At 45.9% G+C, this 43,839-nt stretch carries 31 protein-coding genes; 19 read left to right on the top strand and 12 right to left on the bottom strand.

The features are described 5' to 3' along the window. Window positions 1–232: 232 nt before the first annotated feature. From QUB33_RS12595 to QUB33_RS12575, 5 genes are all read right to left on the bottom strand, one after another. Window positions 233–706, bottom strand: a complete 474-nt coding sequence (locus tag QUB33_RS12595) for a hypothetical protein (protein WP_333350841.1) — start codon at window positions 704–706, stop codon at window positions 233–235. Then, the gene (locus QUB33_RS12590) at window positions 681–1,886 is read right to left on the bottom strand and encodes an urease accessory protein UreH domain-containing protein (RefSeq protein ID WP_333350839.1); all 1,206 of its coding nucleotides are present in this window, start codon (window positions 1,884–1,886) and stop codon (window positions 681–683) included. The genes QUB33_RS12595 and QUB33_RS12590 overlap by 26 nt, the downstream gene beginning before the upstream one ends. A gap of 186 nt (window positions 1,887–2,072) precedes the next feature. Continuing rightward, window positions 2,073–3,140 carry an LOG family protein gene (locus QUB33_RS12585; protein WP_333350837.1) on the bottom strand — a complete coding sequence of 356 codons (1,068 nt, stop codon included), beginning with the start codon at window positions 3,138–3,140 and terminating at the stop codon, window positions 2,073–2,075. 189 nt (window positions 3,141–3,329) lie between these two features. Continuing rightward, entirely contained in the window at window positions 3,330–3,653 is a 324-nt protein-coding gene (trxA, locus tag QUB33_RS12580; protein WP_006631199.1) for a thioredoxin, read from the bottom strand. A gap of 508 nt (window positions 3,654–4,161) precedes the next feature. Continuing rightward, window positions 4,162–5,325, bottom strand: coding sequence for a GuaB3 family IMP dehydrogenase-related protein (locus tag QUB33_RS12575; protein ID WP_333350835.1), 1,164 nt, complete (start codon window positions 5,323–5,325; stop codon window positions 4,162–4,164). A 122-nt stretch (window positions 5,326–5,447) separates the two neighbouring features. On the opposite strand from QUB33_RS12575, the gene QUB33_RS12570 reads away from it, so the two are divergent. Both QUB33_RS12570 and QUB33_RS12565 read left to right on the top strand, forming a co-directional pair. Then, window positions 5,448–6,530, top strand: a complete 1,083-nt coding sequence (locus QUB33_RS12570) for a lipid-A-disaccharide synthase-related protein (RefSeq protein ID WP_333350833.1) — start codon at window positions 5,448–5,450, stop codon at window positions 6,528–6,530. Window positions 6,531–6,615: 85 nt separating this feature from the next. Continuing rightward, window positions 6,616–6,747, top strand: coding sequence for a hypothetical protein (locus tag QUB33_RS12565; RefSeq protein ID WP_333350831.1), 132 nt, complete (start codon window positions 6,616–6,618; stop codon window positions 6,745–6,747). Between the two features lie 278 nt (window positions 6,748–7,025). Here QUB33_RS12565 and QUB33_RS12560 read toward each other — a convergent pair whose 3' ends face one another. Then, on the bottom strand, window positions 7,026–7,658 hold the full coding sequence (locus tag QUB33_RS12560; protein ID WP_333350829.1) for a polysaccharide deacetylase family protein: 633 nt from the start codon (window positions 7,656–7,658) through the stop codon (window positions 7,026–7,028). Between the two features lie 412 nt (window positions 7,659–8,070). Here QUB33_RS12560 and QUB33_RS12555 point away from each other — a divergent pair, with 412 nt between their 5' ends. Beyond that, the gene (locus QUB33_RS12555) at window positions 8,071–14,931 is read left to right on the top strand and encodes an AAA family ATPase (RefSeq protein WP_333350827.1); all 6,861 of its coding nucleotides are present in this window, start codon (window positions 8,071–8,073) and stop codon (window positions 14,929–14,931) included. 171 nt (window positions 14,932–15,102) lie between these two features. Here the strand turns inward: QUB33_RS12555 and QUB33_RS12550 are convergent, their stop codons facing one another. Together QUB33_RS12550 and QUB33_RS12545 are read right to left on the bottom strand one after the other, a co-directional pair. Further along, window positions 15,103–16,365: a response regulator gene (locus tag QUB33_RS12550; protein WP_333350824.1), complete on the bottom strand. Its 1,263-nt coding sequence runs from the start codon at window positions 16,363–16,365 to the stop codon at window positions 15,103–15,105. 48 nt (window positions 16,366–16,413) lie between these two features. Further along, on the bottom strand, window positions 16,414–16,557 hold the full coding sequence (locus QUB33_RS12545; RefSeq protein WP_333350822.1) for a hypothetical protein: 144 nt from the start codon (window positions 16,555–16,557) through the stop codon (window positions 16,414–16,416). Between the two features lie 837 nt (window positions 16,558–17,394). Between QUB33_RS12545 and QUB33_RS12540 the strand changes: the two genes are divergently transcribed. The 11 genes from QUB33_RS12540 to QUB33_RS12490 all read left to right on the top strand — a co-directional run bounded on the left by QUB33_RS12540 (window position 17,395) and on the right by QUB33_RS12490 (window position 30,384). Continuing rightward, window positions 17,395–17,817, top strand: a complete 423-nt coding sequence (locus tag QUB33_RS12540; RefSeq protein ID WP_333350820.1) for an ATP-binding protein — start codon at window positions 17,395–17,397, stop codon at window positions 17,815–17,817. Between the two features lie 95 nt (window positions 17,818–17,912). Further along, window positions 17,913–19,880 carry a PP2C family protein-serine/threonine phosphatase gene (locus QUB33_RS12535; RefSeq protein WP_333350818.1) on the top strand — a complete coding sequence of 656 codons (1,968 nt, stop codon included), beginning with the start codon at window positions 17,913–17,915 and terminating at the stop codon, window positions 19,878–19,880. A gap of 73 nt (window positions 19,881–19,953) precedes the next feature. Further along, window positions 19,954–20,517: a hypothetical protein gene (locus tag QUB33_RS12530; RefSeq protein WP_333350816.1), complete on the top strand. Its 564-nt coding sequence runs from the start codon at window positions 19,954–19,956 to the stop codon at window positions 20,515–20,517. Window positions 20,518–20,625: 108 nt separating this feature from the next. Beyond that, complete coding sequence (locus QUB33_RS12525) at window positions 20,626–21,234, top strand: DJ-1/PfpI family protein (RefSeq protein ID WP_333350814.1); 609 nt, start codon at window positions 20,626–20,628, stop codon at window positions 21,232–21,234. 53 nt (window positions 21,235–21,287) lie between these two features. Continuing rightward, window positions 21,288–23,111 (top strand): AGE family epimerase/isomerase, encoded by a 1,824-nt coding sequence (locus QUB33_RS12520; protein WP_333350811.1) that lies wholly within the window; start codon window positions 21,288–21,290, stop codon window positions 23,109–23,111. Between the two features lie 157 nt (window positions 23,112–23,268). Next, the gene (locus QUB33_RS12515) at window positions 23,269–23,601 is read left to right on the top strand and encodes an anti-sigma factor antagonist (RefSeq protein ID WP_333350809.1); all 333 of its coding nucleotides are present in this window, start codon (window positions 23,269–23,271) and stop codon (window positions 23,599–23,601) included. Window positions 23,602–23,685: 84 nt separating this feature from the next. Further along, entirely contained in the window at window positions 23,686–25,800 is a 2,115-nt protein-coding gene (gene glgX, locus QUB33_RS12510; protein ID WP_333350806.1) for a glycogen debranching protein GlgX, read from the top strand. Between the two features lie 53 nt (window positions 25,801–25,853). Next, window positions 25,854–26,192 carry an anti-sigma factor antagonist gene (locus QUB33_RS12505; protein WP_333350804.1) on the top strand — a complete coding sequence of 113 codons (339 nt, stop codon included), beginning with the start codon at window positions 25,854–25,856 and terminating at the stop codon, window positions 26,190–26,192. Window positions 26,193–26,440: 248 nt separating this feature from the next. Continuing rightward, window positions 26,441–26,902, top strand: coding sequence for a putative quinol monooxygenase (locus QUB33_RS12500; protein WP_333350802.1), 462 nt, complete (start codon window positions 26,441–26,443; stop codon window positions 26,900–26,902). Between the two features lie 101 nt (window positions 26,903–27,003). Beyond that, window positions 27,004–27,360 (top strand): carboxymuconolactone decarboxylase family protein, encoded by a 357-nt coding sequence (locus tag QUB33_RS12495; RefSeq protein WP_333350800.1) that lies wholly within the window; start codon window positions 27,004–27,006, stop codon window positions 27,358–27,360. A 174-nt stretch (window positions 27,361–27,534) separates the two neighbouring features. Further along, window positions 27,535–30,384 (top strand): antibiotic biosynthesis monooxygenase, encoded by a 2,850-nt coding sequence (locus QUB33_RS12490; RefSeq protein ID WP_333350798.1) that lies wholly within the window; start codon window positions 27,535–27,537, stop codon window positions 30,382–30,384. Between the two features lie 196 nt (window positions 30,385–30,580). Here QUB33_RS12490 and QUB33_RS12485 read toward each other — a convergent pair whose 3' ends face one another. From QUB33_RS12485 to QUB33_RS12475, 3 genes are all read right to left on the bottom strand, one after another. Further along, window positions 30,581–30,763 (bottom strand): NfeD family protein, encoded by a 183-nt coding sequence (locus QUB33_RS12485; protein ID WP_333350796.1) that lies wholly within the window; start codon window positions 30,761–30,763, stop codon window positions 30,581–30,583. Window positions 30,764–30,842: 79 nt separating this feature from the next. Continuing rightward, on the bottom strand, window positions 30,843–31,031 hold the full coding sequence (locus tag QUB33_RS12480) for an NfeD family protein (RefSeq protein ID WP_333044087.1): 189 nt from the start codon (window positions 31,029–31,031) through the stop codon (window positions 30,843–30,845). Beyond that, window positions 31,028–31,267 carry an NfeD family protein gene (locus tag QUB33_RS12475; RefSeq protein WP_333350793.1) on the bottom strand — a complete coding sequence of 80 codons (240 nt, stop codon included), beginning with the start codon at window positions 31,265–31,267 and terminating at the stop codon, window positions 31,028–31,030. Before QUB33_RS12475 ends, QUB33_RS12480 begins: the two co-directional genes overlap by 4 nt. A 214-nt stretch (window positions 31,268–31,481) precedes the next feature. On the opposite strand from QUB33_RS12475, the gene QUB33_RS12470 reads away from it, so the two are divergent. The 3 genes from QUB33_RS12470 (at window position 31,482) to rodA (ending at window position 35,894) form a co-directional block, all read left to right on the top strand. Further along, a complete protein-coding gene (locus QUB33_RS12470) occupies window positions 31,482–33,893 on the top strand; it encodes a tetratricopeptide repeat protein (protein WP_333350791.1) in 2,412 nt (803 codons plus the stop codon). Window positions 33,894–33,954: 61 nt separating this feature from the next. Then, window positions 33,955–34,302: a VOC family protein gene (locus QUB33_RS12465; protein ID WP_333350789.1), complete on the top strand. Its 348-nt coding sequence runs from the start codon at window positions 33,955–33,957 to the stop codon at window positions 34,300–34,302. Between the two features lie 332 nt (window positions 34,303–34,634). Then, a complete protein-coding gene (gene rodA, locus QUB33_RS12460) occupies window positions 34,635–35,894 on the top strand; it encodes a rod shape-determining protein RodA (RefSeq protein WP_333350787.1) in 1,260 nt (419 codons plus the stop codon). Between the two features lie 519 nt (window positions 35,895–36,413). Here rodA and QUB33_RS12455 read toward each other — a convergent pair. Continuing rightward, the gene (locus QUB33_RS12455) at window positions 36,414–37,778 is read right to left on the bottom strand and encodes a proton extrusion protein PcxA (protein ID WP_333350785.1); all 1,365 of its coding nucleotides are present in this window, start codon (window positions 37,776–37,778) and stop codon (window positions 36,414–36,416) included. Window positions 37,779–37,830: 52 nt separating this feature from the next. Here QUB33_RS12455 and QUB33_RS12450 point away from each other — a divergent pair, with 52 nt between their 5' ends. Then, the gene (locus QUB33_RS12450) at window positions 37,831–40,041 is read left to right on the top strand and encodes a recombinase family protein (protein ID WP_333350783.1); all 2,211 of its coding nucleotides are present in this window, start codon (window positions 37,831–37,833) and stop codon (window positions 40,039–40,041) included. Window positions 40,042–40,421: 380 nt separating this feature from the next. Then, the gene (locus QUB33_RS12445) at window positions 40,422–43,691 is read left to right on the top strand and encodes an Ig-like domain-containing protein (RefSeq protein WP_333350781.1); all 3,270 of its coding nucleotides are present in this window, start codon (window positions 40,422–40,424) and stop codon (window positions 43,689–43,691) included. Window positions 43,692–43,839: the final 148 nt, after the last annotated feature.

The following is a 43,839-nucleotide window of genomic DNA, read 5'->3' as shown; positions in this document are numbered from 1 at the left end:
AAGACTCAGGTGTGCATATTTAAATAACCACATTAAACTCAGTATTTCTGCTTAGTTAAAAAGCGGGATGCTCCCAATTTAACTAAATTATAGATCCCCTGCCCCCTTAACTTCAAATAGAAAACTTGCTCTCAATCTGCCTCTTCTTTTCTCCCCTCGGCGCTCTCTGCGCTCTCTGCGGTTAACTTACATAAGATCTCTCCCGAATCAGTCCTTAAAATATCAAATGGTATTACCTAACGGTGACAGTGTAACTCAGTTTAAACGGTTGAAAATTAGCTGGGTTTTTGGCTGTTCCGCTCAAGTCAAGCTGGTAAATGCCAGCCTTAGGAAACACGATATCAGCCCCGGGAATCCCTTGATATTTCTCGGCAAATATGGCTTTTAAAGGCGGCTGCATCAGTGGCTTATCCCCTTCTTGGCGCTCTTTTGGATAAACCGCTAATTTGCAATTGCACTGCTCTAAGGGGATAATTTTGCCGCCCCGGCGAGTTAGCGCAAACCACACTCTCGCAGACTGTCCGGCGCGGGGGTTGTGGTTTGGTTCTAGGTGAAAGGTAGCGGCTACATCTCCCGAGACTTCGACTTGGTGCGCCAAAACAGAAATCGAGTTTAACTGCGGCGCAGTGGGAATTGCTGCTTCAATTAGCAATCCCAAAAAAACTAACAATCCTAAACTTTTACTTTTGTTTGACAGGCGAAACATAGAACTTGTCCAGTGATAAAATTGACCAAAAAAAGCGCGATCGCACAAACATAACTAACACCGTAACCACCGCTAAAACGGCTGTCAGCAGTTGATTGTGCAACTTCCATTCAAAGCCGCCGAGATAGTGGGAACCGATGAGTGCAGCGTGTACAGCGCACAGCAAGAAAGCTGGAACGCTTAACAGGTGAAGCATTCGCCACAGTTGACCTAAATAATTTTGAATGCGATCGCAACTTGTAACCGCCGCCGGCAACATCAACAGCAGCGACAGCATCCCAGCCGCCATTCCCAACTGGTGCTGCGGCAACATAAAAGATAGCGCGTCAAAATTCCATTTCAGCGTATGATCCAGCATATGAAACGTGTGGGCGACTGCTAGGACAAACGCCCCCACACCCAAGACGCGGCGGTAGCGCAACAGTTGCGGCAAAAACTTGCTAACCGGACGCGCCAACAGTGCTAGCATCAAGCACAGCAGCGCTGCGTGGCCGGTAAAATCGACCATTTCATCGGTTCGCAGCAAGGTAAGAATCCCGATCGCCACCGTCACCCAGCCACCCGCACGAAAAAGTTGACTGCGCTTGTCCGCGCTCAATCGGCCAGCAAAAAAACTCACTCCCAGCATAGTTGGCAGCGTGCCGAGTCCAAAAGCCAGCATCGTCGCCGCACCCAAAACCGAATTTCCGGTTTCCGCCGCCTTAATCTGCGCGGCGTAGAGGAAGCCGCAGGGAATCAAGCCCCAAAGCAAACCCAAAGCAATCGGCACCCACCACTTTTCTTGTGCCGAAAGCTTGCTCATTGCTTGTCCGACTCGATCGTGCGACATTGGGTGCAGCAGCGGCAATCTCGGCAGCAAGTTCGGTTTAATTTGCCCTACTCCGAACCAAATCAGCATCGTGCCCGTTAGAAGTGCGATCGCCCGCCGCAATTCGCTACCCGTACCTGCCAAAAGTCCGCCAGCAATTAACACCGAACCCAGTCCGCCAATTGCAGCACCAACCAAAGCGTAAGCAGTAATTCTCCCCAAATTTAGCAGCAAATGAAAGCGGAAAGCAGCTAATTTATCGTTGCGGGAATTAGAAAGAGAAAACGCCATTGTCAGCGGGCCGCACATCCCAGCGCAGTGACCGAAACTGCCGAGAAATCCCAAAATTGCAATTAGCAGCAGGTCTAGCATTTTGCTGTTTTTTTCCCAAACAACGCCATCAAGGTATTGACAAGATTTTATTTGGCTCTTGGACGCTTTTTTCTTTACTTTTTACAAAAACTTATCTCAGCAGAGCGGTTTTGTCAAAATACAAGTTGTCCAACTTCTATCTAATCTCACCCATATTTAAAATCACTAATGACTGATAACTAATAACTACTTTTGTTCTGGGTGGGTCGCCGCCGGCGAAGCTGCACCCATTTGATTAATAGCAGCAATTAGCTGATAAAGCCGCCCAAAATCCCGCTGGTTGAAATGCAAAGTCAGGCGCGGCAGCTCGAAAGTTTCATCTCCTATTTCCGGTTCCAAAGCTTGACTTTTTTCAATTTTTCCGGTGACAACAATATCGCTAAAATCAGTATTTAGCCGATCGACATTCTCCTCAGAAAGCTCTGTTTTCAAGCGAATTACCAGTTTTTCGCGCACGTAGCGGCAGGAGTGATAAACCAGATAAAAACTGCCGATCGCCTCGCAAGCGACATTTATATCGTCCGTAATCGTATACAGGCTGCGATCTTCGGGTGAAATCAAACCCCGGCCCCGCAATTGTTTTTGCACAAAATAATTCCAATCGTGCCAATAATCTCCTCCCGGTCGATCGATCAATACCACAGGAGCCGGCCCGAACTTGCCAGTTTGAGTCAAAGTCAGACACTCAAAAGCCTCGTCCAGAGTGCCGAAACCGCCCGGAAACAGAGCTAAAGCATCGCTCTCCCGGAGAAAAAATAACTTGCGAGTGAAAAAATATTTAAAATTGAGCAATTTTGGATCGCCGGCAATGAAAGGATTAGAACTCTGCTCGAAAGGTAACTGAATGTTCAGCCCAAAAGAACGTTCAGCAGTCGCCCCCTCGTTCCCCGCCTGCATAATTCCCCCGCCGCCGCCAGTAATCACCATAAACCCCTGCTCGGCCATCGCCCGCGCAAAGTCTCTGGCCATCAAATATTCCGCAGATTGCGGTGACACCCTTGCCGAACCAAAAATCACAATTTTGCGAACGTGGCGGTAAGGATAAAACATCTCAAAAGCGCTCTCCATATCTCGGAGCGACGCCGCAATAATCTTCAAGTCTAGGCGATCGAGATCCTCTCTGGCCATTTGCACTATAGTAGAGAGCGATCGTTCGATCCACTCAGAGTGCTTCAACATTGGCAAGCGATCGAGCAAATCCATCACTTCAGCTTGGATGGACTCAAAACCTTGACCAGACGCAGAACGAATCATGAATTTTTCCGAAACAATAACAAATTGTCGCTACTAAAAATTAAGGGGCAAGCTAAATTTTGAAGCTAATAGCGACCAGCAAATTGACCTGCTGGCAACTAATAACTTTTCCAGTAGCTTTGCCCCGGTTCTGAAGCGAGTTAGCTTTCGCGGCCCACAAAGAACAGCGCGAAACCGCTCGCAGTTGGGTTAAATGTACTTTTCCAGAGTGTTTGCCAGAGTAGTTTTCGGAACTGCCCCAACCACCATATCCACACGTTGACCGCCCTTAAATATCATCAGCGTCGGAATGCTGCGGATACCGTATTGGCTGGCCACGTTAGGATTCTCGTCGGTATTAACTTTTACTACCTTGACCTGCCCTTCATATTGCTGGGCAATTTCGTCTACGACGGGCGCCACCATCCGACAGGGCCCGCACCAGGGAGCCCAAAAATCCACTAGAACTGGAACTTCGCTATCGAGCACTTCCTGCTTAAAGGTAGAGTCGGTTACTTGCGCGGCTGCTGACATCCCTAGCCATCCTTGTAAATACTATTTCTCGGATAACAAGTCTAGCAAAAAGTGTAACCATTTGCGTCAACGATTTTAACAGAAGGCTTCTGATGGAAGAAGGAAGACGGTAGAAGGAAGAGGGAAGACGGTAGAAGGAAGAAGGCACAAGGTTTCTGAAGGAACAAGGCACTTATGTTTCCGAAGGCACTTATGTTTCCGAAGGCAGAATGCACTTATCTAGAAGAAAAATTCTTCCACTCCCAGACTTTCCCACTCTCCCACTCTAGGCCTCTCCGGAGCTACAAGCCTCTGTTCTGTATCTAGTAAGCAAGAGCCAAGATGTCCGCCAAAAAAGGAACCGCCCGAACAGTAGTCCGGGCGGAGTGTGGTGTGAGGAGTGAACGGAAACATTCGTCTCCGCTTCTTATATTGTGACACCTACTTCTCGATAATTCCACAATATTCTGTAAATTTCGAGACTCTTGAACAAATTTTGTCAAGGTATGCTGGTATTCGATCGGTAAATCTACTTACCCATGCCCAATTGTTGAGCTTTTTGATAGACTTTACCCTCAGTCAGCAGAGAAGGAGCAATTACCACCTCCACTTGCTGCATCTCCTTAAGATCCTTAGCGCCCAGGGTGCCCATGCTAGTTTTCAGAGCTCCAAGCAAGTTGTGCGTACCGTCATCTAGGAGGGCCGGCCCGCGCAAAATTTGCTCCACAGTACCCGTAGTCCCCACGCGAATGCGAGTGCCGCGCGGCAAAACCGGGCTGGGAGTCGCCATTCCCCAGTGAAAGCCGCGGCCGGGAGCTTCGGCGGCCCTGGCAAAGGGCGAACCAATCATCACTCCATCGGCACCACAGGCAATGCACTTGCAGATATCGCCGCCAGTAATTAAACCGCCGTCAGCAATCACCGACACGTATTTGCCAGTTTCGCGATAGTAGTCGTCCCGCGCGGCGGCGCAGTCTGCTACCGCTGTGGCTTGGGGAACGCCGACACCCAATACGCCTCTAGAGGTGCAAGCAGCCCCCGGCCCAATGCCCACGAGAATGCCCGCAGCGCCGGTTTTCATTAAATTCAGGGCGACTTCGTAGGTGACGCAGTTGCCCAAAATTACTGGTATCGGCATCTCTTGACAGAATTGTGTCAAATCTAAAGATGAGATTGATTCAGGGGAAAGAAAAGCTGTCGAGACTACCGTTGCTTGCACAAAAAATATATCGGCTCCCGATTCAGCAACCGCCCGGCCGTATTTGCTCGCAGCGGCCGGTGTACCGCTGACGGCGGCAATCCCTCCTGCTGCTTTAATTTCTTTAATTCTGAGCTCGATTAATTCTGGCTTGATGGGTTCGGCATAAAGTTCCTGCATCAGGGAAACAAATTCGTGGTTCCCGACACTGGCGATGCGCTCTAATATTGGCTGGGGATCGGCATAGCGGGTTTGAATTCCTTCTAGGTTGAGCACCCCCATTGCTCCCAATTCCGACAGCAAAATCGCCATGCGGACATCGACTACCCCATCCATTGCGCTGGCTATAATCGGGATTTCTCGATCGATCCCGCCAATCTGCCACTTGGTATCTGCCAAACTCGGATCGAGGGTGCGCTGTCCCGGTACAAGCGCGATTTCATCTATGCCGTAAGCTCTGCGAGCGCTTTTGCCCCGCCCAATTTCAATATTCACGCTGTTTCACTTCCACAATGTATTTAAATTAGACTAACAAAAAGTTAGCCCGCCCGAGTTTAGCTATCGCACGGCTGTCTTTAAAAAAAGCTCGGCACTGATTCTGATTGTATTCTGATTATATGAAATCGAAGGGGATACTTTTCCTCAGCAACGGCCACGGGGAAGACGCGATTAACTGTCAAATTCTCAAAGCTTTGAGAGCCTCTGGCGCGGATGTTGATGTTTCGGCAATGCCGATTGTAGGTGACGGGGCTGCTTACCGCCGATCGACCGTGCCAATTATTGGGCCCACCAGTCAAATGCCGTCTGGGGGAGTTTTTTACATGAATCCCCTGTTTTTCCTCAAAGATATTGGGGCGGGGCTAATTGCTTTGACTTGGCAGCAATTGCAGGCTGTTTGGAGGCATTCGCGCCACTGCGATTTGGTGGTGGCGACTGGGGATATTGTCGCGGCGGCGATCGCCCATGCCAGCAACCGCCCCTATATAATTTTTCTATCGGCCCATTCTAGTTATTACGAAGGGCGAGTCGATTTGGGTTTAATCTTGTGGCAGTTGCTTTGCTCAGATAAATGTCTGGCGGTTTTTACTAGAGATGCTTTGACTGCTGCTGACTTAAAGCGACAGGGTTTAAAGAAAGCTCAGTTTGTCGGCAATCCTGTCATGGACAACCTCAATTCTACGGGCAAAGATTTGCAGTTAATACCCGGAGTTCGGACGATCGCCCTTCTCCCCGGTTCTCGCCTCCCAGAAGCCACTAACAACCTCGTTTTGCTCCTGGAACTGGTTAAAGAAATGGCTAGTAACTCTACTGTACCGGTGCAGTTTCGGGCAGCTTTAGTGCCGGCTTTAATGCCTCAATTAGATGATATTGCGACGCGCTCTGGATGGCAACAGCGATCGGGCAAGCTCATTTTTCCAGCAATCAAACCGTCTTTTGGTGAAGAAAAATTAGTCGAAGTGATTTGCTGGGCCGATGCTTTCGCCGATATTTTGCAGCAGTCTAGTTTAGTAATTGGGATGACGGGAACTGCTGTCGAACAAGCTGTGGGCTTGGGAAAACCTGTAATTGCAGTACCGGGGAACGGCCCTGCATTTACCTATCGGTTTGCGGAGGCTCAAAATCGGCTTTTAGGTCATTCGGTGCAGGTTATTGGCACACAACTAGCGAATTCTTATATAGCAAGTCTATTTGAGTCATGAATGTAGAACCACCTGAAACGCTGGCGATCATTGAATCGATTGTTTACAAATCAAAGGGTTTTGCTATATTATCAAGGAAGCTGCTTTGGCAGTCGATCGCACTTTGCAAGATGATAAATATTTAGCCAGTTGCATTCAAAATGGTTTAGAGAGAATGGGGCGATCGGGCGGCAGCATAAAAGTTGCTAATTACGTGGCAAACTATCTGGGTTATTGATTGTGGTAGGGTGCGTCAGATTTTAATTTTTAAATCTGCACGAAAAGTCTAATTGTGGCGCACCATTTATATCGTTTCCGGTTGCATTGGAATAATAAAATCGAGTCAACAGTTAACACTCAACCATTCAGTTTTTCGACCCGCCCGCCCGTCAACAGTCAACAGTCAACAGTCAACAATTCCGGAGGAGTGCAACCGGAATTGATATTATTTCCTGCTGCGTCAGTATGAGATTGTTGATTTGTTGCGAAAATAATTGTGGCTGACGCACCCTACTGCTATTTCAACAACTCAGAAACAGTTTTAAATTCGTAACCTTTCGACTGCAAATCCTTGACAATCATCTCAGTTGCTGCTACGGTTTTCGAGCGATCGCCCCCACCGTCGTGCATCACCACAATCGAACCCGATCGCACATTGTCAATCACCCGATTTGCGATATCTTCCGCCGTGAGTGTTTTTTCATAATCTTGGGAATCCACATCCCACATAATCAGTTTTTTGTGCATTTGGGATAGCAAATAAGACAAAACCACAAATCGCCTACCCCAAGGCGGCCGAAAACTGATACTGTCTTGCTTAACCCCAACTTCCTGCAAAAGTTTGTCCGTTTTTTCAATTTCAGACAGCAAAACTTCCCGGGGTTTAAACATCATATCTTTGTGAGAGTAGGAATGGTTTGCCAACTCATCTCCCCTCGCGACAATCATTTTCACGATTTCTGGATGTTTCTCAATATTGCGACCGATTTCAAAAAAAGTTGCTTTAACTTTATAGCGGTCTAAGATATCTAAAAGCTGATTTGTATAGGGAGGATAGGGCCCGTCATCGTAGGTGAGGGCAACAACTTTTACTTCGGTATCGGCACGGTTGATGCCGAAATAATTGTGAAATTTAGTAACTTTAATCAATAGCGATACTGCGAAAAATAACCCTATTGTGAAAAGCAGAAACTTTTGTAAATTTTTACCCATTCGCATAGCTGCACGCACTCGATCGAGAATGAAAGTGGATTGTTGTTAGATTACCACAATTGGGGAGCTGAATCCTTACGCTATTTTATCATTAATTATTGTACGTTCCGAGATTTTTCAGTTTTGGCGATCGGACAGTAGCTAGAGCCTTCAAGTGCCAGTACACTTGTACGCTAAATATAGCGTAAGTAAGTCCAGAGCAAAAAAGCAATAATAAAATATCGGAAGTTATAAGGGGGGTCAGACAAGGATTTATATTCGCAGCGAGTTTACTGCTGCTCTCACCCGATCCTCCCCATGTTATATTTATTTGTATAATCATTTTTTTTAGGCAGCCATAATTCCCAACATGATTTCACTGCCAGATATCACAATTGTCCGCCAGATTTACGAAAGTGCGAATTCCCTCGTATACCGAGGCATCCTCAAATCAAACCAGCAACCTTTGATTTTGAAACTCCTCAAAGAGGATTACCCCACACCAGCCGAACTCTACCGCTATCAGCAGGAATACGAAATCACTCGCCGTCTCAACCTAGAGGAAACGATTAAAGCCTACGAACTGCGAAAATACGAGAACACACAAGTCATGTTGTTAGAGGATTTTGGAGGAGAGTCCTTAAAAATTCTTCTGGATGGCCTTCCCTTTGGTTTACCAGAGTTTCTCCACCTAGCCATCCAAATCACAGATGCGTTAGGCAAAGTTCATCAAAAAAAGGTCATTCACAAAGATATCAATCCATCTAACATTGTCTTGAATTCTGAAACCGGACAATTAAAAATTATTGACTTTGGCTTATCTACCATCCTATCCCAAGAGAATCCAAGCCTCCAAAATCCTAATCTTCTAGAAGGAACATTGGCTTATATATCTCCAGAACAAACAGGCAGGATGAATCGAGCGATAGACTACCGCACTGACTTTTATTCTCTTGGCGTTACTTTCTATGAACTACTAACGAACCAGTTGCCTTTTGCATCCGTCGATGCACTTGAGTTAGTCCATTGCCATATTGCCAAACAACCCAATCCACCTCATGAAATTAATCCAGAAATTCCCTTGACTGTCTCAGAAATTGTCATGAAATTAATGGCAAAAACTGCGGAAAAGAGATATCAAACTGCTTGGGGAATCAAGGCAGATTTAAAAACTTGTCTCGCTCAATTTAGAAATGGTAAATTTCAAAATTTTTCCTTGGGCTACCAAGATATTTCTCCTCAATTGCAACTACCTCAAAAACTGTACGGAAGAGAATCACAGATTGACTCTTTATTGACTGCATTTTATCGCGTAGCTTCTGGAGAAGAGAAACAAGTAGGGGCGAGCAACCCAACGACCACTCAGTCACAACATCTGCCGATACAAGGAAAAACTGAACTCATGCTAATTTCTGGATACTCTGGTATTGGGAAATCAGCTTTAGTTCAGGAATTGTATAAGCTCATCACTCAAAAAAGTGGCTACTTTATTGCAGGTAAATTTGACCAGTTGCAACGCGATATTCCCTATCAAGCTTTAGTCGCTGCCTTCCAAGAATTGGTGCGGCAATTGCTCACCGAAACTGAACCCCAATTACAACAGTGGCGAGAGAAGATTCGACGTGCATTAAAAAGCAACGGACAAATTATTATTGATGTCATCCCCGAAGTGGAACTGATTATTGGCAAACAGAATCCAGTACCTGAATTACCTGCAACAGAAGCAAGAAATCGGTTTAATTTAGCTTTTCAAAACTTTATTAAAGTTTTTTGCCAAAAAGAACATCCCCTCGTCCTATTTCTAGACGACCTTCAGTGGACAGACAGCGCTACGCTGCAATTGATTCAGTTGATTATGACCGATTTTACTACTCAATATCTGTTTGTAATAGGAGCTTATCGAGATAACGAAGTCAGTGCAACTCATCCTACTATGCTGACTTTATCGGAGATGAAAAAACAGGGAGTAGTAATTAATCATCTCTCTCTTTTACCCTTAAATTTAAACCAGGCTAATGAATTCATTGCTGATACGCTGAAAACCGAGTGCGTCCCTACGCAAAGATTAGCCGAGTTGGTTTGGCAAAAAACACAAGGAAATCCCTTTTTTATTAAAGAGTTTCTCAAGTCACTTTATACAGAGCAATTGCTGAATTTTGATGTGAATGCTGGGGCTTGGCATTGGGATTTAGAGCAAATTATAACTAGGAATATTACTGATAACGTTGTTGAGTTCATGGCAGAGCAAATTCAAACCTTATCAGAATCAGCACAAAAAGTTTTACAATTAGCCGCTTGCATTGGCAACCAATTTGATTTACCCACCCTTTCAATTATTAATGAAACTTCTCAAAAAGAAACGGCGGATGAATTATGGAATGCTATTCAAGCAGGATTTATATTACCCCTTGGAGATGATTACAAATTCCTGAAAACCGACCGAGATACAAAGGAATTAAAAATTACTTATAAATTTGCTCACGATCGCATCCAGCAAGCAGCCTATTCCCTAATTCCCCCAGACGATAAGCAAGCGATTCACTGGAAAGTCGGGCAACTGTTGTTACAAAATACACAGCAAGAGATACTCCAACAAAATATTTTTGATATTGTCAATCAACTCAACTTCAGTATAGAAGCAATAGACGTTCAGTTAGAAAGAGATCAACTTGCTCAATTAAATCTCATTGCTGGCAAAAAAGCGAAGGCATCAGCAGCTTGGAAACCCGCCTGGAATTACTTAATAATTGGTATAAATTGCCTGAGTGCAAATAGTTGGCTTCGTCAGTATGACCTAACTCTGGCACTTTATGTGGAAACAGTAGAAGCTGCTATCTTGAGTGGCCACGTTGAGGAAATGGAAAAAGTGGCTGATATTGTGCTTCAACAAGCTACTTCATTGCTAGACAAAGTGAAAGTATATGAAGTCAAGATTCAAGCCTATACAGCACAAAACCAACCGTTAGAAGCGATAGATACGGCTCTTTCAGTATTAAAGCTGTTGGGGATTCACTTTCCCAAAAAACCAACAAAATTAAATATTTTCCTTGAACTGGTGAAGACTAAGTTAAGCTTAGCAGGGAAGCGAATCGAGGACTTAATCGACTTACCAGTGATGACTGACCCTTATAAGTTGGCAGCTATGCGTATCTTATCAGGTATAGTGTCCGCTGCCCATTTTTCCAGACCTGACTTGCTACCCCTAATGGCGTTTAAACAGGTCAATTTATCCATCAAATACGGGAATACTTCTGTGTCTTCTTGTGCCTATGCTACTTACGGACTAATTTTGTCTGGGGAAACCGTAGGAGACATTGAGAGTGGTTATCAATTTGGGCAACTTGCTATCTTGTTACTCGATAAGTTTAATACTAAAGAGCTCACAGCCAGAACCATATTTATTGTTAATTACTTTGTCAAACATTGGAAAGAGCATCTTAGGGAAACTTTAAACCCTTTGCAGAATGCTTACTCGATCGCCCTAGAGACTGGAGACTTAGAATATGCAGCTTATTCGGGTTGTGTATATTGCTATCACTCCTATGTATTGGGGAAGGAATTGGCAACAGTCGAGGCAGAGATGGCAATGTACAGTAATACCCTCAGCCAACTGAAGCAAGAAACATCATATTACTATAACCAACTAAATCGACAGGTTTTATTGAACTTGATGGGACATGCTGAAGATAAATGCCGTTTAATCGGTGACAACTATGACGAAAGAAAAATGTTACCCCTGCATCGAGAGGCGAATGCTCAAAATCTTTGTCATTCCCTCTATTTTTACAAGTTCTTTCTCTGCTATCTTTTTCAAGACTATCAGCAAGCTATAAAAAATGCTAAATTAGCCGAAAAATATAGCGATAGTGCTGTAGGGACTATTCCTCTCTATCATTTCTATAATTCTTTAGTTTATCTTGCCATCTATTCTGACGCACCAAAATCCGAGCAAAAACTCATCCTCCAGAAGGTAAAAGCCAACCAGAAAAAAATCAAGAAATGGGCGGAGTTTGCTCCGATGACTCACCTCCATAAATTCTATCTAGTGGAGGCAGAGCGGCATCGAGTTTTGGGGGAAAATGCTAGGGCGATCGACTACTACGATCGCGCCATTGCCTTAGCCAAAGAACATGACTACATCAACGAAGAGGCTTTGGCTAATGAACTGGCTGCCAAGTTCTACCTCGCTTGGGGAAAAGAGCAAGTTGCCCAAGCCTATATGACAAATGCTTACTACTGCTATTTACGTTGGGGTGCAACAGCTAAATTGACTGATTTAAAACGACAGTATCCAGAACTTTTAAAGCGTTTTACGAAAGTCAATATGTCCATAAATTCGCGCAGCAACCTGTCTGATACATCTAGCAGCACTTCAGGTGAACTCCTGGATTTGGCAGCCTTGATGAAAGCATCTGGGGCAATTGCTAGTGAAATTGAGTTGGATAAACTCCTCACGACTTTGATGAGAATCCTGCTGGAAAGCTGCGGGGCAGAAACTGGCTATCTAATTTTAGAGTCTCAAGGACAACTGCGAGTCGAAGCGTCAGGTGAGGCTAACTCAAATCAAGTGATGGTGTTGCAATCGACTCCTATAGAAACCTGTCTTCCTTTGTCGATTATTCACTATGTTGAGAGGACTAAACAAGGACTGATTGAAACCAATGTTGCCCGTGAAGGCCGATTTACCCAAGATGCTTATATCAAAACACAGCAGCCCAAGTCTATCCTTTGCGCCCCTCTGCTCAATCAAGGGCAATTAATTGGCATTGTTTACTTGGAAAATAATTTAGCAGATGGCGTTTTTACACCCGATCGCCTGCAAGTGATTCAATTGCTTTCAACTCAGGCGGCGATCGCCCTTACCAACGCCAGACTCTATACTCAGGTACAATCGACGCAAAATCGCCTGAATAAATTCCTTAATGCTATTCCTTTTGGCATATCCGTTCACGACGCCAAAGGACAACTGGTTTACGCCAATCCAGTTTCACAGCAGTTACTGAATATTCAAGATTTACCCAAAGCCGAAATCGAGCAACTCTCAAAAACCTATCACGTTTATCAGGCAGGCACAGGCCAGATGTATCCAGTGGAACAGCTACCCTTGGTGCGATCGCTTCGCGGTGAAAAAACATGGGCGGATGATTTGGAACTGCACTACAGTGAGCGAATCGTTCCCTTAGAAGTAACTAGCACGCCAATTTTTGATGACACGGGTAATGTAGAATATGCGATCGCAGCTTTTCAAGATATTAGCGCTCGCCAGCAAGCACAGATTACGGTCATTGAAAATGTCCGTTTAGAACAGGAAATTCGCGAGCGCCAAAAAATAGAAGAGGCTCTGCGGCAGAGCGAGGCACGCTACCTTTGTATTCTGGAAGACCAGACAGAACTGATTGCCCGCTATCTGCCAGATGGTACCGTTACCTTTGTTAATGAAGGCTTCTGTCGATTTTTTGGACTGACAAGGGAACAACTCATCGGGCATCACTACGAACCTGTCGTGTTTGAAGAAGACCGCGAATATGTAACCCGAGTCGTCAATTCCATTAGCAAAGAAAATCCCGTTGTCACAATTGAAAATCGGGTGATTGTTAGCTCCCAAGTGCGTTGGACGCAGTGGGTTAACCGAGGGATATTTGATGATTCCGGTTGCATTGTTGAATTCCAGGCGGTAGGACGAGATATCAGCGCGCGCAAAAAAGTTGAAGCAGAACTCGAACGAGCGAAAGAAGCAGCAGTTGCCGCCAACCTCGCCAAAAGCACTTTCCTTGCCAACATGAGCCACGAATTGCGAACTCCCCTGAACGCCATTCTCGGTTTTTCTCAACTGATGAATCAGGATACAAATCTGTTAAATGAACAAAAAGAGAACCTTAACATCATTCAGCGCAGTGGAGAGCATTTATTATCTCTAATTAATCAGGTGCTTGACCTTTCCAAAGTTGAAGCTGGAGGCATGAAATTATCGGAAAATAATTTAAACCTTCCTCAGTTTTTAGCTGAAATCGAGGATATGTTTGCGTTGAAAACCACCGCTTTAAGCTTATACTTACGATTTGAATGTGCTGCAAATGTTCCTAAATATATCTGCGTTGATGAAGTTAAGTTGCGGCAAGTGCTGATTAATTTTATCAGTAATGCCGTTAAGTTTACCTCTTCGGGAGGGGTGTCTTTAGAAGTAAAACATAAACAGGTAAAAGCCCAAAGTGCAGCCGGAGCCAAAACAACCAACAACCCACAATCAACAACCATTACCTTTGAAGTAAAAGATACGGGAGTTGGCATTGCGGCAGAGGAACTGGAGAGTCTATTCAAACCCTTCGTGCAAACAGAATCCGGTCAAAAAGTACAGCAAGGAACCGGATTAGGACTGACGATTAGCCGTCAATTTGTCCGCTTGATGGGAGGTGAAATAACAGTCATTAGTCACGGTAAAGCTTTCACCCCTGGAATGCCTCTCAAGGAATTTTTTGAAGACACAACGGGCACAACATTTAAATTTGACATTCCTGTGGGCATCGCTGATGCCAGCGCCTTTCAAAATCAACCCCACAGTCGTCGCGTCGTTGCCCTAGCGCCTAACCAACCCCAATATCGCATCCTAGTAGTGGACGATCGAGATTACAATCGGCAACTGTTAGTTAAACTCCTCAAACCTGTTGGTTTTGAAGTAGAAGAAGCGACTAACGGTATTGAAGCGCTTGAAATTTGGGATTCATACTCACCCCATCTGATCTGGATGGACATGAGAATGCCCGTTATGGATGGGTATGAAGCCACGAAACGCATTAAAGGCACCATTAAAGGTCAAGCTACTGCTGTTATTGCTATTACTGCTAGCGTGTGGGAAGAAGAAAAGGCAGTTATTTTATCGGCTGGTTGTGATGATTTTGTACGAAAACCGTTCCACACAGAAGCCATCTTTGACATTATGGCTAAACATTTGGGAGTCGGTTATATTTATCAGGAGGAAGAGCTACCCTCTCCCCCTTCAAATGTGACTGGAGAACCGTTAAATTTCACGGATTTATTAGCAGCGATGTCAAAAGAATGGATAGTAAAATTATATGAAGCAGCTATTGACGCGGATTCGGAATTAGTTTTTCAACTCCTAGAGGAGATTCCTGAATCTCAAGCTTTCGAGCTTCAAACTCTCAGAAATTTGGTGAATAAGTTTCAGTTTGAGAAGATTCTCGATTTAACTGAACCCTTGGTTGGTGAATCTTGAGACAGCAGATTTCAGGTTTATGAAGTAAACTCTCGATCGATCCCCCCTACCCTCCTTAAGAAGCAGGGGACAAGAGTATTCAAAGTCCCCCTTCTTAAGGGGGATTTAGGGGGATCTAGACTCAGCTAAAAGCGAGCTTTCTTGGATCGGATTGCGTAAGTCCCGTTTATGCTATTTGATGCTAGTACGCGGTTGGTTCAGTTCCATCATTGACTTTAATGCCGACTGTTTTAAGTCTGTAAGGTCGCGGATGGTAATTGAGCAACCGTCGCCCAATTTAACAGCAGTTACATAATAGCATTTGTCAAGCTCCTCATTTTCTAGATGAACCTCTCCTTCAAGCGATTCTCCAGTCTCAACAACTTCTACTAATAAATCAAACAATCCGGGACTCAATTGATTAAGCAGTTTTTTCAGCACGGGTTCGCCTGCGAGTTCTGTTCGTTTTTTCCCTAAGAGTCTGGCAAAGACAGGATTAACTACCAAGCAGCGAAAATCTTCAATTTCTCCAGCGATATCTCCCCTCACCGCCTGCACCGCAGCTATTCCATCTAGAGATGAGTTTAGCAAATTTGCCAGCAGGCTGCGAGATTGGTAGGCAATTTCTGAGGTTTGCTGGTGTCGCTCGATTGCTTCTTTAAGGTGGCGTTTTTGGTGCTGGATAGTGACCTGAGTTTCGATGCGAACTAGCACTTCTTCCGGCTGAAAAGGTTTAGAGATGTAGTCAGCTCCCCCTAGCTTAAAAGCTTTAACTTTATCAAAAACTTGGTCAAGTGCGCTTAAGAAAATAATCGGAATTTCTGAGGTGTTTTCATCCGATTTAAGGGCTTCGCAGACTTTATAACCGTCCATGTCTGGCATTTTTATATCCAGCAATATAGCATCGGGGGGATAATGGCGAACCGTCCTCAAGGCCATCGCACCATTGGTGACGCCGCGAACTTTGTACCCCTCCTTAGTGAGAATTGTTGTTAGAAAACGCAGATTCTCTTGGATGTCATCAACAATTAAGATGTTGCCTTTATAAGTTTTGAATTCATTGATGTCACTTTCTTCTACCGAAGCTATCGTCATAGGTTCGCCTTCGACTTCGGCCTCGGCGATCGCACTTGTGGTGCTTTGCTTCTCTAGCAGAGAGCGGAAGTTATTTTTAGTAACTTTTTCTCCCATTACGTCTGAAAGGCGCTGCCACAGGATGGAAGATGAATCTTTGATATGTCCTACGCTGAGGTACAAGCTGTCAGCAACAGCACTATAAGTTGCGTTTTTCCAAGCAGCTTTTAAGATTTCCTGCTCAAGAAAATTTAACGGTTTACTGGTTTTGGACTCTAAGGCTGATTCGATAAATTCTAGGGCTTCTTCAAAAGTCATATACAAATCAATCTCATCGGGTAAGGTTTTTCCAGTTTGGCACCCTAATTTTGAGTTATCCACCGTACTAAGTCTGTGGAGAAATTTCTAATAGCTATTATGACAGGCTTATTAACCATTACGCTCCGGGGCGATCGCCCCCGATCCTGATTCCACCTTGTCGAAACCCGAAAAAGGCGATCGCGGCCGCCTAATTCTTTGTGAGGGCGATCGGCTTAAACCCTTTAAATGCAAGGCTTTTAAGTTGCTTGTCACCCCCTTGACGCCTACGAGATCGACTCTTTGACATATATTATAAAGCTCTTAACAAATCTAAAAAACTGGTTCATCTTTCATAAATCTGAGTTCGCTACCTAGGGGGCAATCCTATAAATCAGTATCAAGCCTTGTATTTATCCAAAAGACAAGGCTTGATTAGTTTTTCTATTTTTAAATAAAAAAATGCCGATTAGCGCAGACAATTCGATAAATTTTAAGTATTATTACCGATGTCTTTTATCGCGTGATCTTGTATATCTCACTCAGAAATATGCCAATTAGGCAAAGATCCGACTTTTCCGACTTTATGATCCGACTTTTCCGACTTGCTTTACGCCGATACCCCAAACATACTATTGAATAGCATCTACCTAAAGAAATAGAACAGTACCAGTCATGCTGTTGATCTGCTCTATAGATAGTAAAACCAGGGCGTCCGACTTTTCCGACTTTATGATCCGACTTTTCCGACTTTATGATCCGACTTTTCCGACTTGCTTTAGCAGGGTTATGCAAACATACTATTAAATAGCATCCACCAAAAGAAAGAGAAAAGTAGCGAGCAGGCTGTTTACCTGCTCTATCTAAAGGTAGAGGCTAGCACCAGTCAGGTTATCTATCGGCTCTACAGGCTGCAGGTAGCAGTGATCTTACCTAGTAGGCAGTTCTGGGAGAGAACTTTCTTAACCAGCCAATCGATGGGTTTGCTCAATGAGCTGACCTAGATCTAATTTTCCAAGCTGAGTTCCTCGCTGCAGAGCATACAAACTCCCCAAATTGCAGCTCAATTTCTGTGGAAATTTATAGCCTTTAGAAGGATAAATTGTTTCATTTATGAACCCGTTAATAGTGCCTGGAAAACTAGATTCTTTAAGTCAGATAGCTCAGTATGTCCTCGCGGCAGCAGCGGAGGCTGAGCTGGAAAAAAAAGCATCTTACGGGCTGCGCCTAGCAGTCGATGAAATTGCCACAAATATAATCATTCACGGTTATGAAGAATCGGGCACTGAGGGGAATTTGGAGTTGTGCGCCGAACTCAGCGATCGCAACTTGATAATTTTTATTGAGGATACAGCAGTCACCTACGATCCCATCGAGCAGGCGCTACCTGATGATTTGGATAAACACCCGCACGAAAAAACTATTGGAGGGCTAGGAGTTTATTTGGCTATTCAAGGCGTAGATAAATTTTCTTACGAGCGGGTAGGAAATCGCAATCGCAATATATTTACGGTCGAGCGGAAAGGTAATAGATAGGAAAGGGCATCCAGGCGTTCAAATCGCCCTAATTTCAAACTAGAGAAGGCATACCGCTTTCTGATTGAGCGACGTATAAAAACAGGAGTACAACTGTGGGTTCTTACGTTAAACAGACTAATCCCGACAATTTAGACAGTTCTCTTTTGCCGTCAGCTAATTTAGAGTTAACGAGCCAAGTAGGCAAGCCTGAGATTCATCTCAAAAACCAAAACTTACCCTTAAAATTGGGAAGATCTTTGAAATTTCCCTTCAGTTTGAAGTTAGGCTTAGCGCTTTCCCTCCTGTCTGTTGGGGTTGCTACGACAAGTATTTTTTGGCTCCAATCAAGCATCCAGCGAAATTTGCTAAAAGACCAAGCTAAGCAATTAAAAGCAATTGGCATCAAGGAATCTTCATCTTTTTCTAGCAAAGATATAGCAGAAATTAAGAACCTCGCCGCTCAAATTAATTCACAGAGTCTACAACTATCCCAGCAGCAAATAAATTCTGGAACAGAAAATACTGAGTATCCTGGGTTATCCAAAGACGTGCATGACAAGATTGTAGCTTCAAAAAGGTATCAAAATCTGGCTCGCAAGTTAGGAGAGATTACGAATCAAAGTCGGAGAGACGATTCATCTGGCATCTACATCAGGGCATCCTATCTAATCAGCACACTCCCTGAGTTTCCTGACCGCAAATTTGTGAGACTGCTGGCTAGCGATAAAGGGTATCGCTATGAAGGTAGTTCGCCAAAAATTAGTAATGATTATGTTGGGTACTATTATTTCCCACCTTCTCGGTCTATCCGCCCAGCTTTCGACGGTCAGCCCGAAGTAGACAGTCAGTATTATTATGAGTATCAGAACAAAAAAGATGCCTATATTTCTACTGCCGTTCCCCTTAAAGATGATACGGGTAAGGTTGTTGCTGTCCTCAACTTAGATGTCGATGTTAGTAGCCTAGCCATAGAAGTTGATAGCCTAAAATGGACTTGCTTGCAAATTATTGGCAGTAGCTTATTCATTTCTTTGCTAGCAGCATCCCTGATCAGCAACTGGTTAGTGAAACCGATTCGGAAGCTGTACCAGGCATCAGAAAAGATTCGCAACCATAATTTTGATGTAGCTGTAGAAGTTAAAAGCAACGATGAGTTTCAACAACTGGCTGAGGCTTTCAATGCTATGGTTGCAGAGGTAAGTCGATACACTAACAACCTGGAATCTATCGTAGAAGTACGAACCGATCAACTGAACAAGGCTAAAAACGAATTAGAAACCGATATCGAAAAAGGGCAAAAGCTGCAAAGAAACTTTTTGCCAAATCCCATTTTAACTGTACCCAATTGGGAAATATGTGCGACCTTTGAACCCGCAAAAAAAGTTGCCGGCGACTTTTATGATGTTTTTCCACTTCCTAATGGCAGTATAGGATTAGTGATTGCAGATGTTTGCGACAAAGGCGTTGGAGCAGCGATGTTTATGGGGCTATTTCGTAGCTTCATTCGGCTGTTCTCTGGAGGAACAAATTTTCAGTTCTGCGATCGAGAAGCAACGGATCGCACAGCCGGAATGGAATTAGAATTTGACTTATATCAAAGGCAAGCTCTCCAGGCAATTGAGATTACCAACAACTACATTAGTGAAGAACATGGTGAAACTGGTATGTTTGCCACAATGTTCTTCGGGGTACTCAATCCAGAAACAGGTTTATTAACCTATATTAACGGCGGGCATGAATCACCTTTAATTATTAATGCTTCTGGGATCAAGACTGCCCTAAAATCTACAGGTCCCGCCGTAGGAATGATGCCAAATATGAAATTTAAAATTCAGCAGGTTCAGCTCGAACTGGGAGATATTCTATTTGGTTACACGGATGGTCTTACTGATGCCCGCAGCCCCAACAAGGAATTTTTCACAGAAAAGCGAGTGCTTTCACTCCTAAATCAGCCTTATTCCTCAGCATCCGAATTACTAGAACGTATGAAAACCGATGTGTTTACCCATATAGACTGTGCAGCGCAGTTTGATGACATTACCTTGCTAGCAGTGCGACGGAAAATCCCCGGCACATCCTAATTCAATTTTAGGAAACTGGGTTTTCAGTTCTACTGAAAGTATTGGTTCTTTATTCACCACTAAGGAGTTACTAATGACGCGAATCAACTACTATAAAGGCTTGACAGCCGACTATTCAAAACCTGGATTGGTTTCGGACGAAGTTAAGCAAACAATGATTGAGTTAGCCGAGAAAATTGTGGCAATGAAGGAAGAAAAGTTGCCCGAAATTAGCTCAGATTATACCCTCGAAAAAATCGAAAAAGAAAATCAGGAATGGTGGCCGACTCACTGCGAGGCATTAAGACAATGCCGGGGTGACATCTTAACAGGTGAATATCGCGAAGATTTGGTTTATTTGTGCCAAGACGGCCCCTATCGCGGTTTAGACAAACAAAAAGAACGCGAGAAACACTGGTGGGCTTTAATTGCACAGCCAGGGGTGACAATGTGCTGGCCGATTGTGATGTTTTTTGGCGAACACACTTACTTTGAGTGGAAGTGTGTGGACGACGAAACTAACGAAACCCTCGCCAAAGGCAATGTCACTTGGGTGCGGCGCGGCCACCGAGGAGCCTGCTACCTCAAAACCGAACAATTGACTTTCTACCGAGATGTTTTCGCCCCTGATTCACTTTTAAAGCTAATCAAGGCCTAAATACCTCCTATTGTCTGGTGGCGAGAGGTATAAATTCCGTCATGGGCATCTATATCAGAAGACAATCATCAACCTAAAAAAGTTTACAATCGCAAGGATTTGGTAGGTATGGCAACTGACAGTAAAGGCAAAATTGGTGTTTTGATTGAAGAACATTTTGATCCTACCGAATATCGGGAATTCAATGATTTTTTTCCGAAACACGGTTACGAAGTCGAGTACATTTCTCACTTGTGGGGAAATCAACAATTAACTTTCGGATCGAACCCAGAAAATGATCAAGTTGAATATCATGTGACTGTCGCTACAGAAGTCAATGATATCGCTCCTTCTGCCTACAAAGGCATCATTGCAATTGGGGCTTATGCTACCGATCGCCTGAGATATCAGGCGAAAGTCAAAAAAGGTCAAAAAAACCAAGCGCCAGCGGTAGAATTTCTCAGAAAGTCGATGCAAACCGAAAGTGTAAAGCTTGGAACAATCTGTCACAGTTTGTGGCTGTTCTGCGCCGACTCAGATTTACTGAAAGGGCGGAAAGTGACCTGCGCTCACAACATCATCTGTGATGTAGAAAATGCCGGCGCAGAAGTCGTCTACGACGAAGAAAATGAAGTCAGCGTTGACTTAGTAGTAGATGGCAACTTGATTACCGGGAAGCATCCAGGCGTTGTAGACCAATTCATGAATGCTTTTTTGAAAGAAATCGAGAACAAGTAAAAAACACAGGCGAGTAAACCGAAAAATTCTAATCAATTAGCAGAGGAAAAAGAATGGAACGGATGAATTTTTCTTTCTCCGACACGATCGGAGGATATGTTACCCAGTTCAACCGCAGCGATAAAAGCTTCGGCATCAAGACATCAGACGGTCGCGAATATACTGCGTACCTGACACCAACTACTTACGGCCGGATTACCCAAAACCTAGAAGAACCTTACCTCAGCGCCACCGAACGGTTTGCAGAACTGCTGCACCCCGGCCAGCACGTCTTCGCTTACGGTGTCTTCTACCCTCAAGGCGAAGGACACAAATTTGAAGCCAAATCTTTAGTTTTTGCCGGCGAAGCACCCGAAAACTATCGCCACGAAGAACCGGACTGGTGGATTAAGCAAGTCCGATCGATCGCTGACTGCTACCTGAAATGGCAATTTGGCTACCCCAAGCAGCCAATTGACTATAAGGAATATCGGACGATGCTGAATCTGTCCGGGAGCAAAAAGCAAGACGACTACTTGCAAGAAACTGACACCGTTTCCCGCTTGGTTTATGGGTTTGCTTCAGCTTTTTTAATGACAGGCGAAGACCGCTTTTTAGAAGCTGCTGAAAAAGGTACTGAATACCTGCGCGATCACATGAGGTTTTACGACCCCGATGAAAACCTGATTTACTGGTATCACGGGGTACGGGTCAAAGGACAGCGGGAACAAAAACTGCTCACTTCTGAGTTTAGCGACGACTACGATTGCATCCCCGCTTACGAACAAATTTACGCTCTTGCCGGCCCGATTCAAACTTACCGAATTACCGGCGACCCGCGCATCCTTAAAGATGCCGAAATGACCGTCGATTTGTTTGACAAGTTCTTCATCGATAAAGAACAAGGGGGTTATTTCTCCCACATTGATGCCCTTACCCTCGATGCCCGCGCCGAGTCCCTAGGTCACAACCGCGCTCGCAAAAATTGGAACTCAGTCGGCGACCACGCACCTGCGTATTTAATTAACCTGTATCTGGCAACAGGCGACCAGAAATACGCCGACTTTTTAGAGGACACTTTTGACACGATCGCCAAGTATTTCCCTGAGTACGAAACCAGCCCGTTTGTTCAGGAAAAGTTCAATGAAGATTGGACTCCTGACAAAATCTGGGGCTGGCAGCAAGACCGGGCTGTTGTCGGTCACAACCTGAAGATTGCGTGGAATTTGATGCGGATGCAATCGCTTAAAGCCAAAGATAATTACAAAGAATTGGCTGAAAAGATTGCGGAGCTCATGCCCGATGTGGGGAGCGATCGCCAACGCGGCGGCTGGTACGATGTCGTCGAACGTATGATCGAGCCAGGTGAAGAACAGCACAGATTTGTCTGGCACGATCGCAAAGCTTGGTGGCAGCAAGAACAAGCAATTTTAGCTTACTTAATCCTCAACGGCCTGACTCAAAACCCAGAATACTTGCGCCATGCTCGCGAAGCCGCAGCCTTCTACAGTGCCTTCTTCCTGGATCATGACGACGGTGCAGTTTACTTCAATACTTTAGCCAACGGACTGCCGTACTTGCTAGGAAATGAGCGCTTCAAAGGCTCTCACTCCATGTCTGGCTATCACTCCACCGAACTGTGCTATCTCTCTGCGGTTTACACCAACCTGCTGATTACTAAGCAGCCGATGGACTTCTACTTCAAGCCAATGCCGGGAGGATTCAAAGACAATATCCTGCGAGTTTCACCTGATATTTTGCCCCCCGGTAGTATCAAAATCGGTGCTTGTGAAATCGACGGACAGCCCTACAGCAACTTCGACGCAGATAACTTAACCGTTCAGTTGCCGGATACCAAAGAGCGGGTGAAAGTCAAAGTGCAGATTGTCCCGGTATAGTCAGCACTTTGTTACCTAAAGTGAGAATGAATGCAGCCTGAATTGCTAGTTTTATACTTAACAAGTATAGGCTGCTTCCTCTTTATCTCAGGATAATTGTTTTCTTCATCCCTGGGAAGAAGCTCCCAATTTTAATTTATTTACAAAGAGGTTGAGCGTGGATATTGCCATTAGTAAAACAGCAGACATAACAGTTGTAAAGTTGGAGGGAGATATCGATGCTAGTACCGCACTAGGAGTTCAAGAAAAGGTGCTGACTCTGGCAGAACCGGGGACTAAAATTCTCTTAGATATGACTCTAGTCCCCTATATGTCTAGTGCTGGCTTACGGATGCTGCTGTCACTTTATCGGCAGGTATCGGCTAAAGAAGGCAAACTTGTATTGGTGGGGGTTGCTGAGGAAATTAAAGATACAATGGACGTAACTGGATTTCTCAGCTTTTTTACAACTTGCGACACGTTAGATGCAGGAATAGCGGCTCTGAAGTAAGCCGCAAAGTCAATTAAATCACGTCAATCTTTGGCTTGTTAAGGTGCGATCGCTGTTCAGAATTTTAAATTAGTAGGACAGGTAATGGAACGAATAGACATTCACCCCACTCACAAACACGGCGATTTTAAACTGCGTGTAGGTCGCCCCATGCCTTTCGGAGCGAGTCTGGTGCCGGGAGGAGTTAATTTCTCGGTATTTTCCAGCTATGCTACATCCTGCACGCTAGTGCTATTTAAAAGACACGCTAAAGAACCGATCGCGGAAATTCCATTTCCCGATGAGTTCCGAATTGGCAATGTCTTTACCATGACTGTATTCGAGATCGATTACGAAAACATCGAATACGGCTACCGCATGGACGGCCCTTTCAATCCAGATGCAGGTCATAGATTTGACAAAAACAAAATTCTCTTAGATCCCTATGCCAAAATTATTGGCGGCCGAGATGTTTGGGGCGTAACGCCGGATTGGAATGATATTTATCAACACCGATCGCGGATTAGTTTTGATGACTTTGATTGGGAAAATGACAGACCTCTGGAAATTCCGCCGGAAGACCAGGTAATCTATGAAATGCACGTCCGCAGTTTTACCCGCCATCCCTCTTCTGGCGTGAAACATCCGGGAACTTTTGCAGCTATACGCGAAAAAATTTCCTACTTCAAAGAGTTGGGCGTTAATGCGATCGAACTCATGCCAATTTATGAGTTTGACGAATTTGAACATTCTCGCCCCAGCCCGATCACGGGGGAATTGCTGGTAAATTATTGGGGATACAGTACCGTTGGTTTCTTTGCGCCCAAGGCTGGCTATGCGGCAACTGGCAAACTAGGAATGCAGGTTGATGAGGTCAAAGCACTCGTCAAAGAACTGCACAAAAATGGCCTTGAAGTCATTTTGGATGTCGTCTTTAACCACACAGCAGAAGGAGACCAACGCGGCCCGACAATCTCATTCCGGGGGCTGGACAATAAAACATACTATATGTTAACCCCGGAAGGTTATTACTTTAACTTCAGCGGTTGCGGCAATACGCTCAATTGTAATAACCCGATCGTCCGCAGTATTGTGTTGGATTGCTTGCGCTACTGGGCGAGTGAATATCACATTGACGGCTTCCGATTTGACTTAGCAGCTATTTTAGGTCGCGATGCTTTGGGCTATCCGCTATCTAATCCGCCATTGCTGGAAACACTGGCATTTGACCCAATTTTAGCGAAGTGCAAACTCATTGCTGAAGCTTGGGATGCTGGTGGTTTGTATCAGGTTGGTTCCTTCCCCGCTTACGGACGTTGGGCGGAGTGGAATGGCAAATACCGCGACAATATTCGCAAGTTTTTGAAAGGAGATGGTACTGTCGGAGATGCGGCACAGTGCTTGCAAGGTTCACCGGATCTCTACGCTCATCAAGGCCGCGGCCCGGCTACTTCAATTAATTTCATTACGGCCCACGACGGTTTTACTCTGGCTGATTTAGTGTCTTATAACGAGAAACACAATGAAGCTAACGGGGAAAATAATAACGACGGTGGCAATGATAATGACAGTTGGAATTGCGGCGCGGAAGGCTGGACGGACGATCCGGGGATTAATGCTTTGCGATCGCGCCAAATGCGAAATGCGATCGCGATGCTGATGGTCAGCCAAGGCGTGCCGATGATCCTCATGGGTGATGAAGTCGGCCGCAGTCAAAATGGCAACAACAATACCTACTGCCACGACAACGAACTCAATTGGCTGGATTGGGATTTATTAAAAACCAACGCCAGTCTATTTCGCTTCGTCAAAAACAGCATTGCCTTCCGCAACGCTCACCCCGTACTGAGAAATAAATATCACTTCCAGAACCGGGACTATGTGGGCAGCGGCTATGCAGATATCACTTGGCACGGCACCCAAGCGTGGAACGCCGACTGGTCGCCTAGCAGCCGCACCATAGCGTTCATGCTTTGTGGCAAACACGCCAAAGCAGGAAGCGTTGAAGATAACTACATTTATGTAGCGATCAATATGCACTGGGAGGCGAACTGGTTTGAAATTCCCGGTTTGCCGGAACAGTTGCGATGGCACATTTCTGTGAATACCGGCTGCACGTCTCCAGATGATATTTGGGAACCGGGAACGGAACCCAAATTAGAAAACCAGCACGGTATTCTGTTGGGCGATCGCTCGATCGTCATCTTAGTCGGCAAGTAATCTCATCATCAAATTAATCCCACTCACAAACATCTCCAAAAGGACAAAAAATTATGGCTTTCACTGCAACCCTAGAATCATCAGGTAATGCTGCAAAAATCAAACTGACTGGCGAATTAGACGCAAGTTCTGCACAGATATTCAAAGACGAGATTGAGAAAGCGGCTGTCAACAAGCCCAAACATTTAGTGTTGATGCTGCAAGAGTTAGAGTATATGGCGAGTGCCGGGCTGCGAGTCCTGATCTTCGCCAAACAAAAAATGGGAGTTGATGTCGATATTTACGTGGTTGGCGCTCAGGAAATGATACTTGATACCTTGGAAAAAACCGGATTTATACAAGGTGTCATTGCCGTTGACGATTACGATTCTATCGAACTCGAAAGCGCCTGATAGCCTTAGTAAAGAAGATTAGGACTTACGCACAGACTATACTTGTAGGGTTCTTTGCACACCGCACCTTACCACTACATATAGTGTAAAAATAGAAGGAATGCAGCGTAAGTCCTGAAGATTTTAGGTTTTAGAAGGACAAGCTGCCTCCTAAAATCTAAAGTCTGTGTCAGAGCCATCTAAGATAGGTTTCACCAGCTCACTACTCAAGTTACTAGCTCCCTAACCATCAAATACAGATATAAGAGATGCGAAAACCATATTTTCTCAAAAAAATTCCAGGAATCACTAAGCTTTTTTTGATGGTTTTTGCAGTTTTTGTTTGCACAATATTGAGCAGTGAAATCTTTGCTCAGGTTCCATCAAACAAGCAACAGGATAGTAAGGCCAATCTGCCATTAGTTGTAGCCAATCGATTTGAAATTCAACCCGAACAGCGCGATTTATTTCTGAAATTAGCAACGGCAGCTCTTGCTCCTACGCGAGCTGAACCAGGCTGTATCAGCTACGGATTTTATGAGCAACCAACAGCACAAAATTCTTTTATCTACTATGAAGAGTGGAAAGATCGCACAGCTTTAATCGAACATTTGGAGAAACCTTATGTTCAACCATTGCTCACAAAGTTTTCAGAACTCCTTAATGGTTCTATGGTGGTTAGAGTTTATACTACTAACAGTGTTGCTAATGAGTTGCCTCAGCCTAAATAGTAAGGAACCTTTTGCTAAATCTAACGCCCTAGTCTTAGGGCGTTAGATAGATTACTTGGAAATGCCTGCGTAGTAAAGTTTAATTAGGAAGGTAAAGCCTCATGGAAAACTACAAAAATGCCGTTTTGGATGATTTAGCGCTGCAAGAAGGACTGAAGAAAATTAACCCTAAATTTGGTGATTTTGTGACAAGAGTGGCTGGAGAAGCTTGGGGATTGCCACTCATCGATCAAAAGACAAAAGCTCTCATCACCATTGCTGTAGATGTAGTGAATCAGGATCAAGTTGGCCCTGGGAACCCCTTTGGAGCTCACGTCTCTATGGCTCTCAAGCAGGGAGCTACTTATGAGGAGATTGAAGAATTACTGCTGTTTATGTGTGTCTATGCTGGCTTCAATAAAGTAGCTGGTTGTTTTGGGGTGTTGAATGAGATAGTCGCTCAAATGCGATCGGATTAGTAGCGAACAGTTAACTGTTAACAGTTGACAGTGCTATTTTTATGACCGGGATTTCAACCCAATAAAGTAGGGTGCGTCGCTGCGATAATTTTGGCGAATTGCAGTTACCACAAAAGCGACGCATCATACCGCGATATTGGAACAGAGGCAAAATTTTTGGGAAATTAAGCAATCATGTTAGAAATCGAACAAGATGACACTCGGAAAGCTAGCCACGCTGGTCACGACCACACTGAGGACAATACTCAGAATACCAGCACCACTACTGACAAACTACCTCCAGGATTTAGCTGGCCTAGTTTCTCTAAAGAGGACAGATATAACCCCAATGCACCCTACAATCAAGCTCCTCAATTCCAATGGCCTAAAAATATTGGATTGCCAATTCCCAAAAACTTCTCTGCTACGAATGTTTTAACAGAACCTAGTGGCGATCCTAACGGGGCAAAATTATCATTTTATACAGGATTGCAACAGGAAACTAGCCCTGGTTCAAATCAGTGGGATTCTTTTCCTGCTGGTGAAGCACAGCAATTTTTAACTACCAGCATCAGCAACGCTGCTGTACAAGCATTAAATCCCGAAACTAAACAGGGTCTGCCCGTTGATTTAACTGCTATTTCAACTTCAACTCAGGCTCGACCTTACACTATGGGTCTGACTGTCACCCCCTACAATGCTGGTCCGATTCCTCACACTCACTGGGCTGAAGAAGAATGGTTCATTTTATTGCAAGGGGAAATGGATGCTTGGTTACCCGTTGCTAATAAAACTCCTTATAAAATCGGCGAAATTCCTGGGCAAAATGGTATTCCTAAAATTGAAGATTACTACTATGTACACCTGACTCCTGGGCAAATTGGCTTTTTGCCTGCCGGATACACCCACAACTACAGAAATGCAAGCCCTACTAAAGAACCTCTGACTTTTCTAACGATTTGGTCGAGAACGGATCAAAATGCGACACCGGGAGGTATTGAAGAATTTTTTGCCAAAGAAGGTATTGGCGTCTTTGCTGATACTGCCAATCAAGCTGCTGCGATTGGCTCACTCTATAATAAAAATCCTGGTACACCAGAGTTTATTGAGAGCCAGCAAAGATTCACTGATTATTTCAACCAATTCCCGGACTACCATGTTTCGCTCAGCCAGAATTTTGGAAGTTATTTAGCGAATGGAGGTAATTGGAACCCAGCCATTCCCGAAGATACTCAACCTATCCCCAGTCCGCCCCCAAGTCCACCGTTTAATCCACCAGCCCCCAATGCTCCCAGTAAGTCAGTTAAGTTTAATATTCCTCTCGATCCAGCACCCATCAAGCGATGGAGTATTAATACTGGAGCCGCTAATTCTCAGCAATTGCTAAGTTTAGTCAGTAATTACGATAAAAATACTGAACAACAGCAGGGTAATTACTCGACCGATTTTTACCGAGATCCGAACAATCCTCAAAATTTGCTCTTGATTGAAAAATGGAACAAGTATTCAGACTTGGATCAGTATCAAAAATCAGATAGTTACAAGCAATTTGAAGAGGGACTAAAGTCAATAGGAGCTGAAGTTAATACTCCTACAATCGATATAGTCGAAACGGACAGTCAAATCAACAGTGAGAAAATTTTAATTGGCAAATTTAAAGCCAAGGCAGGGACTCGCGATCAAATAATATCTCTGGTAGACGACCTGACAAAACAAACTAAACAAGCCGAAACATCCAACAATCTAGCTTTTGAGATCTATGAAGATCCTTTGCAACCCAACCAATACTTTTTCTATGAGAAGTATGTTGATGGAAAAGCATTAACTGAGCACTTAGAGGCACAGTACACCAAAGATTTTTTTGCTAAGTTCTCGCCGCTTTTGGAAGGCAATGGACTTTCAGATAAAACCGTTTCTGAGATCCGAATTGATTCGGTTCGTACATCGTCGGCTAGCGATCCGCTAACAGGTGTATACCAGGGTCAGAAAAAGGGTGTAGATACTCTCACTGGTCTGTTTAAAGATACACCTGAGCTATCTGTCTCTTTAAATGCCAGTAATGGGATTGTAGCTGTAAATAACCAATCCAATACGCCCGGTGTAGGGATTAATCTTTTGTTCGCGGCTGGACAACCCAGCAATCAACCTGTTGAATATGGCGTCTTTGCTGTCGATGATGGTAATAATCGGGTGAATGGTCTTCTGCCAACCGATAGCGGATACTTAGAAGCAGTGCGGAAACGAGCGATCGTTTTATTCAATACCACTGCTAATAATTCTCCCAGTGCTGCTAATACATCCCGAAACATTCCTGTTGAAACCACGGACAAATTAGCTATCTATCAAATTGGTGGCGGATCAATTTTTGATGCTAATCCTGCTATCAAGTTCTCCTTCCAAGACCCTCAGTTTTCTGCACAGCCCACTGGCGATGCTCTATCTTTTCAGTTTTCTGACGGTTCGGGAGGGACGATCGCCTTAAACGGGCCTGTAGAGAGCTTTGACGATATCATTGGCCATCGCCAGACTAAGGGGCGCAATGTTCTGGATACTTCCACAATTGTCGATCGCAAAATAAAAGCAGACATCGACATCACTAAAAATCCCCAACCTAATGGTTTGACCCATCGGATTGGACTTTACGAAGTCCTCAATAAGAAAGGTGATGTTAAAGATCCGTTAACGGGTGAAATTGTGACAGCAGAAAACCCTAATTACGCGAATGTTGTTCTGTCTAAATCAAAGAAAATTGAGCTTGAGACGAGTGCTTTAAATCAAGGTCAACTGAGTAACTCTGGAACCTATCTGTTGGATAGCGGCAAGTTGTACGCGCCGTATATGACAACTTTCGATTCGCAACAGCAGTCGTCAGCGACTTACTTTGCTTATAAGGAAGCTAATCTCGATCGCTCAAGCCATATTATTTCCCTAGGAACTAATCGTTTTGGCCTGGAAGATTCCCCCAGTGGTGTTGTTAAGGGTGACTTTAAAGACATCACAATCAGTATGAAATTTAATTTTGCCGATCCACCTTTTGCGGTATAATAGACATGATAAATTTCTGCTAAAGATTGGTTTTACTTAATTTTGGAATAGCCCAACCTCGCGCTTATGCTTTCAGATAAAAGTGTGAGGTTTGTCATCCCAATAAGGGCTCTAGGAGATTTAAATTCTGTCTTCTATCTTCAGCGTAAGTGCCTTTTGCCTTTCGATAACTCCCCACCTCGATATTGTTTCCCAACTACGCTTCAACTATCAGAGTAATGTTTTCCAGTCTCACGACGCGAACAACTTCACCGGGTGGCAAAGTTATTTCTCGAACGCATTTGGCAGGCCACCAACTGCTTTGAAATCGCACACTGCCGGACTGATTTGGTTTAATTTCTTCTTCAACGATCGCTCTTTCTAAATCGCTGACAGTCATGATTACTTTCTCCTGATTGTAGTTTGGCTGGAACGTTGGGATGCTATAAACCTATAGCTCGACTCCCTAACCCATTGATTTATAACGACGCTTCCACTATCAAAGTAATATTGTCAATTCCGACTACGCGCACCACGTCACCAGGCTCAAAAGTCAGATCTAGATCGCACTTCGCCGGCCACCAACTGTTTTGGAAACGAACGCGACCGGACTCATTAGGTCGAATTTCTTCATCCACGATCGCTTTTTCGGAATTGTCAAAATTCATGATTGCTTACTCCCGATTGTAGATTTGTCTTGACTTTCAGAATTGAGCGCAAACGACGCTGCAACGATCAAAGTAATATTTTCAATTCCCACGACGCGAACCACCTCACCGGGTTCAAAAGTAATGTCTCGATCGCACTTCGCGGGCCACCAACTGTTTTGGAAACGAACGCGGCCGCATTCTTGAGGGCGAATTTGTTCATCGACGATCGCTGTTTCAACATCGTTAATAGACATACCTGCTTGCTCCTGAATATAAACTCGACTCGATCGGTGTGTAAGTTAGAAGCTTGTCTGTCAACTTCCCCTTCACACTCAACAGTATCACCGACCAACCTCGGCCGTGTCAGTCGGTAAAAGTCTATACAATTCCACTGTTTGAGCGTGTAAGCGAGTCGGAAAAAGTCTGTTAAAGTTGTCTCAGATGGGTAACGCTAAACCTGGTGACTCAATGGAAGCGGATCAAGCGCTGGATTTTACTAACTCGTTACTTGTGGCTCGAAACCTGAAAACTCTCGATAACCTTGACAGCGCTATCTTTCGCGAAGCTTGGCAAGGAGTGCAAGGCAGGACGTACCAACAGGTTGCAGATAGTGAAGGGTATGGAGTAGGGACTGTTAAGGATGCCGCCTCTAATTTGTGGAAGCGGCTTTCAGCTTTGTTTGGAGAAGGTGAAAAAGTTAAAAGAGACAACCTTCAAGTGGTAGTAAAGCGCTATTGGCGCAGCTACTCGAAACTCGAACCGCAGTCGGGACAAATTGTTCCGGCCCAAGTATCTCTCGGACTTGATGCGGATTTGGAAATCGAAAATCCGAACTTTTTGGGCCGGTTCGGGGCGATCGAAGATCTCAATACTCTTGTCGCCCAAGGTGCAAAAGTGATTGTCATCCAAAGTGCCGGCGGTATCGGCAAAACAACTTTGGCCAGACAGTATCTCAAATCTCAAGGGTTCGATCGAACCATTGAACTGTTGATGGCAAAAGAGACAGAAAACATCACGGCATTGGAAAGCGCGATCGAAGAATGGCTCAAGCAAGACTTTCAGGAAGAACCAGGGCCAGACTTTGGCGTCACCCTGGGGCGGCTGAAGCGGCAGCTTCAGACTCACAAAGTCGGCGTATTGATTGACAATTTGGAAGCCGCACTCGACGGACAAGGTAAGTTTATTGAACCGCACCGCCTTTACGTGGAACTGTTGCGAGTTTTGGCTGACGCAGCGGTGCAGTCGGTAACGCTGATTACCAGTCGCGATCGACTGTGCGATTCTGATGTCACCGTCGAACACTACTTGCTTCCGGGATTGGAAGTAGAAGTTTGGCGGCAGTTTTTTAGCGCTCGCAACATCAATATAGATGATGTCGCCCTCAAGGAAATGCACAAAGTTTACGGCGGCAATGCTAAAGCAATGGGCATTATTTGCGGCACGATCCGAGAAGATTTTGACGGAGATATGGCGGCCTACTGGCGGGAAAACAGCGAAGATCCGCTCCTTGAAACTGACTTAAAAAATTTAGTTACCAGTCAGTTTAACCGCCTGCAAGAACTCGATGCCGAAGCCTATCAACTCCTCTGTCGCTTGGGCTGTTACCGCTATCAAGACGTGCCGACCGTCCCTACTGACGGACTTTTGTGTTTGCTGTGGGACGTGCCGGAAGCCGGACGCCGACAAATCATTAAATCGCTGTTGCACCGATCGCTAGTTGAGTCTCAGAAGGGCGAATACTGGCTGCATCCAGCAATTCGCGAAGAAGCGGTCGATCGGCTCTCGCCCGGAGACTGGGAAACTGCCAACCGCAAAGCAGCCGAGTTCTGGAGCGAGAGTGTTGAAAATATAGAAACTGTAGAAGATGCCCTGAAAGCTTTTGAAGCTTACTATCATTATGTGGCAATTAGCTGTTTCGACCAGGCCGCTAGCGTTATCCTCAAAAAAATCAATATCCAGTTTGCCGAAGACTACACGCTCGGTAGAGCACTCTACAAATTAGGTTTCTTGCAGCCCTTAATTTCAGCCACTACTCGCATCGTCAACAATGTGACTTCTGATTATTATTTGAGCGGTTTATACAGTATCTTAGGTATTTGTTACCGCATCTTAGGTGAAATAAATCAAGCCATAGAATGCCATCAAATATCAGAAATAAAAGCTACTAAATCTTTGCAAATTATAGCGAAAAGTGGCGAACCAGAAATCGGAAAACAAGCTAATCTGGAATTTTGGAAAGTTAACGCTGCAATTAATATAGGTTTTTGTCAAATAGAAATGCGCGAATTAGAATCAGCTAGGGAGATATTTGTCAAGCTGAAAAGTTCGCGGGACAAAATCGGGATTAATAGCTATTCGATCGATGTCGGGTTAGCTTTCCTCAACTCCTGTGTCGGAGCAAAAAAAGAGGCGGAAGAACTCGCCGAAAAACTTTATGCCGATCGGGAAAACAGTCAGTTGGTGGGTACGGGATACAAGTTAGTTTTTCTCGCCGCCACCTATCAAAACCTGGGAGAGACAGAGAAAGCTTTGAGCTTGTACCGCCAAGCGATCGCCCAAGCCGACCAAAACCAGTACAACACCATCAAAGCCAAAGCTCTCAGCGGTATAGCAGCACTGTACCGAGAACAGGGAGAATTTGACCAAGCCCTGCTGCACCATGCAGAAGCAATAGAAATACTCGATCGAACCAGCGCTAAATTAGACCGAGCCGAAGCTTGCTATCAACTAGCACTAACAGAACAAAAACTTGGTAACATCGAGAAAAGTCAAGAAAATTTTGAGCGCGCCATTCAACTGTTCAGCGAAATGGACGCTAGCAAACAAGTAGAAATAGTACAGTTAGCCGCAACAAAAAAAACAGAAAAAATAGCTAATTAATCGAGAAAAAAATCATAAAATAGATACAATAAATGAAAGAACAACCATAAACTTTGTAGATATGAAACTAAAACGATTGGGACACGTAGCCGTCTGCGTGCAAGACATAGAGAAGTCTGCTGAATTCTACCGCAACTTGGGTATGGAGTTAGTCTGGAAAGATGCAGACTGGGCTTATTTGAAAGCAGGAGAGGACGGATTGGCGCTGTTGAGTCCGAGTTACGACCAAGCAGGGCCGCATTTTGGGTTTGTATTTGACGATCGCGCCGAAATGGAATCCGCCTACGAACAACTCAAAGCAGATGGTGTTTCCGTCACCCACATTCACGAACACCGCGACGGTACTGCATCTTTTTACGGCAGAGATCCAGATGGGAACGGCTTTGAGTACCTTTACGAACCGGCCTGACGATTCTAGGGCTTACGAATCAAAACCCAAGAAACCGGGTTTTTAGCGGTTTCGGCGAGTTGTAACCCGTCTTCTCGACAAAAACCCGGTTTCTGACCAGGTGCGATCGCGAACTAAATTAAGTAAGCGCACAGAAAAAGTAGAATACCCAGATACCCGGTTTGGCGTTCCTTCTTTCGTTCCCGGAACATCCCTACAACTCCCCGAATAATGTGAGGTACTCACACCGATGCTTCTAAAGTAAGGTGCAGACTCTCAATCCCAAATATATCCACAACTTCCGAAAATCGGCTCGATAATCTAAAATCTAAAATCTAAAATCTAAAATCCTCATGTTGCAGAGAATACAAGTCAGAAACCGCTGGAAATTTATCTTCAAACCCTGGGAAGAAGCAGACCCTTGGCTGTTTGCCGCTTGCATCGCCCTCACCATCTTTGGGGGAATCATGATCCACAGCGTGGAAATTAATCAGGGACTCATCAACTGGTGGCGGCACTGGGTAACTGGGGCAGTCGGTTTGTTCCTCGCCATCATCATTTCCCGCTGCCGTTACCAAACACTGATTGAGTGGAAATGGCCGATTTACATATTAATCAATTTGTCCCTGATCGCAGTGCGTTTTATCGGTACTACAGGGCTCGGTGCCCAGCGGTGGATCAACATCGGCGGCTTTTACCTGCAACCATCAGAATTTGCCAAAATAGGCATGATTGTCACTTTAGCAGCTCTCCTGCACGACAAGACTGTTCCCACGGTGGGTAATATGTTGAAGATGCTGGCGATTATGGCTGTACCCTGGGGATTGATCTTTGCCGAACCAAATTTAGGTACTTCCTTGGTGTTCGGTGCAATCACAATGGGGATGTTTTACTGGGGAAATGTCAATCCCGGCTGGCTAATATTGCTATTCTCTCCTCTAATCTCTGTTCTCCTCAATAACCTGTCTACACCGATTTGGGTAGCCTGGGTAGTTATTGCGGGTATTATCGCTTGGCGAACCCTGCCTTGGCCCTGGTTGGGCACTTTCGGTGCTGTGCTGGTGAACGTTGTTTCTGGACAAGTCGGACAGATTTTTTGGAATGTGCTCAAGGATTATCAAAAAATGCGTCTGACAGGGTTTTTAAACCCCGAGAAAGACCCTTTAGGCAGCGGATATCACTTGATTCAATCTCGGATTGCTATTGGCGCTGGGGAACTGAAGGGCCGGGGTTTGTTTCAGGGAACGCAAACTCAGCTTAACTTTATTCCCGAACAGCATACGGACTTTATCTTTTCAGCTATTGGCGAAGAATTGGGTTTTATTGGCTGTATTGGCGTGTTGTTGGTGTTCTGGATAATTTGTTTCCGGTTGGTAACGATCGCTCAAACGGCTAACGATAATTTTGGTTCTTTGCTGGCGATCGGCGTACTGTCAATGTTGATTTTTCAGGTGTTCGTAAATATTGGGATGAACATTGGCTTGGCTCCGGTTACGGGCATTCCGCTGCCTTTCCTAAGTTACGGGAATGCGTCCCTGCTGAGTAATTTTCTCGGCCTGGGACTGGTGGAGGCGGTGGCAAGCCAGCGACAGCGCAAGAAGCGTTGGAATTAGGTCATTGGTAATTGGTTCTGGGAATGCGATCGCGCTTTTGATTTCTTTCGAGAAATTCTGCGGGCGATCGCATTTTTTTTCGCTCTGCCAAGGCGCATCTAAATTTTACGGTTCGTGAGCGGAGCCCTTATGAAAGTTAAGTTTGATAAAATTCTTGTGGGACGCGCGCGAGAACCCGCCCAAAAATAAAATTTAGAGGCCCAACAGCTTAAGTATATCTAATTAATTAAACTACTCCTGACCCAAACAATAAATGCTTTTATGCGCTATGGGTAAGCCACTCTCTGTCCAGTGGAGATCCTACTTATGACGTTCTTAATGTCTGAAACCCTTGCTATTATTACATCTTTTTTTCTTTCTTCCTTTCTTTCTTCTTCCTTTCTTCTTCCTGGCATCCGTTACATCCATTACATCCGCAGAAAGCTAATCCGTTGCCGAACTTCCTTCTTCCTTCTTCCTAAGATCCGTTACATCCGTTACAAAATCCGTTGCCGAACTTCCTTCTTCCTTCGCCTCTAATTATTCGTTCATATTCTTGTACGTAGCAACAGCCGAAGGCGAACTCCGGTTTAAATAACGGAATATCCAATACTTAAATACCGTATCCAAGATAACGGGAAACGTCGCAATGAACAAAAATATGAACTGCCTATTTTCTGGTAGCCCCAAATGCCTCGATAAACCTTCGAGAATTACTTCCCAACCGTGAGGCGAGTGGAATCCGACAAACACATCCGTAAACAAAATAATTACGAAAGCTTTCGCACTGTCGCTGAGGCCGTAAATCACATCGTCCATGAAAGACTTTAAAATCTCAATCTCTTTCTTGTTAGTGACGATAATCGCGACAAACGCCATGCAGGAAATCAAATCGGAAAAAATATTTTTAATAGCTCCACTACTTTCAGCGCGGTATTCCTCGGCTAGCTCAACTGCTTTCTCGGCAATCTTCTTTTCCGTTTCCTCTAAAGAAAGCGACGGAGCAGTGCCTATTAACTTTTCAAATTTGAGATGCTGCTCAAATCTCTCCAGTTCTTGGAATGCTTCTTCTTCCAGGTTAACATTTATGAAAAGTGGGGCTTTTTCTTGGCCTCTAAAATAATCAACTACTGGTCCGACTAGAAAGTTTTTGGAGATTTGATTCGTCAACAGCGGAACTAAAATCAAAAGCAAAATAAATCGGAGAGAAATAATTGTTTTTACTTTGGAATTGCGAAAATTCTTGACTACTTCTTTTTCAGCTCCCGGGTCTAAATCTTTAGTGATACGATTCAAAGTTCCCAAAAGTGAGCGCGGTAACAAATTCACTTCTTCATAGTTAGTGTCAACCTCACCATCGTGAATTTTAACAGAATTAGCTGAACCTTTATTTTGGTCAGGTGGAGAGCTGCTCTTTGTTGTAGATTTTACCTGCACATTTACTGAACTGACCACCGGAACAATTGCCGTCGATCTACTATTATTAATATACTTGTCGATGACTCCATCAATAAACTCTAGCTTCTCAAATACAAGGGAGGCTCTATCCTTATTGTTAAGATGTAATCCGTGCTGGTCATGATCGGCGCTGTGTCCCGTTTTCGGTTTTGCCCCCACTCGCTCCGGCAGTTCCAAAAAAGAACGGCTAGCATTAAACTCAACCATTCTGGTTTCGATGACCTTGAGGTATTTTTGCAGTTCGGATTTAAAGTAAGACAGGGTGCTTTGTCCGTAATCTCCCGATCGCTCAGAGATTCCTTGACCGCCAAAATGCTCGTCTTCGATCGCCTTAATTGCTAACGCAGCATCGTAGGCTTGTTCTAGAGCCCTCTCAGGGGTTTCTCGATACCATTGGTGAAGGCTGTAGAGATATTTTACAATCCTGTTCCACGGAGAAGTATTCATAGCTAAAGCTGGTTAGTTTGCTGTAGACATTAGTGATTAAAGTATTCACGGTATGGTAACAAATTTACATAAATTCAGAACTGCCATTAAGGATTCAATTTGGATTGTCGGATCGGCCCGCAGTGGCAAAACCACTCGTTTAGTAGAGCAGTTCTGCATTTGGAGCCAAACTGTCAAGCCCTTGCCCACAAAAGTTTCAGGGCGATCGAGTTCCGGGCGGCGGCGGGCTGGACAAACTGCCCCAGCAATTTTAGTCTTAGCAGCTAACGGAGACAACCGGCTAGAATTGGCCGATCGCATCGCCGTCGCTACCGAAGGAAAATATACCTTTCACTCCACAACGCCCTTCGGTTTTTTTGAGCAGGAGGTATTGCTATTTTGGCCGCTGCTAGTTCAGTCGCTGGATTTGAGGGCTCAATTTCCCCTGCGGCTGCAACCTGAAACAGAACTGGAACTTGCCACGAGACTCTGGCGTCGCGAACTAGACGAAGGCATTTTGCAACAAACAGGGGTAAGTCCAAACCGAATGGTGCGTCGAACACTAGACTTATTACAACTTGCGGCTGTCAGCGGTACGCCCAGAGAAGAGATTCCCAGCATTCTGGAACAGGGATTTGCTATCTCAGGCGGCTCGACCAACCTGTGGACTAGCATGGGAGAGTTGCTGGAAAGGTGGCGGGAATGGTGCTTGACGCGGGGGCTCCTGACTTACGGGATTGTTTGCGAACTCTACTGGCGCTATTTGTTGCCGGATGGCAGTTACCAGCAGCATTTGGCCTCTAGATACCAAGCTGTGATCGCAGACGATGTTGACGATTATCCGGCGATAAGTCGCCATCTGTTCGATCGAATGCTCGACCAAGGTGCAGCGGGGGCGTTCTCCTACAATTCAGATGGAGGAGTGCGTTTGGGCTTGGGGGCTGACACGGAATACCTAGCCCGACTCGAAGACCGCTGTCAAAGCGTGGAAAATTTGGACGCAAAAGCCGGTTTAGCCCCAGAAATTGGAGATTTAGCGGTAAGTTTAGCAGTTAATTCAGAGGGTTTTTACCCTTTAGGCTTGAGTTTGCCCGGATCGGTTCGATCGCTCCAAACCACTTCCCGGGCTCAACTGCTGCGAGAAACCGCCGAAATTATCGCGGATGCGGTGAAGTCACAAGCCGTGGAACCGCAGGAAATCGCCGTAATTGCGCCCGGGATGGATGCGATCGCCCGTTACAGTTTAACGGAAATTCTCGCGCGAGATGGTATCGCCGCCGTATCTCTCAACGATCAGCGCCCTCTCTCGACTACCCCAGAGATTCGAGCTTTACTCACTTTGTTAGCCTTAGTTTATCCGGGACTCGGCCGTTTAGTCGATCGAGACGGCGCCGCAGAAATGCTGGTAGTGTTGGGCAGCCAGAAACACCGTTCATTGGAAACAGAAGATTCCAACTCGACGTTCAATCTAAAATCTCAAATTCAAAATCAAAAATCGATCGACCAAGTGAGAGCAGGTTTAATCGCCGATCACTGTTTTTGTCCAGATATCGAACGACCTAAATTGCTGCCAATTACAGCCTTTCCCCGGTGGGACCGACTGGGACACCGAGCAGCCGGAGCCTACGAGCAGATTGTGGAGTGGATAGAACAACAGCGGTCGCAACAGCAGGAGCGGCTGTTGCCGACCCCAATTGCCCTGCTCGATCGAGCAATCCAGAAATTTCTAATGAACGACAGATACCTGCCCTACGATCGGCTAGCAGCCCTGCGCGAGTTAATGGAAACCGCCAGCCACTACTGGGAAATCAACGGGCGAATGCAGCGCGTAGAACCAACAAACGGCGGCGACTCAGAAACGATCGCCCGGTTCATCCAGTTGTTGCGCCAAGGAACCGTCACCGCCAACCCCTTTCCAGTTCGTCCAGAAGGCCCAGCAGCCAGAGCCGTCACCCTCGCCAACATCTTTCAGTACCGCAGCAGCCGCCGGGCCCACAAATGGCACTTTTGGCTGGATGCCGGCTCGCCCCTGTGGCTGAGCGGCGGTGCGGCGACATTGTTTGGTGCTCCCTTATTTTTGCGATCGCAACTCGGGCGCCCCTGGGAAACCGAAGACGAAACGACTGCCGACCAACAGCGACTGCGACGAATTCTGCTAGATTTGTTAAGTCGCTGTTCCCTGCTTTACCTTTGCCACAGCGAACTATCCGTCAGTGGACAAGAACAAACCGGGCCGCTTCTGCCCCTAATTAACAGCTCTGTTTCTTGTCAGCAGTCAGGATAAGGCATTCGCTTCTGCAGGCAAGAGGCACATCTGTATTCAGCATTCGACATTCAGAAAGAAAAAATTATGACGGCGAAGATTTTTATTTTTTCTGCTTTTGGATAAATACAGCAGGCTGACTCGAAGCCTGGTTTCTAGGCTCGATCAAAATGCGGCGATATTAAAGTATACCCAAGATAGGCAGCAAAACGTGCAATCATTAATATTTTGAGATCAAAAGATGCCCGGCGTAAAAAATATCTATAGCCGTTGCATTTTTGATTTAGTATGTTAGAAATGATCGGGATTATTAATCAATTTTAAGCCAGATTTGTGGCAACAAACTGATACTAATCAGTTCTTAAAGTTAATCGGGATCGTCGTTTAAAGGAGCCAAAATAATGCCAAGTGCAGTACCAGTAGTAAATATACCAGAACCAACACCAACACCAGAACCAACACCAGAGACCCCAACACCAGAGACCCCAACACCAGAGACCCCAACACCAACACCCGAACCTCCGACGCCGACGCCAACACCAACTCCCTCCGGAGACGACACATTTGGCGGCATAGACGACACATTGGGCGGAGGCCAAGGTACCTCGCCCGCAGTCATCGGCGGCGTCGTCCGCGGCGGAGAAACCAACGACTCCTTAGTTGGCAGTCCCGGGCCCGACGTGATTTCCGGGCTGCAAGGCAACGACAACCTTCAAGGAGCCGACGGCGACGATTTAATATTCGGGGCCGACGATGACGACGTGCTGTTCGGCGGCCCAGGCAACGACGTTCTCGATGGCGGTTTAGGACTCGATACCCTGTACGGAGGCAAAGGCAACGACTCCCTCGACGGGGGAAATAACCCCGACCTGCTGTACGGCAATGACGCCAACGACACGGTAATCGGAGGCGAAGGCAGAGACACGGCTTATGGGGGAAAAGGCAGCGACAGCTTGCGTGGGGGTGCTGGCGACGATAGCTTTTTGGGCGATCGAGGCGACGACATCCTGTGGGGCGACCAAGGTAACGACTCGCTCTTCGGCGGCGATGGTGAAGACTTGGTATTTGGCAACGAAGGAGGCGACTGGCTCTACGGAAACGCCGGCGGGGATACATTTTTTTCCGGCGACGGCGACGACATCGTATTCGGCGGCGACGGTGATGACATCGTGGACGGCGGCGCGGGCAACGACGTTCTTTGGGGCGAAGCAGGCAAAGACGTAGTGGCAGGAGGCGAAGGCAGAGATGTCTTCGTCATCGGTGCCTTCAGTTCCCCCAGCGGCAGCAGCGACGGCACTAACCCGGCATTTCTCACCACAGGCGGCCCCGACATCGCCGATGCCGACATTTTCACAGACTTTCGCCAAGGCGAAGATTTAATCGGGTTAAGTGGCGACCTCAAGTTTGAAGATTTGGTCATCTTCCAAAGCGCCGAGACCAAAGCCGGCAGCACGATTATTCGCAACGGCGTCAGCGGCGACTTTTTAGCAGTATTGCCCGGAGTAGACAGCAGAACCCTAGGGCGAAGCTCATTTGTAATTGCCCCCAGAGTTCCCGGCAGCGCAACTCCCCTTCCCCTACCGACGCCGACAGACAGTCCGACGCCGACAGGAAGTCCGACGCCGACAGGAAGTCCGACGCCGCCGACACCGCCGACACCGCCGACACCGCCGACACCGCCGACACCGCCGACACCGCCAGACGAGCCCCGGCCGACGTTCCCGGGGTCGCCGACACCGGGGTTGCCGACGCCGACAGGAAGTCCCACGCCGCCGACACCGCCGACGCCCATCCTTAACCAACCTCCAAAAGCAGTTAACGACAACTTCACCACGGTTACGGGTCAACAACTCACTCTCAACGTTCTGTTGAACGACACTGACGCGGAACAAAGCGCTCTGACTGTCACGACTTTTGCTCCAGCAAGCAAGGGGAGCCTGGTTCCCGTGGGCGGCGGCGTATTCAAATACACCCCGAATCCCGGCTTCTCGGGTACTGACAGCTTCAGCTACTCGATCTCAGACGGTAACGGCGGCACAAGTCAGGCGGTAGCAACCATCCGCGTCAGCAGCCCGCCGCAGCTAGTAATTAACGACGGTGTGGTGGTTGCCAAAAGTAATCCTACCCAGACAATCACCGCTGCGGATTTGTTAGTGACAGATCCCGACAACACGCCGTCGGAAATCTTTTACACGATTACCAAAGCCCCCGACGCTACCAGAGGTTTTGTCCAAAGGGGCAGCACCTTTCTCAACGTCGGCGGTAAATTTACTCAAGACGATATCAACAACAACATCGTCAAATACAACTTGCTGGCGACAGGTGGCAGCGACACTTTCACGTTTACAGCCTCCGACGGCTCTGCAACTATCGGGCCAGTATCCTTCAGCATCACGGTGGTAGATAATATTGTCGATCGCAGCGCACTCCCGGCCAGCAGCTTTACAGGCAGCAACCTCAGCGACTTCATCCTCGGCGGGGCCGGCGACGATACCCTCTCTGGGGGCGACGGCAACGACCTCATCGATGGTAATGGCAACAACGACCTCGTATTCGGTGAAACAGGCAACGACTCCGTGGTGGGTGCGATCGGCAACGACACCGTTGACGGCGGACTGGGCAACGACACCGTTGACGGCGAAGACGGCATAGACTCGCTGATCGGCGGACTGGGCAACGACCTGATGTTCGGCGGCAATGACAATGACAACCTCTTGGGCGGTGACAACAACGACACCATTGACGGCGGAACAGGCAATGACTCGATGTTGGGAGAATCCGGCGACGACTCGATACTGGGAGGAACCGGGGTAGACACCTTACTTGGTGGCATTGGCGACGACTCCCTCGACGGCGGTGAGGGCGACGACATCCTCGACGGTGGACTGGGCAGAAACTTGCTCGAGGGCGGTATCAATAACGATTCCATATCCGGCGGGGACAGCGATGACACGATTTTGGGTGGAGAAGGCAACGACACGGGACTGGGAGGTTCGGGCAACGACTACGTGTTGGGCCAAGCCGGCAGCGACTCCCTCGACGGCCAAGCGGGCGACGACACTCTCGACGGCGGTGCAGGCAGCGACTGTCTCAGCGGCGCCTTCGGCAATGACTTGGTATTGGGCGGCGATGACAACGACTCGCTTTCCGGCGGTGCAGGCAATGACATTGTGGGTGGCGGTGTCGGTTCTGACTTGCTCACGGGCGATGCTGGCAATGATTTCTTCTACTACGAAACTCCCAGCGAAGGCGTGGACGTGATTGCTGACTTTAACGCTAACGGCAGCGAGACCGACAGATTTTTGTTCAGGTCGTCAAATTTCGCAGGTTTAACCAACTCAGGAACTACTCTCGATTTCACCAGTTTTATCGTCAGGAATATCGGGTCTAGCGGCGACGACATCAGCAAGCAATCAGTCATTTTGTTTGAATCTAAATTTGATAACGCTCAAGCAGTAAATGCAGTGTTGAAGAATCAAAAGGGTTCGAGCAAAACGGGAGCTTTCTTCGTGTACCTGAACAATACTTTTAACAAGTACGTTCTCGGGTTTGACCCGAATGTGGCAGATGACAGTCTCCCAGCTTTTGATTTGGGAGTGTTGAATTCTATTCCTACAGTGCCGGGAGCGCTCAGCACCGTCATTACTGCATCTGACTTTAAGTTTATTTAGTAGTTTTTGAGTAGCGTCGCAAGGAGGCGGAACAATGCCAGAAGCAGTACCACTAAATTTTCTCCTAGGGCGACTACCCGATGAGAACGAGGATAGTTTGGATAGCGGGACGGTGCCCCAGCCTACGCCGTCGTCGGGGACTTCTCCA

This window comes from Microcoleus sp. B3-A4 (assembly GCF_036705385.1).
Taxonomy (GTDB): domain Bacteria; phylum Cyanobacteriota; class Cyanobacteriia; order Cyanobacteriales; family Microcoleaceae; genus Microcoleus.
This window is presented reverse-complemented; position numbering and strand designations above follow the sequence as displayed.

Excerpts from the sequence above, each read along its gene's own strand:
- QUB33_RS12595 (WP_333350841.1), bottom strand. The coding sequence starts at position 706 with ATGTTTCGCCTGTCAAACAAAAGTAAAAGTTTAGGATTGTTAGTTTTT.
- QUB33_RS12590 (WP_333350839.1), bottom strand. The coding sequence starts at position 1,886 with ATGCTAGACCTGCTGCTAATTGCAATTTTGGGATTTCTCGGCAGTTTC.
- QUB33_RS12585 (WP_333350837.1), bottom strand. The coding sequence starts at position 3,140 with ATGATTCGTTCTGCGTCTGGTCAAGGTTTTGAGTCCATCCAAGCTGAA.
- trxA (WP_006631199.1), bottom strand. The coding sequence starts at position 3,653 with ATGTCAGCAGCCGCGCAAGTAACCGACTCTACCTTTAAGCAGGAAGTG.
- QUB33_RS12570 (WP_333350833.1), top strand. The coding sequence starts at position 5,448 with ATGAAATCGAAGGGGATACTTTTCCTCAGCAACGGCCACGGGGAAGAC.
- QUB33_RS12555 (WP_333350827.1), top strand. The coding sequence starts at position 8,071 with ATGATTTCACTGCCAGATATCACAATTGTCCGCCAGATTTACGAAAGT.
- QUB33_RS12540 (WP_333350820.1), top strand. The coding sequence starts at position 17,395 with ATGAACCCGTTAATAGTGCCTGGAAAACTAGATTCTTTAAGTCAGATA.
- QUB33_RS12530 (WP_333350816.1), top strand. The coding sequence starts at position 19,954 with ATGACGCGAATCAACTACTATAAAGGCTTGACAGCCGACTATTCAAAA.
- QUB33_RS12525 (WP_333350814.1), top strand. The coding sequence starts at position 20,626 with ATGGCAACTGACAGTAAAGGCAAAATTGGTGTTTTGATTGAAGAACAT.
- QUB33_RS12520 (WP_333350811.1), top strand. The coding sequence starts at position 21,288 with ATGGAACGGATGAATTTTTCTTTCTCCGACACGATCGGAGGATATGTT.
- glgX (WP_333350806.1), top strand. The coding sequence starts at position 23,686 with ATGGAACGAATAGACATTCACCCCACTCACAAACACGGCGATTTTAAA.
- QUB33_RS12505 (WP_333350804.1), top strand. The coding sequence starts at position 25,854 with ATGGCTTTCACTGCAACCCTAGAATCATCAGGTAATGCTGCAAAAATC.
- QUB33_RS12500 (WP_333350802.1), top strand. The coding sequence starts at position 26,441 with ATGCGAAAACCATATTTTCTCAAAAAAATTCCAGGAATCACTAAGCTT.
- QUB33_RS12495 (WP_333350800.1), top strand. The coding sequence starts at position 27,004 with ATGGAAAACTACAAAAATGCCGTTTTGGATGATTTAGCGCTGCAAGAA.
- QUB33_RS12490 (WP_333350798.1), top strand. The coding sequence starts at position 27,535 with ATGTTAGAAATCGAACAAGATGACACTCGGAAAGCTAGCCACGCTGGT.
- QUB33_RS12485 (WP_333350796.1), bottom strand. The coding sequence starts at position 30,763 with ATGACTGTCAGCGATTTAGAAAGAGCGATCGTTGAAGAAGAAATTAAA.
- QUB33_RS12480 (WP_333044087.1), bottom strand. The coding sequence starts at position 31,031 with ATGAATTTTGACAATTCCGAAAAAGCGATCGTGGATGAAGAAATTCGA.
- QUB33_RS12475 (WP_333350793.1), bottom strand. The coding sequence starts at position 31,267 with ATGTCTATTAACGATGTTGAAACAGCGATCGTCGATGAACAAATTCGC.
- QUB33_RS12470 (WP_333350791.1), top strand. The coding sequence starts at position 31,482 with ATGGAAGCGGATCAAGCGCTGGATTTTACTAACTCGTTACTTGTGGCT.
- QUB33_RS12465 (WP_333350789.1), top strand. The coding sequence starts at position 33,955 with ATGAAACTAAAACGATTGGGACACGTAGCCGTCTGCGTGCAAGACATA.
- rodA (WP_333350787.1), top strand. The coding sequence starts at position 34,635 with ATGTTGCAGAGAATACAAGTCAGAAACCGCTGGAAATTTATCTTCAAA.
- QUB33_RS12455 (WP_333350785.1), bottom strand. The coding sequence starts at position 37,778 with ATGAATACTTCTCCGTGGAACAGGATTGTAAAATATCTCTACAGCCTT.
- QUB33_RS12450 (WP_333350783.1), top strand. The coding sequence starts at position 37,831 with ATGGTAACAAATTTACATAAATTCAGAACTGCCATTAAGGATTCAATT.
- QUB33_RS12445 (WP_333350781.1), top strand. The coding sequence starts at position 40,422 with ATGCCAAGTGCAGTACCAGTAGTAAATATACCAGAACCAACACCAACA.